Source organism: Luteitalea sp. (assembly GCA_009377605.1).
Lineage (GTDB): Bacteria > Acidobacteriota > Vicinamibacteria > Vicinamibacterales > Vicinamibacteraceae > WHTT01.
This window is the reverse complement of the sequence record WHTT01000052.1, coordinates 1-48,156: the sequence shown is the minus strand read 5'-3', so window position 1 is coordinate 48,156 and position 48,156 is coordinate 1. Positions and strand designations below refer to the sequence as shown.

Below are 48,156 nucleotides of genomic sequence, written 5' to 3'. Positions count from 1 at the left end.
GACGGGATGCATCGGCAGCCAGAATGGTGCACTTATTCCCTGACAGGCCCTTAGGGTACGTCCTCGATCTGTGCACGCAGCGCGTTCATGCTCCCGAGTAAGACGTCCAGCGTCTGCTGCGCGTCCGCAAGCTTGGTCCGCTCTGCACGCACGAACCGTGAGTACGGGGCGATGCTCTCCTCGACTCGCACCACACTGGTCTGGATCTCCGTCTCGAACTGCTGATGGAGCGCGCGCGACAGCTGCTCGCGGAGCAGCGTGATTTTCTGTCGCATCTCCTGCTTTGCGCGGTGGCGGCGCCCGGGGATCACGAAGAGGCCGACCGCCGCCAAGACCCCGGCCAGCACAATGCCCGTGATGTCAGCGGCGGCCGTGGTCGCAGCAATCGTGACGACCGCTCCCAAGCCGGCCGCCGCCACCTGCAACGCGGCGGCGGCGGCGACCGAATCACGCGCCTTGTCCGCGATCGTGGCCGCCTCGCGGGTACGATCGTAGGTGTCGACGACCCGCTGCACCTGCCGGCCGACGCCGTCGATGAGCCGCGCCCGGTCGTGGTGGAACTGCTCGCTGCCGCCGACGATCCGCTCCGCATGCTGGCGGCGGCGCTCGTGCAGGTGCTGGTTCACGGCCGTCCACTGCCGGAAATCGGCGTCGACGAGCCAGTCGATCAACGTCGACACGCGGCGCTCGATCTGCTCTGGCGTGTCGGCCACGACCTCACGCTTGAACGCTTCTTGCGTTCGGCTCCGGTTGAGGAGGTCGAACACGCGGCCCACCCGCAGTGTCTCGTCGAAGAACGCATGGCCGCGTTGTTCCATCCCGAGCAACAGATTGTCGATGTCCGCAATACGGAAGCGGAAATCGCGCGTCATGTCCTCGCGGTACACGGCGAGCTGCCGATCGACGTCCTCCAAGAGGGTGAGGTCGTCGCCGAGAAGCCCCAATCGCTCCCGCACCTGCCCGAGCAGCGTGTCGGCCAGCCGCCCACCGACGCCGAGCGGGCTCGAGAGCTTGAGGCGCACCCGCTCGCGGTCCTCGAGCGTCTCGCGCAGGAACCCTTCGAGCGGCGCGAACCGGCTCGCCTCCCAGACCGCCGCGTCTTCACGACGGCCGCGTCGGGCGAGTCGGAGGCTCACCGGGAATACCGGCGGCTTGATGCCAACCAGACGCTCGGCGCTCTCTTCCACGAAGTCGATGACCCTGCCGATCTCCTCCTCGCGCTCCAGGATGTCGATCTTGTTGAGCACGACAATGATCTTCTTGCCCCAATCGCGAATGAGCGTGAGAAACGCGCGCTCGCTCTCCGTAAAGGGGCGGTCGACACTCGTGAGAAACAACACGAGATCCGCGCGCGGCACGAAGCGCTCCGTAATCGTCTGGTGCTCCGGCACCACGGCGTTGGTGCCGGGCGTGTCGACCAGGTGCACCTCTCGCAACAGCTCGGCGGGTGCGCGCACGGTGACGACCCCATTTCCCGGGCCGTCCTGCGCCATGGTCTCTCCGTAGCGCAGCACCGTGATCTGTGCGGTCGTGGGCGTGACGCCCTCTTCGAGGACATCCTGCCCGATGAGGACGTTGATGAACGCACTCTTGCCCGCGTTGAACTCGCCGACCACGACGAGGAGGAAGAAGTCGTCGAGCTGCTCGATGGCCCGGTTGAGAATCGCACGATCCTCGTCCGATGCACCGAACCGCTCGAGCGCTTCCCGGACCGCGGCCAGTGTTCGGCGCTCCTCAGCGAGTAACGCCGCTTGCCGATCCGAGAGCAGACGAAGGCTCATGGGCGAAGATTCAGACCGTTGCAGCATCTTGCGTCTATTGTCATCTGTCTTTGGCTGTGGAGTCGATCTCGCCGAGACAAAATCCAAAATGCACGATCATTAATGCAAAATCCCGTCCGATTGGCCGAAATGCCGCTCAAACTCAGCCATATGTGCCGCCGGGATCGCTGCAAGGCCATGCAGACAAACCGGCACGGGGCTTGCTAGCATCATAGATGTAAAAAGGGGGCAGGCCCCTTTCTTCCAAGACTCGCGCCACCAAAGAAAAGGGGCCTGTCCCCTTTTTCTCTCTAGGAGGAATCGAAAGAATGCGTTTGTGCTTCGATCTGCTTCGCCGTGTTCCGCTCCCGACGGTCGCTGTGCTGCTGGCGGCCTGCACACTCCTGCCCTCGACGGCCGCGGCGCAGGCCAGCGGCATTGGTGTCCGAGGCGGCGTCAGCGCCGACAGCCTCGCCGATCAGTTCTACTTTGGCCTTCACTACGAAACGCCGGAGCTGACCGAGCGACTCACATTCCGCCCGAACGTCGAGATCGGCTTGGGCGACGATTTGACGACTGCGGCCTTCAACTTCGAGTTCGCGTATTACTTGCCTATCCGTAATCTACCTAATTTCGACGTGTACGTCGGCGGCGGTCCATCGGTGCTCAACTTCAATCCGGATGCTGAGGACGTCGATTCCGAGACCGAGGCCGGCGTCAACCTCCTCGGAGGCGTCCTGTTCGACAACGGATTCTTCGCGGAGCTCAAGATCGGCGCGATCGACAGCCCCAGGTTGAAGTTCGGGGTTGGCTACACGTGGAGGTAAGCGTTTCCTAGGGTTTCCTAGGGTTTCCTAGGGATCAAGGGAGCTAGGGAGCTAGGGATCAAGGGATCAAGGGATCTAGGGAAGGTGGGCGGAGAGGCTACGACGTTGATCGCTTAGCGCCCCCCGTTGTTCGAGCTCCCCTTGATCCCTTGATCCCTAGCTCCCTAGATCCCTTGATCCCTTCCGTCACTGCGACTGTCCTACTTTTCCTGTCAGGATGGTAAGGACGCGAACGTACTCCGCCTCCGCCTTGCTGAACGCCTCCTTGTAGGCAGCCTCGGTCAGCTCCTGGGTTTTCCAGTCCTTATTGAAGGTCACCGTGGTATTTCCCACTTGGTATGTATCGCCTGCCAGTCCCTTGGGTGGGTCGGCACGGAGCCCGTCGGCGCTAATGTCATCGACGAACGTGCGGGACTCGAGCTCGGACCCGCTGCTCAGCTCGATGTAGGCCTCTTGATGCTCCTCCTTGAGCACGTGCTCCTTGAGGAGCGCTGGCGCAGTGTACTGCGCAGCCACGACACGCAGCTCCACCTCCGGTATATGAAACGCCCCGACGAACTGGTCGGGCGCCTCGACATCCGGTGCAACGAGATACGTCAGCTTGGCCGCGCTCATCTTCTTGCCCAACGCGAGCGCGAGGTCCGCAGATTTGGGCGCTTGCGCCGCCGCAGGAACCGCGAGCAGCACACCCAGCCCGGCCAGCCACACACTTCTCCACGACGGTTTCGACATCGTATCCCCCCTTGACGATGAGCGCTCCCCTTGAGAACCCGAGAGTCACAACGCCGTACGCTCCTGCTCAGCCGATGAACAGCGCGTCGTCCTCGTCGCCGCGCGCTCCCGCCGGCCGTCGGCGGAACGAGCGCATCGTGTCGAGCAGCGCACGCAAAGCTCCGAAGACAGCGGCGCCTTCGCGAACCGGCGCGACAATGGCGTTCTGCACGATACCGAGCGTCGTATCGACGCGCTGTGCCATGTCGCCCATGAGTCGATCCGCACGCTCCACTTGTCCCACCGCGAGCCCCGAGATCCGTGCGGCGTCGACGCCTAGCTGGTTGGCGCGCTCGACGAGCGGCCGCACGTCGTGCTCGACCTTGGTAATGAGCGCCTCGACGCGGCGCGCCGTGCGCGCCGCATACACGATCGCCCCAACCTGGATGAGCGCCATGACCAGCGTCGACGCAGCAATGACGCCAAGCAGTATCGTGCTCCACTCGCTCACGCCGGCTCCTTCGGGCTACGCGCCTCTTGATAGGCTTCCTTGCCACGGTCGATTGCGGCCGAGACCGTCTCGCGCTGTTTATGGACGAACTCCCGTCCTATGTGCGCCGCTTCCGCGGCACGCTCGCGCCCCTCGCGAGCACGGTCGGAGAGCCGTCGTCGCATCTCCTCACCCGGTCCTGGCGCCCATAACAACGCTGCAGCCGCACCAACCATCGTCCCTAGGAAGAACGCTACCACCACAGACCCGCCGTTTCCGTCGTTGTCGCGTGCCACCACGAACCTCCTCTAAGACAGGGGCCCTCAAAAGATGCTGACCCGGACGTTGAGGAACTTCCTCGGGTCGCTCCGGATGTCGGCAAGCAAGCCCCGCAACTCGCGCACGGCTCCATCCATGTTCTCATACAACTGCCGGTCATGGAGCAATCGCCCTGCCGTCCCTTCACCGGCCTCCAGCCGGGCGACGAGACGCTCCAGCCCCTGGCTCACCGCGGCCAGGCGCTTGTACAGGGCGTCATCCGTGACGAGCTTGCCGGCGGTTCCCTCACCGCGCGAAATGCGCGCCGTCACCTCATCGAGGTTCTTCGTCGTCGCCGTCAGCGACCGCGCGAACGCGTCGTCGTGGAGGAGGCGGCCCAGACTGCCCTGCCCGGCGTTGATCCGGCGTGTCGCCGCTTGGAGATCCTCGAGCGAGGCGCGCAACGCCTTGTATGCCGCCGGATCGTTCACCAGCTGGCCAAGGGTGCCGCGGCCACGATTGACGCTGGCCACGACGCGGTCCGCCGTCTCGAGCAGACCACTGAGCTCGCGGTAGACGGCTTCGTCGGTGAACAGCTTCCCCATCGTGCCCTCGCCCTGACGGACGCCCCGCAAGATCGTCGTGAGCTCCTCGAGGCCTTCCGACGCGCCGGCCGCGACGTCGCCCAGCGGCGGCGCCTGCCGCGCGGTGGGGATGTAGCTCCATTCTGACAACGGCTCACCGCTGGTCGACGCGGTGATGTCGACGACGCCCTCCCCCAACAAACTGAGCGATCCAATCGCCGCGCGCGAGCCCGTGGTCACCTTGTCCTGCATCGCCTGCTGCAGCGTCATCGTGACCTCGATTTCCGCGCCGGCAAACTCAATTCTCTCGATCTGGCCCACCTCCACGCCGCCCAGGCGGACGAGGCCTCCCTCCTTGAGTCCCATCACGTTTGTATACCGCGACTTGAGATGGTACTCGCGAGCAAAGAGCCCACCTTGGCCGCCGACCAGAAAGACCAGAAAGACCGCCAAGACGATGGCGGCCAGAGCGAGAAACCCTATCTTCAGCTCCGACCAGGCGAGTGAGCGGGTGCGAGGCATATGGATAGATCCTAGGAGAGAAAGCTTTGAATGTAGGGGTCGCTAGAAGCCCGTAGCTCGTGAGCGTTCCCCTCGAAGACCACATCACCCTCACGCAGCATCATGAACTCGGCCTCGGCCGACTTGTCGCGGCTTGCGGCAAGGATCCGTGGCTGACCATTCTCGCGAACCGCCGTATGCTCCGCGACGTGGAATGCGTCGCGCAATTGGTGTGTGACGAGCATGGAGCTGACGCCTTCCAGATCGCGCAGCTTGATGATCTCCGCGTCGATCGTCAGCGCTGTGATCGGATCCAGGCCTGTCGTAGGCTCGTCGTACAGCAGAATACGCGGCTTCGCGGTCATGGCGCGCGCAATGGCCACGCGCCGCCGCTGCCCGCCGGACAACGCGGACGGCATCTTCTCGACGTGCTCGCTGAGGCCGACGAATCCGAGCACCTCCTCCACACGGCGATCGACGTCCTCCAGCAGACGGTCCGATTCTTCGTAGAGCTTGTAGCCCACGTTCTCGCGCACCGTGAGCGAGTCGAAGAGGGCGCCCTCCTGAAAGACCATGCCGAGATTCGCGCGGACGGCCATCAGCTCGCGCTCGTCGAGCAAGTCGACACGCTCGCCATTCACCCAGATGACGCCGGCGTCCGGACGCAGCAGTCCCAGAATGAGCTTGAGGATCGTCGACTTCCCGGCGCCGCTTGCGCCCAGGATGATCTTCGTGTGCCCGTGCAGCAGCGTGAAGCTGACCTCACGCAGCACCACCAGGTCGTCGAAGGCCAGCGACACTTTGTCGAACATGACGACCGGCGCACCGGGGGCCGCGAGAGCCTCTTCCAGCGTCGGCGAGGCAGGTCCTTGGTCCTTGGTCCTTGGTGCTTGGTGCGGCGAGAGAAACCCGGGCCGATATTGCGGCGTCGAAGCGCTATCCCACGAATTCCCAACCGACCACTTCGCCATAGGCGCACCAAGCACCAAGAACTAAGAACCAGGAACTAATACAACACCGTCGTCAACAGCTTCGTCACGAAGAAATTGATGGCCAACACGGCCACTTGCGAAGCCACGACCGCATTGGTCGTGGCGCGGCCGACCCCCTGCGTGCCGCCGCTCGTCCGCAGCCCGACGTGGCAGCCGATGCTGACGATCGCGAAGCCCAGGAAGAACGGCTTGATCATCCCCATCCAGAGGTCTTCCATATAGAGCCCATCGACGACCGCCGTCCAGTAGACGCTGGAGGCCACGCGTAGTTGTGTGACCGCGATGATCCAACCCCCGACCATCCCGATGCCCGCAGAGACCACTGTCAGAACGGGCACCATGAACAGGCCGGCGAGAATCCGCGGCACCGCGAGCTTACGGATCGGATCCGTACCGAGCGCACGCAGCGCGCTAATTTGATCGGTCACTGCCATGGAGCCGAGCTCCGCGGCGATGCCGGAGCCGACGCGTCCGGCCACCATGAGGGCCGTGAGCACCGGGCCCAGCTCCTTCACCATCGCCGCGCTCACGAGCCGGCCGACGACCGAGCGCGCACCGAACTGATCGAGTGTCATGCCGGTCTGGAGGGCGAGCACTGCCCCGGTGAAGAGACCGGTCAGGAGAACGACGGTGAGCGAGGCCACGCCAATGGCGTCGAACTGCTCGACGACATCACGATAGTAGAACGGGCGCGTCACGGACCCGCGGAAGACGGCAACACACAGCTTGACGTATTCCTGGAGCTCCAGCAGCGCTTTCTTGGACCACTCGGTCAGTGGCGTCACGGCACCCCCACGGCGCCGGGCACCAAGCCGCGCAGCTTCTTCACGCGATCGCGCAGCGCGGCGGCACGCTCGAACTCCAGGTTGGCGGCGGCAGACCGCATGTCGGCTTCCACCCGGCCGATCGCGGCGCGCAGGTCGGCCTCGGAGTGGAACGTCTCCTCATCGCGATTCTCCGCCAGCGGGACCGAGGTGTAGTCGCGCTCGTAGACACTCGACAACACGTCGTCAATCTGCTTCACGATCGACATCGGCGTGATGCCGTGCTCGTGGTTGTAGGCATCCTGGACCGCGCGGCGCCGCTCGGTCTCGCCGATCGCGTGACGCATCGAGTCGGTGACGCTGTCGGCATACAGGATGGCGCGGCCGTTCACGTTGCGGGCAGCGCGGCCGACGGTCTGGATGAGCGACCCGGCCGAACGGAGAAATCCCTCTTTGTCGGCGTCGAGCACCGCGACGAGCGAGACCTCCGGAAGGTCGAGCCCCTCTCGGAGCAAGTTGATGCCCACGAGCACGTCGAAGGCGCCGCGCCGCAGATCGCGGAGGATCTCGACACGCTCCAGCGTGTCGATGTCCGAGTGCAGGTAGCGCACCCGCACGCCCAGCTCCTGGTAATACTGCGTCAAGTCCTCGGCCATTTGCTTGGTCAGCGTCGTGACGAGGACCCGCTCCCTCGCGGCCGCCCGCTGGCGAATCTCGTGCAGCAGATCGTCGACCTGACCGCGCACCGGCCGGACCTCGAGCGGCGGATCGACGAGACCGGTTGGACGCACGATCTGCTCGACCACGACGCCTCCCGATTGTTGCAGCTCGTACGGCCCAGGCGTCGCCGAGACGAAGACGATCTGATCCACCCGCGCGCGCCACTCGTCGAAATTGAGCGGCCGGTTGTCCAGCGCGGAGGGCAAACGAAAGCCGTACTCGACCAGCATCTCCTTCCGCGAACGGTCGCCGAAGTACATGCCTCGGATCTGCGGAATCGTTTGGTGGCTTTCGTCGGCGATGGTGAGGGCGTCCGACGGCAGGTAGTCGAGCAGCGTGGGCGGTGGCTCGCCAGGCGTGCGCCCCGTCAGATGGCGGGCGTAGTTCTCGATGCCGTGGCAGTACCCGATCTCCTTCAGCATCGCCAGATCGAACATCGTTCGTTGGTGGAGCCGCTGCGCTTCGAGCACTTTGCCCGCGGCCTCGAGCCGACCGCGGTGCTCGGTGAGCTCCTCCTTGATCGACGCGATCGCCGGCGTGAGCCGCTCGCGCGGTGTCACGAAGTGCGACTTCGGATAGATGGCCAGGCGACTGTGCCGCTCGAGCGTACGGCCCGTCAACGGATCAATCGTCAGGAGCTCGTCCACCTCGTCACCGAAGAGCTCGATTCGGACCGCCTGCTCTTCGTACGACGGAAACACTTCGATGACGTCGCCGCGGACACGGAACGTCCCGCGCCCGAACTCCAGATCATTGCGCTCGTACTGAATATCCACCAGCTTCCGCAGGATGCGGTCGCGCTCGATCCGCTGGCCGCGCTCGAGCGGAAGCACCATCCCGTAGTAGGCCTCGGGCGAGCCGAGACCGTAGATGCACGAGACGCTCGCGACGATGATGACGTCGCGGCGCTCGAACAGCGACCGTGTCGCCGACAGCCGCATCCGGTCGATCTCGTCGTTGATCGTGGCTTCCTTCTCGATATAGGTGTCGGTGGACGGGACGTAGGCCTCCGGCTGGTAGTAGTCGTAGTACGAGACGAAGTACTCGACCGCGTTGTGGGGGAAGAAGCGCCGAAACTCCTGATACAACTGCGCAGCGAGCGTCTTGTTGTGGACCATCACCAGCGTCGGGCGGTTGACGCGGGCGACCACCTGCGCCATGGTGAAGGTCTTGCCCGAGCCTGTGACACCGAGCAGCGTTTGACACGGCACCGCACGCTCGAGGCCGGTCACGAGCTCGTCGATGGCGCGCGGCTGATCGCCGCGCAGCTCGAAGTCGGTGACCAGATCGAAGCGGTCGTACCGGGACGACATAAAATCAGGATTCGGGATTCAGCCACAGACAACGAATCGTGACGACCTCGACAAGGGCCCGCACTCCAGCTCGAATCGTATCAAAGAATCACTGGTCCTCGCGGTAGAGCGCAAAATAGCCCTTGCGCGTCCGCAGCTTCGCGTCGCACGCGGCGCCTTGCTTGAGGCGCACTTGCAGCTTTCGCCACGTGCCGTCCTGTCGTTGGTTTGTCGAGATGTAGCCGAGGATGTAGCGGCCCTCGACCTCCGCGAGGAGCCGCGCATACGCATCGTCGAGCTCTCGTGCCGAGAGCGGGAAGAACGCTTGGCCGCCGCTCTCCTCGGTGATTTGCTGCAGGCGAAGCCGCTGCTCCAGTCGCACGCTCGACACCTGGTGCTCCAGCAGGCCTATCGCGTAGATGGTCACATCAGAGGTGCGCACGAGATCCAGCACGTCCGCAAAGGTCGCCGTGCTGGACGTGTCGCCGCCATCGGTGTACAGGGCCAGGATCTTGTCGCCGTCCTGATCGAACGCGCCGTGGAGATAGACGCTCAACGCATCGTACAGCGCCGTCCATCCCTCGGTGTGTCGCCCGCGAACGCGCTCGACCAGCCGTGGAAAGTCACGAGGCTCAAACCGCGCCAGGCGTACCTCGGTGGCGAAATCGACCAGGGTCATGTCGTCCGCCTCGGGCAGGAGCCTGAGGAACTTGATGGCGGCCGTGCGCGCGAAGCGAATGTCATCTTCCATGCTGCCGCTCGTGTCGAGGAGGAGACCAACGTGGAAGGGCAGGTTGTCCGGCAGGTCGTCACCGTGCGCGAACAAGCGGACGGTCTGCGGGCGCCCGTCCTCGAGCACGACGAAGTCCTCGGACGTGAGGCCCTTCACCAGCGCCCCGTCGTCGTCGACCACCGTCACGCTCACGCGGACGATGGGGTCCGCCACGGTCCGATAGACGACCTGTGCGGAAGCTGGCGCCGCCAGCACCGCTACGAAGACGCTTGCCAAGAGCTCACGCATGGGTCTCGACCGAAGGCGACGGTTGTCCCTCCCCGCCTTAAATCGGCACTGCAATCGGCCCCGCAATCGGCCCTTCTAAATGGGCGCTCAAGTCAGCCCCGACACCGGCCCCGATACCGGCTCCTCGAGTCCACGAGCACAGACGCACAGCATACCGCAGTCCGCCGCCGGCCTGGCATAGGAGGACCTGCGGTATAATACGAGTTTGGCCCCTCCGGCGATGATGCGCCCGAGGGGCTTCGCTGGCTATGAAGTGTCTCGCCATTTGTCAGACCGAGCTGATGGTCCGGACGCTCGACCGGATTCTCAGCTCAACCTTCGACGTCGACTTCCTCGTTGAAAATCGCGCGCTGGCTCGTCGCTTACACGACGCCGGGATCCGCGTGACCGCCGCAGACTGTTGTCGAGTCGACACCTATCTAAAGGCGGACCTCTCTCCGCAGACCTGTGTGATCGTCGAGGACCACCGGCGGCGGAGCTTGAGGCGATTGATCGAGGCGGTCCGCGACGCCGGGGGCTCCCTCACCTATGTCCTCTCCACCGGCGCGTCGACACGCGCCGCCGACGACGTTCGACAGCGGTACCCGGAGGTCACGCAGTTCACGCTCGCCGAGCTCACCGAGCCGACCCTCATTGCAGAGCTGAGCCGGTCCATGACACGCGCGCGCGTTCAGCAGTACCAGCGTTACTTCGAGGATGCGGACCGCGTGCTCGTTCTCCTCCACAACGATCCCGACCCGGATGCCCTCGCCAGCGGCCTGACACTTCGCTACATCCTGCGTCGCCGCCGCGCCACCTGCACCATCGGCGCGGTGCAGCCCATGACCCGCCCCGAGAACCTACGGATGGCACGCCTGCTCGACATCCCGGTGGACGGGGTCACGCCCGCCGACTTCGAGCACTACGATCGTATCGCGACGGTGGACGTGCAGCCGCACTATTTCGATGGCCTCAACCGCGTGGACCTCGTCATCGATCACCACCCAGAGCAGACCGGCTACAACGCGGTCTTCAAGGACATCCGTCCAGACTACGGCTCGACGAGCACGATCCTGTGGGAGCACATGCGCGCCGTCGATCTCGATGTCTCGGAGCGTACGGCGACGGCGATGTTGTACGCCATCAAGTCTGACACCCTCTTCTTCGCGCGCCATACGAACCGGCAGGATCTCGAAGCTTTCACCAATCTCTACCCGTTGGCGGACCCAGCCCTCATCCGCAAGATGGAAGGCGCGGAGATCACGCACGAGCGGTTGGAGTACGTCATGCGGGCGCTCGCGGCCAGCGTCCACGAGGACCAAGTCTTTTGCGGCTGCCTCGGCGAGGCGCCGCGCGAGGATCTCATCACCTACGCGGCCGACTTCTTCCTCGAGCTCGAAGACACGCGCTGGGCCGCCATCGCCGGGATCGTGGGCGACAAATTAGTTGTTTCGCTGCGCAATCTCGGGTACGCGCGCAATGCCGGTGAGTTCGTCAAGCGCTTCTTTGCAGACCTAGGCAGCGCAGGCGGGCATCGATCACTGGCCAAGGCAGTGGTGCCGTTCGAGGCCTTCGTCGAGAAGCATGGCGCCCGAACGCCGGAAGAGATCGCACGCCGCCTGAGCGACCTCACTCACAGCTTCCTGCACGAACAGAACGGCAAGCCAAAGGAAGTCGCCGCCCTGCAGGCCCGAGGTTAGTCACTGGGGCCCCACCGACGCCGGCCCACCAACGCCGGGCTTGGCTGCCAGGCCGGGTCGGCCCCGGCGCCCAGGTTACGGACGGTGCTGCCGTTGCGGTTCATGGCGAACAGGTCGTACCCGCCGTCCCGTGTGCTGCCCTTTCGGCGTCGGGCCTATCCTGCATGTCTCACGAGCCTTCTCGAAACGGCCTCCCCCAGACTGCACGAACGGAAATGGTACCATGCGCCACCCAGCGCGCCCGCCGCTACAGCTCAGCCATTGTGACGCCCGACAGACGCGGGCACGATTCCGCACCCCAGAAGAATCCAAGCGTTTTCCCATGGAACTCCCAAGACTTCCAGAGACGCGTCGAGCCACCCTATTCGGGATCGACACGTTGAGCGGGCCACGGCAGTGGGCCAAGGACTCGCTCACGACCGCAAATGCTCGACGGATGTTTGGAGAAACGCTATGCCTGAAGCAATGGAAATGCGCAGCGGGATGGATATCACCAGACCACCCGGTGGCGATGTGCCGCTGCTCGATAGCACGCACGCGCGCGACGAGAAAAGGCGACGGCTCGAGTATCAGCTCGACTTGCTGAGCACGCGTGACATCGACTTCGACGAGATTCTCGGCCAGCGCGTCACCGTGAGCGTGGCGTTGCCCGACGACAGCACGCGCTCCTTCAACGGCTATGTGACAGGCTATTTGCGAAAAGACACGCCGCCACCACGGCCCGTCGACACGCTCCAGGAGAGTGATCACAGCGGTGCGCCAGCGTCGGCTGAGGTCGGGCTGCTCCCTCGCACGGCGCCGATGCCGGCAAGTGACAGCGCGCTCACGCCGCGCGAGAGGCAAGTGCTCCAGCTACTCACTGAAGGGCATAGCTACAAAACCGCGGCGGCGGAGCTCGACCTGAGCATCGAGACCATCCGCTTTCACATCATGCACGTCTATCGAAAGCTCCTCGTCCACTCGAAGTCAGAGGCCGTTGCGCTTGCGATCAGGCGGGGTCTGGTGCGCTGACGCAAGACATCTCTGGTCCCTGCGGCTGTGGCCGGTGAGTCGGACGGGCGGCGGGCTCTGCTGTGGCTCACAGAAGCGGCGTGCCTCGGACCGTCCTGGTCTCCTGTGTGACGGGTAAGGCGCGGTAGGTGAGCCAGACGGAACCCAGCTTGAGGCGCTCGCCGTCGGCCAAGGGCACCGGATCCGTGACCCTGTCAGTGCCCTGAAACGTGCCGTTCTTGCTCCCAGGTCCTCCAGGGTCGCCTGTTCACCCGAGACGATTCTGACGATTTGGGCGCTGGGTGCTCAGCATGTCGATCAATAGAGCAATCAGCGTGCCACCGGACGCCTCTACCCCGTCCCCAACCTGCCGCTCCCTCACAGCCCCAACCTCTAAGCTGCGACCTGCCCGCACCTCTCGAACTCCTACCCGAAGCCCCGGCCGCTACCCCAATCCTCTGACCTGCCCCCAACCTCGAACCTCCTACCTCGAACCTCGAACCTCGAACCTCCTACCTCCTACCTCGAACCTCCCTCTTGCCGCAGCTTCCACAACTCCGCTCGGAGCTCCTGGGTATTGCCCACGACCGGCACGATGAACTGCCGGTACGCATCTTCGTACCCGCGCTGCATCAGCTCGTGCAGCGTGTGACGGCGATCCGAGCGCTCATCGTAAACCCCGCCGAAGTCGAAGGGCCCCAGCGGGTTGTGTGCAGGTTGAACGTGGAACAGCGCCGAAAAGCGATCGAACAGCGCAGTCGTGGCATCACGAACTGCCGCCGCCTCGACCGACGCGAGGTACTCGCCGGCCCATGCCCGCGGATGGACTCGACGCGACGCCAGTTGGTGCGGCTGCTCGAGCGGCGGCGCCGCCGACACGAGAATCACCTGTTCTGCCCCGGCGGCCGACACCTCCTCGAGCAGGCGCACCAGCCCACCGGGACGGTCCGTGAGTCGGTGGGGCTCTCCGCGCCAGACGCTCTCCGGCGCGAAGGTCAACAGATGCGGCTCGGCGATCATCGGCACGACCAGCGCCCCGGCAACCGCGTCGAACACGTGGTCGCGTCCGATGCCGGCAAGATCGACAACCTCGCCGGCCCTGCCCGCCAAGCCAGCCTCGTCCTCTCGAAAGAAGCGACGACGATGTGGCTCTTGCAGCAGAGCAAAAATGAGATCGCGATGGGTATCGAGATCGTGGCAGGTGACGATCAGCTCTCGCGAGCCTGGCTGACCAAGGCCTTCGAGCAGCAGCTCCGAATAGCGCCGACTGATCTCGCGGCGGCCGGGCTGCGCAACCGCCGCGGCCCCACGCACGAACTGCCAGAAGCTCGCGACGACGCGCGCGCGCGCCCGGGAGACGTCGAGTGGCGCGCCAAGCGCCAGCCACCAAGGCTGCCCCCGACTGCGCCGCCGAGCCCGCCGACCGAGGTGGATGTACAGCCACTCCCAGGCGAGCGCCAACAGCGCCGCGAGCAGGGACAGAACCGCAAGGCGCGGAATGTAGGTGACGAAGAGATCCCGCCGAAAGCTGGTGGCGAGCAGCTCGACGAACCACCGCGCGACGACCCCGTTTCCGTCGACCTGGAGTATCTGAAGGATGAGTGCAATCGGGTAGAGCAGCGCTCCGAGAACGAGGAGGGCGACCGGCAACGCCAGCGCGCCAAACGCCACGAGCAGCGCCCAGCCAGCAAGGCCCCACATTCGTCTCCAGCGATATAGTGTGGTGATGCCTGGGAGTCCCCAGAGACCGTCGAGATCCCACAGGCGGCTGCCGGCATCCACCGCCGCCAGCATCGCACCGGCTGCCCCGATGCCCCGCCCTGCGGCGATGTCGATCTTGACGCCTGCTTCGGTGAGTGCCTTCAACACGCCGGCGTGGTACGCGCCTGCCGTGCCCGTACCGGTCAACACGACCGCGGTGCGCAGGCGTGGCGAGTATGACACCGGTGGCCGCAGCCGCGACTCACCTGCGCTACTCGCTACCGTCGTAGATCGTGACGAGCTTGACGAGCTCGAAGAGCCGCTGGCCATTGGGCGTGGGTACACGGACCTCGTCGCCCTCCTCTTTCCCAACCAGCGCTCGACCGATGGGCGAAGCAGTCGAGACGAGGCCACGCTCGGCGTCCGCGTCCTCGGGCATGACGAGCGTATACACTTGTGCGGTGCCGTCCGCCTCGCGCACGTGCACCGTCGAGCCGAAGGCCACGCGGTCCCGCGGAATCTTGTCGAGGTTCAGCATCGCGAGCTCGGAGAGGCGCTTCTGGAGCATTGAAATACGCGCTTGAACCAGGCTCTGCCGCTCTTTGGCGGCCTGGTACTCCGCATTCTCGCGAAGATCTCCCAGCTCGCGTGCCCGCTTGATTTCTTGCGGCAGGTCTCGCTTGAGTTCCCGCTCGAGTGCTTGGACCTCCTCTTCGAACCGCTTGACCAACTGGGACTTCATCTGCCTTCAACACGAAGCATCATCGCCGAAGCCGTCGACTTCACAAACGGCCTAAACACTTGCAGGGCGGGAGAAGCCGGCTATGTCCGCTTCCCTCGCCCTGCTCAGGGGCATCTTAGCATCAAGGGGGAAAGGGACCAAGGGGCAAGGGAGGAAGGGATCTAGGGATCTAGGGATCTAGGGATCTAGGGATCTAGGGATCTAGGGGGCAAGCGACAAAGTGATAGTCTCCTTGGAAAGATGTCGCGTGCATCCGCGCTACGGCTCGAGACGATCATCAGCCGGCGCAACACGCTCGTCGCGACGTTTCGGCGCGCGGCAGCGGCACGTCCGGCCACCGTGGCGCTCCTCGACGGCAGTCGACTCGTGGAAGAGGCGCTCAGCGCCGGCGTCACCGTGGACGTTGCCGCCTGCTCCGAGCGATCCCTCGAGCGCGACGAAGAACGGGCCTTGGTGGGTGAGCTCCAGTCTCGCGGTGTTCGCGTGATACTAGCGACCGAGGAGGTGCTACGGGCGATGAGCCCGTCGACGACTCCTTCAGGCGTGGTTGCCCTGGCGCGCGTGGAAAGCGCCGGCTGGCAGGCGCTCACCTCGCGCTCTCCTGCCTTGGTGGTCGTCGCAGTGAGCGTCCAAGACCCCGGCAACCTGGGTGCGCTGGTGCGGGTGGCGGAGGGCGGCGGCGCGGACGGGGTCGTCGCCAGCGGCGACACGGCAGACCCGCTCGGCTGGAAAGCGCTGCGTGGAGCAATGGGCAGCGCCTTTCGCCTCCCGGTGGTGCGCGAGCGCTCGATCGAGCGCACCGTCGACATGCTCCGCCGGCTCGGTCTCCGCCTCGTCGCCGCGATCCCGCGTGGCCAGACGATGCTGAGCGCCTGCGATCTCACGCGCCCAACCGCCGTGCTGCTGGGCGGCGAAGGGCGCGGACTCGACGCGGCCATGCTCGGCAAAGCAGACGAGACGCTGACCATCCCCATGCGGCCGCCCGTCGAATCGCTGAACGTGGCTGTGGCCGGCGCGCTGATTGTCTTTGAAGCGGCGCGGCAACGAGGATACTTCCCGCATGACCCGAGGCTCACCGCTGTTCCCTGACGAAGGACCGCCAGTGGAGGCATCCGCGCGTGCTCCCGCGCCACTGGCGGAGCGCATGCGGCCGCGCACGCTGGACGAGGTCGTCGGGCAGGAACATTTGCTCGCGCCGGGCACACCGCTCCGCGAAGCCATCCTCAACGACGTGCTCCAGTCGGTCATTCTCTGGGGACCGCCCGGCTCCGGCAAGACGACCCTCGCCCGGCTCGTCGCAACCGTCACGCGAGCGCGATTCATCGGGTTCAGCGCCGTCCTGTCCGGTATTCGCGATGTGAAGGAGGTCATGGCGGAGGCCGAACGCCACCGCACTCGCCAGCATCAGCGGACTATCGTGTTCGTCGATGAGATCCACCGGTTCAACAAGGCACAACAGGACGCCTTCCTCCCGCGCGTGGAGGCGGGCGACATCGTCCTCATCGGCGCCACGACCGAGAATCCCTCGTTCGAGGTCAATGCCGCCCTCTTGTCCCGCTCGAAGGTATTTGTGTTGCGGCCCCTCGAGTCTTCGCACCTAGTGACAGTGCTGCAGCATGCGGTCGAGGATGAGGGCCGCGGGCTGGGCGGGCAGCATCTCGACATCGAAGAGGGCGTGGTCGAGGCCATTGCTCGGTACGCCAACGGTGACGCACGCGTGGCGCTCAACGTGCTCGAGTTGGCCGCGGGCATCGTCGGAGCGCGAGGGCAGGAGGCTCCTGGCACCGCCGCGTCCCACAGGCTCGATCGCGAGATGCTGGCTGGTCTCATTGCACGGCGCGCTCTGCTCTACGACAAGACTGGCGAAGAGCATTACAACCTGATCTCCGCGCTGCACAAGTCACTCCGGAACAGCGATGCAGACGCTGCCGTGTACTGGCTCGCTCGCATGCTCGAGTCTGGCGAGGACCCACTCTATCTTGCGCGGCGCCTCGTGCGGTTTGCATCGGAGGACATCGGGAACGCCGACCCGCACGCGCTCCAGGTCACGGTGGCTGCCAAGGATGCCGCCCACTTCCTGGGAATGCCGGAAGCGAACACGGCGCTCGCACAAGCGGCGATCTATCTGGCGACCGCTCCCAAGAGCAACGCGACATACGCGGCGTACACCCGTGCCGCAGAGGATGCGCAGCGCGACGTCGCGGAGCCCGTGCCGCTGCACCTCCGGAATGCTCCTACACGCCTCATGCGCGAGCTCGGGTACGGCAAGGGCTATCAGTACGCGCACGATGCAGACGAGGCGGTGACGGGGATGGACTGTCTCCCACCGACCCTCCGAGCACGGAAGTATTACCAGCCAACCGATCGCGGCTTCGAGCGCGAGATCCGTGAGCGGATCGAGCGGTGGCAGGCGGCCCGACAGAAGAAGAGCTCCAGATAACTGGGGCAACTACCTGCGCCTTGAAAAGAGCGAGCTCCTTCCCGACCTCGACCTCACAGAACTCTTGCGGTTCATCGACATCTTTCCCATGACTCGCGCTGTCCGCGAGTACCAGGCTTTCCTGCGCGGCTAGATCGGAAAAGGAACGCGGGACCTTTCCTCCGGTTCCTTTCCTTCTTCTGATACTCTTTGCCCAACCTGCGTGGCTTCAGCTCTTCTCGTACTCTCTCAAGAACCCGAGAAACTCACGCAGGTGCTCTTGCTCGTCGCCAAGGATCTGAATCACCATGTCCTGCGTGACGTAGTCGACGCCGTCGCAGAAGGCAATCACCTGATTGTAGTGCGCGATCGCCTGCTTCTCTCCTTCGATGACGCCCTCGATGACCACCTCGACGTTCGTCGTGTCGGATGTTGGCTGCAGGTACTTCTGATCCGGCTTGAAGGCAAAGCTGCCCGGTGTCACGCCGGCGAGCGTCTTGATGCGGCGCGCGAATTGCTGGGCGTGGCCAAGCTCCGTCGTGACGTCCTGCGCCAAGCTCTTCTTGATTTCCTCGGCGCGCACGCCGTCGAGGTTGACGGAGTGACTCAAGTAGTTCATCACGGTCTCGAGCTCCATCCAGTAGGCGCGCGTCAGCAGCTCGACGATCTTCCTTCGCTTGGCCTGGTCCTCGATGAGAAACGTCGCTCTCTTGGTCCGACTCCGCGGCATAGCTCCCTCTCTCTTTCGCGTCTCGTGACACCCGCCAGTATAGCCGCTGCCGCACGACGGCGCCCGGCACCGACCACGTCGGCGCGGCTCTAGGTAGGTGCCCTTAGATCCGCTGAAAGTTCCGCTCCATCTCGCGGCGGCTGAGACGCAGCGCTACCGGCCGGCCGTGCGGGCACACCGTGGAGTACGACGTCCGCCGCAGCTCGTCCAGGATGTACTGCATCTGCTCAATGGTCAGACGGTCGCTGGCCTTCACGGCGGCATGGCACGCCATCGTTGCCGCGATGCGGCCCAGCGCGTCGTGGACGCGTGCACCCCGGTCGAGCCCCTCGAGGTCAGTGGCCAGTACCCGCATCGCCGAGGCGGCTTCGTGGACCTTCAACAACGCGGGCATGGCGCTCACCTTCAGTGTGTCGCCCCCGAACTCTTCGATCTCGAAGCCCAGCGGAGCGAGATCCGACTGGTGGCTGAGCAGCACCTCGCGCTCGCCGGCCGCCAACTCGAGCACAATCGGCGTGAGCAGTCGCTGACTCTCGAGGCCACCGGCCGAAAGCCGTCCGAGGATCTGCTCGTACAGCACGCGCTCGTGAGCCACATGCTGGTCGATGATCGAAAGCCCTTCGCTGTCGACCGCCACGATGAAGGTGTCGCGAAACTGGCCGAGCGGAATCATCGGCTGCACGGCATCGATCCCAGCCGTGCGCCGTTCGGGCACCAGTCTCCCAACTGCCATTCCAAGCTCGCTCCCCCAGTCGCCCTCCGCCGACGACACCTCGCGCTCAGGGCTCGAGACGCCCGCCGCCCGAACCGGCGGCACCGCGACTGAATCGTCGAGCGACCGCGGGCCGAGGCCCGGAGACACACTCGCCCCGAGCGTGAGGACGCCGGGCAGGAGTGGCGCGGACGCCTCCTGGGCGCCCGCTGTTGGGCGCAACCGCAGCTCCGGCATTGGGCCAGCGCCGAGCGCATCGGTGAGCGCGCGGCGCAGCACCTCGTGCACGAGCCCTTGATCGAGAAAGCGCACTTCCGCCTTGGTCGGATGCACGTTCACATCGACGCGGCGTGGGTCCATCGTGAGGAATAGATGGACCTCGGGGCTCCGTTCCTTGATGGTCGCAGCGCTATATGCCTGAACAATGGCATGATGGAGCGTCTTGTCTCGAACGATACGCCGATTGACGTAGATGTTCTGGGGCCCGCGCACCGGCCCTTGCTCGGCGAGCGGCGCGGCGTACCCCTCGATGCGGATGCCGCCCCCTTCGCGCTTCACCTCCACGAGATTGCGGCGATCGCGGTAGATCTGGTAGAGGCGCTCGCGCAGCGCGGTGACCGGCGAGCACTCGATCACGCGGCGCCCGCCGCTCGTCAGCGCGAACCCAACCTCCGGATACGCCAGCGCGAGCTGCGTGACGAGGCGCGAGACTTGCGCCGACTCGGCGGCGTCTGCCTTCAGGAACTTTCGGCGGGCCGGGAGATTGAAGAAGAGATCTGCCACTTCGACGAAGGTGCCCTCCGGCGCGCCGATCTGCCCCACCGTCGTTCTTTGCCCCGCCTCGATGCGGACCTCGTAGCCGAAGGGCGCCCCTCGCGCGCGTGTGCGCAAACAAAAGCGAGAGACGGAGGCGACCGACGGTAGCGCCTCCCCACGAAACCCCAACGTGGCAATGGCTTCCAAATCGCTGGCGCTGGCGATCTTGCTGGTCGCATGGCGCTCCACCGCGACCCGTGCATCCTCTGGCGTCATCCCCTCCCCATCGTCTTCGACACGAATGCGCGCCTTGCCTCCGAGCTCGATGTCCACGCTGACGCGACGCGCGCCAGCGTCGAGGGCGTTCTCGACCAGCTCCTTGACCACCGAGGCCGGACGTTCCACCACTTCACCAGCGGCGATTTGATTGGCGAGATCGGGCGGGAGGATGTGAATGTGTCGCACCTGCGACATTCTAGCGGACAAACCCCATTACAATCGGGGCGACGCATGGGCATTGCGGCTGATCTCACGATCGTGCTCGTGGCTGCGCTTCTTGGCGGCCTCGTGGCGCAACAGCTCCGCCAACCGCTCATCCTCGGCTACATCATCGCCGGCGTGGCGGTGGGCCCGCATACGGGCGGCCTGACAGTGAGCAGCCCACACGACGTCGAGCTGCTGGCCGAGGTCGGCGTGGCGCTGCTCCTCTTCGCGCTGGGCTTGGAGTTTTCGTTCAAGGAGCTGACGCCCGTGCGGGGCGTGGCGCTGGCAGGCACGCCGCTGCAGATCGGGGCAACCATCGCGCTAGGCGCCCTCACGGCACGCTGGCTCGGCTGGTCCTGGGTGGACGGGATCTGGCTGGGCGCACTCGTCTCGGTATCGAGCACGATGGTGCTGCTCAAAACGCTCCAAGCGCAAGGCCGGATGGGCACGCTGTCCAGCCGCGTCATGCTGGGCATGCTCATCGTCCAGGACCTCGCGGTCGCGCCGATGATGATCGTCCTCCCCAAGCTCGCACAGCCCCAGGCGGGCCTCGCGGCCGTGGGCTGGGCAACCTTCAGGGCCGCCGTGTTTCTCGCCCTGATGGTCCTTGTGGGCACGCGCCTCATCCCATGGCTGATGGCGCGGATCGTCCGGTGGAACTCCCGCGAGCTGTTTCTGCTGGCAACGACGGCGATCGGCCTCGGCATTGGATACGTGACGTATCTCTTCGGTCTCTCGTATGCGCTGGGCGCGTTCGTGGCCGGCATGGTCCTGAGCGAGTCCGAGTATAGCCATCAGGCGCTGAGCGACATCATCCCGCTGCGTGACCTCTTCAGCATGCTCTTCTTTGCGTCGGTCGGCATGTTGCTCGAGCCGGCGCTGCTCCTCGCACAGCTCCCCATGGTGCTCGTGCTCGTCTGCCTCGTCGGCACCGGCAAGGGTGTGATCTTCAGCCTCGTCGTCCGGCTGTTCGGCTACCGGAATGTGGTCCCCCTTGCGGTCGGCCTGGGTCTGTTTCAGGTTGGCGAGTTCGCGTTCGTGCTGGCGCGAGTGGGCATTACCTCGCAGTCCATTTCGAGCGAGCTGTACGCGCTCGTCCTCAATACCGCGCTGGTAACGATGGTGCTGACGCCGTTCGTCTCAGGGCTCACGGCGCCGATCTACGAGTGGATGAAGCACCGGCGGGGCGCCGAGCCGGTGCAAACCATCAACCTCCCTCGCGCAGGGCTCCAGGAGCACGTCGTCATTGCCGGCGCCGGACGCGTCGGTCTGAGTATTGCGGAGGTGCTCGCACGACTCGGTCTGCCGTTCGTGCTCATCGAGCTCGATTCTCGACGTGTCGCGCTCGCGCGTCAGGCTGGTCATCCAGTCGTGTACGGTGACGCCGCACAACCGACAGTTCTCGAGGCCGCCTGGGCGCGTACTGCTCGCCTCTTGATTGTGACCACACCATCGTTCACCGTTGCACGCTCGGTCGTCGGCCACGCCCAGGACCTGAATCGATCGGTTCGTCTCGTGGCACGCGCCGAGGGATTCGAGGCCGTTCATGCGCTTCGTGAGCTGGGGGTGTCAGAAGTCGTGCAGCCGGAGTTCGAGGCAGGGCTGGAGATGACACGGACGGCTCTCGCGCATCTCGGCGTCTCACCGGAAGACACGCTGAGCGTAGCAGATGCGGTTCGAGAAGAACGGTATGCGCCGCTTGGCGGCCGGGGTGAGGGGGTGAGGGGGTGAGGGGGTGACAAGGTGAGGGGGTAACTCGGTTACCGGGGTGGACATCAGGTGGACGGCGGCAACGTCACTCGATGCTCACCCCGGTAACCGAGTCACCCCATCACCTTGTCACCCCATCACCTTGTCACCCTGGTCAGTCCCCCACTTTGACCTGCAACGCCGCCTGCGCCGCAGCAAGACGCGCAACCGGCACGCGGTAGGGCGACATCGACACGTAGTCCAGGCCCACCTTCTGGAAGAAGTGGATCGATGACGGATCGCCGCCGTGCTCGCCACACACACCGAGCTTGAGGTCCTGCCGTGCCGCCCGCCCCTTGCGACAACCCATCTCGACCAACTGGCCTACCCCCGTGGCATCGAGCGACTGGAACGGATCCCGATCCAGGATCTTCTTGGCCTGGTAGATCGACAAGAACTTGCCGATGTCATCACGCGAGAACCCATAGGTCATCTGGGTGAGGTCGTTCGTGCCAAACGAGAAGAACTGTGCCTCGGCGGCAATTTCATCTGCCGTGAGCGCCCCGCGCGGGACCTCGATCATCGTCCCGACGAGATACTTCACCTTGACGCCGTACTCCCCCATCACCTCGGCAGCGACACGGTCGATGATGGCCTTCTGGTCGCGCAGCTCGCGTACGTCGCCCACCAACGGAACCATGACTTCCGGCACGGTCTTGTAGCCTTCTTTCTTCAACTGACACGCGGCCTGGAAAATCGCGCGCGCCTGCATCTCGGCGATCTCCGGATAGGTGATTGCCAGCCGCACACCGCGATGGCCGAGCATCGGATTGAACTCGTGCAGCTGCTCCACCCGCGCCAGGAGCTCGCGCTTCTTCTCCAGCTCCTCGCTGTCGCCGCCCGCGCTCTCGAGCTTGGCGATTTCCACCATGAGCTCCTCGCGCTTTGGCAGGAACTCGTGCAGCGGCGGATCGATGAGGCGGATGGTCACCGGACACTCGTGCATCGCCTTGAAGACGCCGTAGAAATCGTCACGCTGCATCGGGAGCAGCCCATCGAGTGCTTTTCGGCGGTCCACCTCGTTCTCGGCGAGAATCATGCGCTGCACGAGCGGCAGCCGCTTCTCACCGAAGAACATGTGCTCGGTACGACACAGCCCGATGCCCCGGGCGCCGAACGCATAGGCGAGCTCCGCCTGGTCTGGCTGATCGGCATTCGCGCGAATACCGAGGGATCGAAACTTGTCGGCCCACGCCAGAATCTGGCGAAAGCGCTGGTAGATATCGGACCGCTCCGGTTTCAAGTCGCCTGACACGACGCGCAGGATATCGCTCGGTGTCGTGGCCACTTGCCCCAGCTTCACCTCGCCGGTGAGGCCGTCGAACGAGACCCAGTCGCCCTCCTTGACGAGGTGGCCGTTCACCGTGAACGTCTTCTTGATGTCGTTGATACGGATATCACCTGCACCCACCACCGATGGCTTGCCCATCTGGCGACCGACGACGGCCGCGTGTGACGTCATGCCGCCAGTGGCCGTGAGCACACCCTGCGCGAGATACATGCCGCGAATGTCGTCGGGCGCGGTCTCCTTGCGCACGAGCAGCACGTGCTTGCCTTCCGCTGCTCCCGCCTCCGCTTCCTCCGCCGTGAAGACCACCTGTCCGGAGGCGGCGCCAGGCGACGCCGGCAGCCCCTTGGTTGCGACCGACAGCTTCTTCCACTCAGCCGGATCGAAGACTGGTGCGAGCAACTGCGAGAGCGCCTCCGGCTCCACACGCAGCACGGCGTCCCGCGGCGAGATCAGCTTCTCCCGCACCATGTCGGTGGCAATGACGATGGCCGCATAGCCGGTCCGCTTGCCGCTGCGGGTCTGCAGCATGTAGAGCTTCTCGTCTTGAATCGTGAACTCGAAATCCTGAACGTCCTGGTAGTGCTTCTCGAGCCGCGCCGTGATCTGCCGGAGCTCTTTGTACGCCTTCGGCATCACCTTTTCGAGCGCCGCTATCGGCTCCGGCGTGCGGATGCCGGCGACGACATCCTCGCCCTGTGCATTCACGAGGAACTCGCCGAAGAACTCCTTCGCACCATTCGCGGGATTCCGCGTGAATCCCACACCCGTCGCAGACCGCTCTCCTGTGTTGCCGAACACCATGGCCTGCACGTTCACCGCCGTGCCGATGTCGTCCGGAATCTCGTAGATGCGTCGGTACTCGATCGCGCGCGGGTTGTTCCACGATCGAAACACGGCATCGCGCGCCATACGAAGCTGCACGGCAGGATCTTGCGGAAACGCCTGCCGCGTCTTCTTTCGGATGACGCTCTTGTAGCGCTCGACGACCTGCTTCAAGTCATCCTCGCTCAGTGCGGTGTCGAGCTGGGCCCCGCTCGCCTCCTTGACCTCGTCGAGCTCGTGCTCGAAGGTCTCCTTTGGAATCTCGAGGACGACGTTCCCGAACATCTGGATGAAGCGCCGATAGCTGTCAAAGGCGAATCGGCCGTTGCTGGTCCGCGCCTTCACACCTTCGACACTCTCGTCGTTGAGCCCGAGGTTGAGAATCGTGTCCATCATCCCCGGCATCGAGAACTTCGAGCCGGAACGCACGGAGACGAGCAGCGGATTCTCGGTCGATCCGAGCTCGGCGCCTGCCGCTCGCTCCAGCTTCTTGACGTTCGTCAGCATCTCCGCGTCGACGGCGGCCGGTGTCTTGCGACCAGTGGCGTAATACTGGCGGCACGCCTCGGTGGTGATTGTGAAGCCCGCTGGCACTGGGAGGCTCGCGTTGGTCATCTCGGCGAGATTGGCACCCTTGCCGCCGAGCAGATCACGCATGCCCTTGTGACCTTCGGCCTTGCCGCTTCCAAAGAAGTAGACGAACTTCGTGCGTTTCCGATTGGCGAGTGCCGGACGCCTCGGCGAGGCGTCCCTACCAGCCGCTTTCCTACGCACCACGGCGGCCTTCGCCGTCCGCGTTGCTTTCGCAGCAGGCCGGGCAACCAGCTTGGTGACCTTTGCCGGCAGTCGCTTCTGCAGCCCGGCTCGCGCCCGCCCGACCTTCGGTCCTGATCGTCCTTTCACGCTCCCTCGCTTCTTTGCCATTACGTCTCCTATCCGATGGCGCACTCAACCGCGCCTGACTTGCACGTCTTCATTGCGGAGCTCGCGCGACCTGAAGGCCGCGCGCTACCTCTGGATGATTAGTACGTTGGTGTGGAGCGAGGGGTCTTCAGCCCCTTGTCCGACCTTTGGATCACTGACCACTACTCACGATCTCAGAAATGTCCGCGATGCCCAAGACGAGATCGCGCAGGTCCGCTACCAGCCGCAACCGTGCGGCTCTGAGCGGCGGGTCGTCGACCATCACGAACACATCGTTGAAGAACTTGTCGACTGCCGGACGAAACAGGGCGGCCTCGGAGAGCGCAGACGTGAAATCCTCGCGCGCGATTGCCGCTTCGATGCCGGGGCGGCGCGCCTCGGTCGCGTCGAGCAGCGCCACCTCCGCCGGCTCGCGTAACAGCGCTCGAAGCGACGTGTCACGTGGCGAGTCCGCGGGCAGCTCGCGCGCGATATTCTTCACCCGCTTGAACAGCACCGCAAGCGCCTCGAAGTCTTGCGAGCCGCGCAAGGCCCGGAGCGCCTCGAGGCGGCGGCGCGCGGCGAGCGGGCTGAGCCCCCCGAGCTCGCCGTCCGCGGGCACCACGGCGTTGATCTCGTCGTACCGGTATCCGCGCCGCTCGAAGAGGTACCGAAGCCGCTCGACCAGAAAGGTTGCCAGCGCGCTCTCGGCGGTGCCGGCCGCCGATGCCCAAGACGACCCGAGGTCGTCGGCCAGGACGCGGCGCGCCTGGACGACGAGCGCATCGAGCGCTATCGCGGTGTCGACGTGCACCACCTCCGGCAGGTCGACGAGGAGCTTCAAGAGTCCCTGAGCTTGGCGACGCAGCCCGAACGGATCGCGCGTGCCCGTCGGCGTCTCACCCGCGCCGAACATACCCACGAGCGAGTCGAGCTTGTCGGCCAGTGCCACCGCCGCCCAGCTCACGGCCGCCCGACCGAGCTGCGCATGGGTCGGCGGCAGGTCGGCCTCGACGCCCACCGGAAGGTAGTGATACGAAATGGCCCGCCACACGGCCTCCGGCTGGCCCTCCTCCCTCGCGTAAATCCCACCCATGGTACCCTGGAGCTCCGTGAGCTCTCGCACCATGTCGGTGGTGAGATCGGCCTTGGCGAGGCGCCCGGCGGTCGCCGCGTGCCGACGCATCTCCTCGCCGCCCAGCATCTCGCCGGCGAGCCACCCCGCGAGCTGCTCCAGACGCGCAGCCTTGGCGCGGTAGCTTCCCAGCCGCTTGTGAAACAACAACGTATCGAGTCGAGCGAGCTTGGCCTCGAGCGACGTGCGTCGGTCGGCATCCCAGAAGAACCGTGCGTCGCGCAGGCGCGCCGACAGCACGCGCTCGGCATTGACGACAATCCGCTGTGCCTGATCGGACTCGGTGTTGGTCACGGCGAGAAAGGCCGGCATCAGCTTGCTCTGCTCGTCGGCAACCGGAAAGTAGTGCTGATGATGGATCATCGTCGTGGTCAACACTTCTGCCGGGAGATCGAGGAACTCGGGCGCGAAAACGCCGGCGACGACGCAAGGGTACTCGACGAGGTCGGCCACCTCGTCAACCAGCGCGGCTTGCGCCGACCCACTCACGCGCCCGCCGAGCCGCCGGGCGTGCGTGTCCAGCTCCCGCATGAGCCGTTGGTAGCGTTCTTGGTGGCTCAACAGCACGAAATGCTCGCCCAGACGGGTCCGGTAGTCAGCGAAGCTGCGCACCTTGATGGTGCGCCCGGGCCGGCCACTGAGCGCCAGAAACCGGTGACCGTAGGTCACGGCACCGGAGCGCACGTCCTGCACGCTCGTGGTCTGCGCGAGCGGTGTCCGCCGAATGACAAACGGCACCACCCGCCCACCGTACAGGAAAAGCAGCCATCGGATCGGCCGGCCGAAGGGCAGATCGGCGCCCTCCTTGCCCGACGTCCCCTTGACCGCGGTGGTCCCTTCCAGCGACGCGTCCCACCGCATCTGCCTCGGGAACGAGAGCCCCAAGAGCACGGCGCTCAGCACCTTCGGCAGCACATCGACGGCGGCACGGCCGCGCTCCCGCTTTCGCACGGCGAGGTAGGTGCCGCGCGCGGTCTCGAGGTGCTCGAGCGCGCCCACCTCCACGCCGTGCTTCCGCGCGAAACCGAGCGCCGCCGGCGTGGGCCGTCGATCCGCGCCATACGCCGCGTCCACGGGCGGTCCCGTCACCGTCTCCTCATGCTCCGACTGCCGCTCGGCGAGCTTGGCCACGGTCGCGGTCAGTCGGCGGGGCGTCGCGAAGGTCTCGACCGGTGCACCCGGCGCCAATCGAAACCTGGACAGCTCGGCCGACAACCGCTCCGCCAGTTGGTCGGTCAGAGGCGTCAGCCAGGACGCCGGCAGCTCTTCGACACCGATTTCCAACAACAGCTCACGGTCCATCACGTCTCGCTCGTTTCCTGCACAGGCGCTGCGGCGTGCTCCTCGGTGTAGGCGCGTGCGATAGCGACGGCCAGCTGTCGCACGCGCAGAATGTACGCCGTGCGCTCGGTGACACCCACACCGCCGCTCGCATCGAGCACATTGAAGAGGTGAGAGCACTTGAGGCAGTGCTCGAGCGCGGGCAAGACGAGATTCGCCTCCACGAGCGCACGCCCGAACTCGAAGTGGCGCTCGAAGAGCTCGCGGTGAAATGCGGCAAACCGATCGCGTGGCAGGCCTTCAACCTCTCCAAACGAGTATCGCGACTGCTCGACCTCGTCGCGGTGGCGCACGTCGCCGTACTTGACGCCCGGTGCCCACGCCAGGTCGTACACGTTGTCGACTCGCTGCAACACCATGGCGATGCGCTCGAGCCCATAGGTCAGCTCCGCCGCGATGGGCGCCAGCTCCAGGCCGCCCGCTTGCTGGAAGTAGGTGAATTGGGTGATCTCGAGCCCGTCGAAGAGCACCTCCCAGCCGATACCCCACGCGCCGAGCGTCGGCGATTCCCAGTTGTCCTCCTCGAATCGAATGTCGTGCACACGCGGATCGATGCCGACCGCCTCGAGACTCTGCAAGTACAGCTGCTGCACATCGTCGGGCGCGGGCTTGAGAACGACCTGGAACTGATGGTGCTTGTAGAGACGGTTTGGATTCTCACCATAGCGGCCGTCGGCTGGCCGGCGAGACGGTTGCACGTAAGCCACCTTCCAGTGCTGCGGACCCAGCACGCGGAGAAACGTCTCCGGATGCATCGTGCCGGCGCCCACCTCGATGTCGAGCGGCTGGTGGATCAAGCAGCCTTGCGCGGCCCAGTACTGTGAGAGCTTGAAGATGAGGTCCTGCAGTGTCATCGACGAAGGTTCTTGGTTCTTGGTGCTTCGTTCTTAGTTCCTCGTGCTTGGTTCTTGGTTCTCTTGCGGCGCCCCAGAGCCCGCGCGCCGCACCAAGCACCAAGGACCAAGAACTATCCTTGTATCTCCCTGAGCACCCGACCCGGTCTCGGATCCTTCTCGAGATGCCACGCGAGCAGGGCCCGGTGAGCCGCGTCCAGCTCTGCCAAGGCGCCCCGCCCCACTGGGCCCCCTCCGAGCGCCGATGGTGCCACGCGGGCAAACCGCCGCAGGAAGTCGAATGCCTCGGGCGAGAGTCTCACGCCGCCGTCCTCCGGCGTGCAAGCCAGGCAGACGAACAGATGGCCCCGAGCCGCGAGACGGGCGCCCTCCGTGAACGGACGCCCGCAGCGCGCGCACCCCTCGATCGAGGGGTACACACCCTGGAGTCGCAGCAACCAGTACTCGAAGTACCGCCCGAGCACGTCGAGCGGCGCCGTCGAGGTGAGCGCCTCGAGCGTCGCCACGCCCAGGCGATACACGCGCTCGTGCACGTCTCCTTCCGGGAGCCACTCATCGAGAAGTGCCGCAAAGTACCCAGCATAACCAAAGGCATCAGGTTGTTGCGCGACAAGCGGCGACCTGAGTGACTCCGCCTCACCGAGTCGCACCAGCTCGCGGTGCTCGCGCTCGTAATAGGCAATGCTGGCGCGCGTGAGCGGCTCGAGCGTGCCGAGAAACCGCGACCGGGCCCGTCGGGCTCCTTTCGCCACGCCCCGCTTCTTACCGCGGTCGCGCGTGAGGAAGACGACGATGCGGTCGGCCTCGCCCAGCTTATAGGTGCGCAGGATCAGCGCCTCGCCCGAGTAGAGCGGCATGGCGTCCCCACCGGCATTGGAAATGACACCCGCGCCTCGCCCGCGCTTCGTCTCCAGGGGGCCGGCTGTCGAACCACATCACTCCTTGGGAACGACCGGCGGCCGATTACGTCTCGCTATTCTAACAGCCAAACCCATGTACACTGCCGCCGTGTTCGGTCGCTCGGCTCCACCACGGCGCGTTTGGTCGGCGCCACGGCACCATGATGGCTTCTGGGAGGCGGTCCCCACACGTTCGCTGGTGACCTTCTCGACCGGCGTCTTCCTGACGTTCAGCGCCCTCGGCTTTGCCACGGACCAGCACACGGTCGCCAGCGGTACGTAGCGCGCGGCCTTCAGGCCGCGCGCCCCTCGCTACACCTCCTGGGTCCACGCGCGCTACTGGTTCAGCTGATACAGGCCACTCGGTAGGGCCGCCTCGCCCAGGCGGCCCTGACGGCCAGCGCGCCCTACCTCATGACGTAAAGTCGTGGTATCTTTACACGCATGAGCTCTCGCCTTGTCAACGTCCGGCTCGATGAGGACCGTCTGCGCAAAGTTCGAAAGCTGCGCGAGCGGGGAGTCGTGCTCGCAGATCTCGTGCGTGAAGCCATCGACGAGCAGTTCGAGGCAGTGACCGTCGCGGAAAGGCCCCGCGATGTCGAGGCGATCATGACGCGGATCTTCGAGCAGTACCCCGATCCTCCGGGCGTTCAACCGCGGACGTACGATGTGCATGACCGCAGAGAAGCTCGCCATGCAATCGTCGGCACGCTCCGGCGCAAGCGATGACTCTCATCGACACTGGACCCCTGGTGGCGCTCTGCGATCCACATGATTCGCGACACCGAACGGCGAGCAAGCACTTGAAAGCTCTCGCAAAGGCCGACTTTCGCCTGTGCGAGGCCGTGCTGGTGGAGACCTGTTTCCACCTACCTCGTCGAGCCCAGCGCCAAAGGCTTTGGGCAGTGATCGACGAGCTCGATATCGAACCGCTGCCCGACGGCGGCGATCTCGACTTCTGGATGGAAGTGCTCGGCTGGCTCGTGAAATATGCCGATCACGAGCCCGACTGGGCCGACGCGTCCATTGCGGTTCTGTCGGGACGCGACGCAAAGCTCAAGGTCTGGACCTACGACCGCGAGTTTCGCACAATCTGGCGCAGGCCGAACGGGACGCCAATCCCGATGGCCGTGCAGTAAGGGGCCAAGCTTCCTTGGTGGGGCGCGCTCGCCGACCGAGGGTCCTAAAAGGCCCCTCGCCACATCTAGAGCAACCGGTTCAGAAAGAACGTGCCCAGCCCGAGGAACGTCAGGAAGCCGAACACATCGGTGAACGTGGTGATGAAAATGCTCGACGCCAGGGCTGGATCGATCTTGAGCGCCTTGAGACCGAGCGGAATGAGCGTTCCCGCCGCACCTGCAACCAGCATGTTGACGACCATGGCCATCAGGAGGATGAGCCCGAGCCAAGGATTGCCGTACAACAGCCAGGCGCAGATGCCCGCCACTCCGCCTATCACGAGGCCATTGCCGGCCCCCATTACCACTTCCTTGACGAGCGTCTTCCAGGTGTTGGCCCAGGTGAGCTCGCCGAGGGCCAGGCCCCGCACGACGACCGCAAGCGTCTGCGTGCCGGCATTGCCGCCCATCCCGGCGACAATTGGCATGAGTGCTGCCAGCACAGCCACCTTGCTGATCTGGTCCCGGAAGAAGTACACCACCGTCGAGGCGATGAACGCCATCACGAGGTTCACCGCCAGCCAGAGCATGCGCTTTTGGAGCGCGCTACGGACCGGCGTTGACACGCGCTCGTCGCCCGATACACCCGCCAGCCGATAGATGTCTTCGGTCGCCTCGTCTTTGATGACGTCGATGACATCGTCAACCGTGATGACGCCGACGAGCTTGCTGTCGTGGTCGACAACGGGCATCGCCAGCAGGTTGTACGATGCGACCTGCTGCGCCACTTCTTCCTGATCCGTATCGACGCGAGCACTGATGACGTCGGCCGCCATGATGCGCTTGAGCGGGGTCTCCGGTGACACGAGCAACAAGCGGCGCAGCGACACGACACCCACGAGATGTCGCCGCCCGTCCACGACGTAGAGATAGAAGACCATCTCGACGTCACGGGCACGCTGCAGCTCACTGATAGCCTCCCCCACCGTGAGGTCCTCGGTCAGCGCGAACACGTGCGGGTTCATGATGCGGCCCGCCGTGTTCTCCTCGTACTCGAGCAAGCTCTCGACCTCGGCGCCCTCCTTCCGGCGCATCAGGTCGATCACCGTGTTCGCCAGCTCCTCGGGCAGGTAGTCCAGCAGCGCGGCGGCATCGTCCGAGGGAAGCTCCTGGATGAGCCGGGCGATCTCCTCGGCCGGTCGGTTCGCCAGCAGCGCCGCGCCCGATTCCGGTCCGAGCTCGCTCAACGCTTCCATCGCCAGGCGCGAGCTGCGCTCGACGAGCACGCTGAACGCCGCGAGCCGATCGCGTTCCGCCAGCTCGCCGAACACCTGAGCCAGATCGGCAGGATGCTGCTTCTGTAGCAGGTTGAGCAAGTTGGCCGTCGCGCCAATACGAAGGAGGCGCCGGACCGAGTCGATGACGACGTCCAGTCTCCGCGGCGGCATCAGGAATCTCCCGCGAAAGGGGGGTCACTAGGCGGTTTGCACGGGGATGCGGAGTGCGATGGGCGCGCCTGGGAAAACGACCCCAAACGCCTGAATGTAACACGGCTCGGTAACGTCGGTGAGGAGAAAGCGGCGGTAGGGCGCCCCTTTTGGGAGTGCGCCCTATCGCCCAGGCAGACCGGCGTCGTTGAGGATGCGCTCGTTGTCGCGCCAGTCTTCCCGCACTTTGACGTGTAGGTCGAGATAGACATGCCTGCCCAGTATGGCTTCGAGCTCATGGCGCGCGGCAGTCCCGATCTGCTTGATCATCTGCCCGGCGCGGCCAATCACGATCGCCTTTTGCGAGGGCCGCTCGACGACAATCGAGCAGTAGATGTGCAAGAGTGCGCGCTCCTCCTCTTCGCCCTCGAAGCGATCGACGAGCACCGTGGTCGTGAACGGTAACTCGCCGTGTGTGTGGCGCAGCACCTGCTCTCGGACGAGCTCGGCCGCCAGCAGACGTGAGGATTGATCGGTCAGGTAGTCTTCCGGATAGAGTGCCTCGCTCTCGGGGAGGAGGCGGAGCACCGCCTGCACGAGGATGTCGACACCGTCGCCCGTCAGCGCCGAGAGCGGCATGATCTCGGTGAACTCGTGCTGCTGACGGTACCACTCGATGAGTGGGAGCAAGCGCGGCTTGGCCACCCGATCGATCTTGTTCAGCGCCAGCACCACGGGCATGTTCACCTGGCGCAGCGTCTCGATCATGTAACGGTCACCCGAGCCAGTCCTCTCGCTCGCGTCGACGAGCATGACGACAACGTCCGCGTCGCGGGCCGATCCCAGCGCGGCGTCGACCATGCGCACGTTCATCCGGTGCAACGGGCGATGCACGCCCGGCGTGTCGACGAACACGATCTGCCCGTCCGGGTAGTTCTTCACGCCAAGGATTCGATGGCGGGTCGTCTGCGGCTTGTCGGAGACAATGGCGAGCTTCGTCCCGACGACGCGGTTCAGCAACGTCGACTTGCCCGCGTTGGGACGACCGAGAAGGGCGACAAAGCCGGATCTCATCAGGATTCACTACTGGGCACAAGCGCTCTTCTGACCCGTACCTTCAGGATGCGCCGGTGCTCCGCCTCGAGCACCTCGACGTGCAGGTCGTCGATGTCGAAGATCTCCCCGACCTGCGGGACGCGACCGAGGCGGCTGAGAAGATATCCCCCCACCGTCTCGAATCCTTCCCGTTCCACGTCGACTCCGAGTCGCTCGGCCAGTTTGTCGACGTCCACCTTCCCGCTGAAGACGAACGTGCCCTGCCGCTCCTCGACGATCGGCTCCGCCTCCACGTCGTACTCGTCGCGGATCTCCCCGACGAGCTCCTCGACGAGATCTTCCATGGTGACCAGGCCAGCGGTTCCGCCGTACTCGTCCACGACGAGCGCCGACTGCACGTGTGCCTGCTGCATTTCCTTGAGCAGCTCCGGCACACGCTTGGTTTCCGGCACGACATGTGCCGGGCGAATCAACGGTGTGATGGGATCTTCCGGCCGTCGCGGATCATCGAGCAGCAGATCTTTCACGTTGACGAACCCGAGGATAGTGTCGAGGCTCTCCTGATACACGGGAAGCCTCGAGTACTGCTGATCGCGAAACAGCGCGTCCAGCTCTCCGATGGTCGCATCCGCACGGACAGCCACGATGTCGGGACGAGGCGTCATGACCTCGCGTACCAGACGGTCCTGGAACTCGACCATGGAGATGAATAGCCGCCGTTCCTCTCGCGCCTCCTCGGCCACCTCTCGCTCTGCGCCCGCGTCGGCCGCGACCGCCGGCGAGGGCTCCGCCGTATCCTCCGTCTCGCCGCGAGCGGCCGGACGCTCGCGCCCGTTCAGTCCACTCCGCATGAGCACGACCAGTGGGCGCAAGGGCGCCGCAATGAAGTGAAACGACGGCAACAGCACCTCCAGCACCCTCGGCGGATCTCGGCGCACCACGAGCTGTGGCACGAGATGCTCCGTCACCAGGATGAAGGCGGTCATCGAGAGCAGCAGCCACAGCCAGCCGTGCGGCCGCTGCCCGACACCGATCAGGCTGACCAGCAGCACGGCCGCCAGGACGTCCACCAGCCCCAGCAGCAGGCGCGACGGAATGAAGAGACGGCTTGGATCTTCGAGGGAGCGCCGGACGCTCCGCTTCCCGCTGCCTTCGGCGACCATGCGGAGCGAAAATCGCATCACCGCCACGAACGCCGTCTGCACGATGCCGACGTAGATTCCGAAACACCCGAGCAAGAAGAGGAGGAGCGGGATCATGTGCTGCCGCCTCGCTCGATCAAGCCGAGCGGCAGACCGCCTCGGCGGCGCAACCGGCGCTCGAGGCGTGCCATCGCGCCGCTGTCTCGCTTGTGATCGTAGCCGAACACGTGCAAGAGGCCATGCAGCGCGAGAACACGGAGCTCCGTCGTCGTGCTGTGGCCTGCTTCGCGCGCCTGCCGCTCCGCCACGCCGGTGGCAATGACAATGTCTCCGACGTGCGCCAGTAGCGGCGTCCGCGGCGGGCGCTCGCGCGTCCGCTGCGACTTTGCCATGGGAAACGAGAGAACGTCCGTCGTCCGATCCACACCGCGCCACACGCGGTTGAGCGTACGCATCCGGCGGTCGCTCACCAGAACAACCGTCACGCTGCCTCGCCAGGCGCGCGGTGCCACAGACACCAGCCATCTCGCGAGTCCAGGCGCACGAGCAGGCCGGCCATCGGGCCCACACACGGTCACGGTTAACGGGGGTTCTGCGCTCACGGTCGAGAATGAGGTGAGAGACAACCCTTCATCGTCCCACCACTCATTGCGCGCCGTTCTGGTACGCGGCGTACGCCTGGACGATTTGTTGAACGAGCTGGTGCCGGACGACGTCTCGATCGGTGAAGTAGACGAAGGCAATGCCGTCGATGCGCCGGACGACCTCGAGCGCCTCGACCATACCCGAGCGCCGCCCTGGAGGAAGATCGATTTGCGTGATGTCGCCCGTAATGACCGCCTTGGAGCCGAAGCCGAGCCGCGTGAGGAACATCTTCATCTGCTCGGACGTGGTGTTCTGCGCCTCGTCGAGAATGACGAATGCATCATTCAGCGTCCGGCCGCGCATGAAGGCAATCGGCGCAATCTCGATGGTCCCGCGCTCGAGAAGCCGGTCCACCTTCTCGCCGTCCAGCATGTCGTACAGCGCGTCGTAGAGGGGACGCAAATACGGATTCACCTTTTCTTGCAGGTCGCCAGGGAGGAAGCCGAGCTTCTCGCCAGCTTCAACCGCGGGCCGCGCGAGAATGATCCGCGTCACACGCTTGGCCAGGAGAAATGCCACCGCCTGCGCCATGGCCAGGTAGGTCTTGCCGGTGCCCGCGGGACCGACGCCAAAGACGATGTCGTGCCGATCGATCGCCTCGAGATAGGTCCGTTGGTTCTTGCTCTTGGGAACCACGGAGCGTTTGCTGGACGCACGCAGTGTCCCCTTCAGAAAGTGATCACGAAGATCGATCTGGGGATCGTGCGCCACCAGGTCGGCGGCTGTTCTCACCTCGCCCGTCGCAAACCGATATCCTTCGCGGACCAGAGCCCCGAACTGATCGACGAACCGCTCAACGCGATCGAGGGCGCCGGGCACCCCGTCGACGAGCAGCTCGTGACCATCCGTGCGGATTTGCACGTCGAAGAGCCGCTCGAGCGCCCGGAGATTTTCGTCGTAGGCCCCGAAGAGCGTCTCGATGCCCTCATCCGGGACTGTCAGCTTACGAACAGAAGAAGCTTCGATCTGATTATCTCCTTTATTTACAGTATATTAAGACTTCGTTACTCTACCATGGGGACCCGAGAGCGTCAAGGCAGAGCCGTCCTACTCGCTCTTCAAGTGTAACTCTCGCAATTGGCGGTGGCCGACCATTGATGGCGCCCCAGCCATGAGGTCGACCGCGGCGGCGGTCTTCGGAAAGGCAATCACCTCCCGGATCGACGACTCGCCACACAAGATCGCGAGGATGCGATCCAAGCCGAGCGCGATGCCGCCGTGCGGCGGCGTGCCGTACTCGAGCGCATCCAGGAAAAAGCCGAATCGGAGCCGCGCCTCCTCGTCGGTCATGTTCAAGAGCCGGAAGATCTCGCGCTGCACCGCCGGATCGTGAATACGAATGCTCCCGCCGCCAATCTCGCTGCCGTTCAAGACGAGGTCGTAGGCTCGGGCCCGCGCCGCGGCGGGCGCCTCGGTCAAACGCGGCAGGTCCGCTTCGGCCGGCGACGTGAAAGGGTGATGCATCGAGACGTATCGCTCCGCTGAGCCGTCCCACTCGAACAAGGGAAAGCCGACCACCCAGAGAAACTCATACCCCCCTGGCGCGAGCAGGTCCAATCGACGCGCGAGCGAAAGCCGGAGCTGCCCCAGGAGCGCGGAGGTGGCGGCCGGCTGGCCTGCCGCGAGCACGAGCACGCCGTCGTCGGCCGCGCCGGCGGCCGTCAGTGCGGCACGCAGCATGGGCTCGCCCACGGCGCGTGCGTTGCTCTTGATCTCGCCTTCGCCGAGGCGCGCCCAAACGAGGCCCTGTGCCCCGAGCGCCTGCCCCTCGGCCACCAGGTCATCGAGCTGCTTCCGTGACCAGGACGCGGCACGCGGGACGACGAAGCCGCGGACAACACCCCCGTCGGCCAGCGCCTCTCGAAACGGACCAAATGCAGTATCCGCAAAGAGCTGCGAGAGATCCTCGATGGGCATGCCGCATCGCAAGTCCGGCTTGTCGGTGCCGTAGCGCGCGACCGCTTCGTCGTAGGTCATGCGCCGGAAAGGCGCCGTCACCTCGTGTCCGATCTCGCGGCACATCACGTCCATGAGCCCTTCGATGAGCGTGAAGACGAGATCCTCGGAGGCAAACGAGATCTCCACGTCCACCTGCGTGAACTCCGGCTGGCGATCGGCGCGCAGATCCTCGTCTCGGAAACACTTGACGATCTGAAAGTAGCGGTCGAAGCCCGCGATCATGAGGATCTGTTTGAACAGTTGTGGCGATTGCGGTAACGCGAAGAACTCGCCCGGGCGCACCCGGCTCGGCACCAAGTAGTCGCGCGCGCCCTCCGGCGTCGACTTGGTGAGAATGGGCGTCTCGATCTCGAGGAAGCCGTGCTCGTCGAGATAGCGACGCGTCACCATACTGACCCGATGTCGCAGTGCGAGATTGCGTTGCATGCGTGATCGGCGCAAGTCGAGATAGCGATAGCGCAGCCGCGTCTCCTCAGCAACCGGGGTCTCGTCCGCGATCTGAAAGGGCGGGCGCTTCGCGTCGCTCAGCAAGCGCAGCTCGCGAAGCAATACCTCCACGTCGCCCGTCTCGATCTTGGGGTTGAGCGTGTCGGCAGCGCGCGGTGCGACGCTGCCAGATACGGCCACGACCATCTCGGGCCGCAACCGCCGCACGCGCGCCACGAGCTCTTCGTCGTCTCGCGCCACCACCTGTGTGACACCGTAGCGGTCGCGGACATCGATGAAGATGAGTGAGCCGAGGTCGCGGACGCGATGCACCCAGCCCAGCAAGACGGCATCGCGCCCGGTGTCGGACGAGCGTAAGGCGCCACAGGTGTGCGTGCGATTGAGGTGTCCTAGGGGTTCCATGTAGTCTCGTTGAAAGTTCTAGCGGACCGCGGCCTCGGGCCGCGCTCCCCGACGCTCACTTGCGAGCCCCGAAACTTGACTCAACGAGTCAAGTTTTCGGCGCCTCAAGGGTTCTCGCGCCCAATCGTCAGCGTCCAGGACCGAGCGGCGGCATCGAGTGTCTCATTCTGCATCGGGCATCGACAGGAGTCTTCGAATCTGACCGGCCGCCTCGGATCTTCTCACGCCGAGCTGCCCGCCGCTGCGCATGTCCTTGATCGACACCTCGCCGCGTGCGCGCTCTTCGTCACCCAGGATGGCGACGCACGGCACGCCGCGCGACGAGGCGTACCGCATTTGCTTCCCAAGCTTCTGCGCCTCCGGGTACACGTCCACACGAAGGCCCGCGCGACGGAGGTCGTGGGCGAGCGCGAGCGTCTCGGCCATGGCCTCGTCGCTCCAGATCGTGACCATGACGTCCGCGGGGGCCGACGTCAGCCGCTCTGGAAACATCCCGCGCTCGGTCATGACCACGATGATGCGCTCGAGCCCGAGCGAGAAACCGCAGGCGGGGACCTCCTGGCCGAGGAACATGCCAACCAGGTTGTCATAACGGCCGCCGCCGCCGAGGCTGCCCGCCAGGTCAGGGACATTGATCTCCATGATCGCGCCCGTATAGTAGGAGAGCCCGCGGGCAAGGCTGGCATCGATGTGCACGCGGCCCGCCGCCGCCGTCGACTCGACGAGCCGCACGATCGCCTCGAGGTCCGCGATGGCGCGGGCGCCGTCTGCGTGCGCGCCGACGAAGGCTCGCATGCGCGCCACGGTCGCCGCGTTCTGCACTGCCGCGGGCTGCGCTGCCTTGGTCGACAGCTCCGCAAACAGCTCCAATAGGCGCTCTCCCGCGGACGCATCGATGCCACGTGACGCCAGCTCGCCGGCCACACCCGTGCGCCCAATCTTGTCCAGCTTGTCCAGCGCGACCAGCGCTGCGTCATGCGCGCCGCTCTCTACGCCGGCCGCGTCGAGAATGCCTGCGAGCACCTGCCGATGGTTCAAGCGCACGACGAAATCGCGAAAGCCCAGCGTCGCCAGCGCGTCGCTCGCCGCGGCGCACAGTTCTGCTTCAACGACCATGGAGCGCGAGCCGAGCACGTCGACGTCGCACTGGTAGAACTCGCGAAACCTGCCGCGCGCGGGGCGGTCCGCGCGCCACACTGGCTGGATCTGATACCGCTTGAAGAAGGTCGGCAGCTTGCCGCGATATTCGGCCACCACCCGCGCGAGCGGTACGGTGAGGTCGTAGCGCAGGGCCAAGTCGGGAAGCGCGCGCGCGGCAGTGCGTCGCATCTCCGCGAGCTTCGCCTCCCCCTCTTCGCCAAACGGCCCCCCCCTGAGCGGCTCGATGACTGCTTTGAGCAATACGTCGTTCAAGTCGCTCCCACGCCGCAATACCCTGAAGATGAGCTGGTTCCCCTCCTCTCCATATTTCCCCAGCAGCGTCTCGAGGTTCTCCACCGCGGGCGTCTCGAGCGGCTCGAAGCCGTATCGCTCATAGACTTCGCGTACGACGCCAATGACGTGCGTGCGCCGGCGTACCTCGTCTGGCAAGAAGTCGCGCGTTCCGCGCGCGGGCTGCGTGGCAGGCATAAAGAGCAGTGGCCAGTCGGTTGGATTATAACGGGATACGCGGCGTCACATATAACCAGTGATTATTGTTCGCTAAGAACTATAAATTTGACGACTACCGAGCGGTCTGAGAAGATTGTTCGGTAAGGGAAGCGCGAAAACGAGACTGTCCTCGTCTTCGCCAGCGTCAGATCCCGAAAAACGAGGGTTGTCCCCGTTTCTTACGGACGAGGCTCCATTGATCATCGCGTTCCAGGGCGAAGCCGGCGCATTCAGTGAAGCGGCGGCGCTGCAATTCCAGCCAGGCTGCGCGCTCATGCCCTGTCCTGGCTTCGATGACGTGTTTCGCGCGGTCGAGGCCGGTCGAGCGACCTTTGGCGTCCTGCCGATCGAGAACTCGATTGGCGGGACGATCCACCGCAACTATGACCTGTTGCTCGAGCACGAGCTCAAGATCATCGGTGATCTCGAGCTGAAGGTCGTCCACAGCTTGCTGGCACTCCCGGGGGCGTCGCTCTCCGACGTGAAGCAGATCTACTCGCACCCTCAGGCGCTCGCCCAGTGCGATCGCTTCCTGCGTCGGTTGCCCGGCATCGAGGTGGTGGCCACCTACGATACCGCCGGCAGCGCGAAGTTGATCAAGGACAGCGGCAACCGCAGCGCCGCGGCGATCGCCTCGGAACGAGCCGCGGAGGTCTTCGGTCTCGAGGTCGTCGAGACCGCGATTCAGGACTTCCAAGACAACGTCACGCGCTTTCTCGTGGTGGGCCGCGCTGGCGCCGAGCCGCCGGACGGCGCGCCGGCCAACAAGACGACCATCGTGTTCACGGTCCCGAACGAGCCGGGTGCGCTCTTCAAGGCGCTGAGCGTCTTCGCGCTGCGTAGCATCGACCTGACGAAGCTCGAGTCACGGCCGATTCCGGGCCGTCCGTGGGAATACTTGTTCTACGCCGAAATTGCGGTAGGCACGCACGAGCTCCGGTGTGGTCGCGCCGTGACCCACCTCGCCGAGTTTGCCCCTTCTTTGCGCGTGCTCGGCTCCTACCCATCGAAGTTGGTGCGCGTGGCCAGTTCCATCGCAATGGCCGAGTCAGCGTCAACGGCCGCCACCTCCGCACCAACACCAACTTCGTCTGCGAGCCGCTGATGACAACGATCGATCCTCGACATCGTAGCGCGATCATGCTCGATGGTCCGACGCGGGCCGGTGCGCGTGCGATGTTCAAGGCGTGCGGTCTCACCAACGCCGACCTGCAGCGTCCGCTCGTCGGCATTGCCAACACGTGGACCGAGATCGGCCCGTGCAACTTCCATCTCCGCCGCTTGTCGGCCGCCGTGAAAGAGGGCATCCGCGAGGCGGGCGGCACACCGCTCGAGTTCAACACGGTGGTGGTCTCGGACGGCATCTCGATGGGCGTCGAAGGCATGCGCGCCTCGCTCGTGAGTCGCGAAGTCGTAGCGGACTCAATCGAGCTCGTCGCCCGCGGCCACCATCTCGACGCGCTGGTGCTCTTGTGCGGCTGTGACAAGACCATTCCTGGCACGGTCATGGCGCTGGCGCGCCTCAACCTGCCGGGCGTCGTGTTCTACGGCGGCTCGATCGCCCCGGGAAGCTTTCACGGGCACGACGTGACGATCCAGGACGTGTACGAGGCCATCGGTGCCTTCGGTGCGGGGCAGCTGAGCGAGCGCGACCTGACAGATCTCGAGGACCACGCCTGCCCGGGCGCCGGGGCCTGCGGCGGACAGTTCACCGCCAACACGATGGCGACGGCCTGTGAGTTCCTCGGCGTGACCCCCATGGGCAGCGCCGGGATTCCGGCCACGTCCACGGAGAAGGATGTCGCCGCGCGCGAAGTGGGCCGGCTCGTCATGGCGCGGCTCGGCGACGGCGCGCGTCCAAGCGACATCCTGACGCGCCAATCGCTCGAGAACGCCATTGCCGGCGTGCTCGCGAGCGGCGGATCGACCAACGCCGTGCTGCATCTGCTCGCCATTGCACGCGAGGCCGATGTGACGCTCGACATCGAGGATTTCAACACCATCGGCACACGCACGCCGCTGCTCTGTGATCTCAAGCCAGGCGGCCGCTTCGTGGCACACGACCTCTACCGCGCGGGTGGACAGCGTCTCGTGGCCAAGCGCTTGGCCGAGGCGGGCCTGCTCCACGGCGATGCCGTGACGGTGACCGGCAAGACGATTGCCGAGGAGGCGACGCTCGCCACCGAGAGCCCAGGCCAGGAGGTCGTGCGCGCGGTGCAGAATCCACTCAAGCCGCGGGGCGGGCTCGTGATTCTCAAGGGCAACCTGGCGCCGGACGGCTGCGTGGTGAAGATCGCTGGTCACAACCGGTTGCAGCACCGAGGCCCGGCTCGCGTGTTCGAGAGCGAAGAGAGCGCCTTTCAGGCGATTCAACAGGGAGCCGTCCACGCGGGCGACGTCGTCGTCGTCCGGAACGAAGGACCACGGGGTGGACCAGGGATGCGAGAGATGTTGGCCGTGACCGGTGCGCTGATGGGCGCCGGGTTGGGCGACGCCGTCGCGCTCGTCACCGATGGCCGATTCTCTGGCGCGACGCGCGGCCTGATGGTTGGACACGTGGCACCCGAAGCCGCGGTCGGCGGCCCCATCGCCGCGCTCCGAGACGGCGATGTCGTCAGCCTCGATGCCGACCAGCGAACGATTGGCGTCGAGTTGAGCGACCAGGAGATCAAGGCGCGGCTGGCCCAGTGGACGCCGCCACCGCCACGCTATACGTCCGGCGTGCTCGCGAAGTACGCGCGACTCGTGTCGTCGGCGTCCCACGGCGCGGTGACGTCGGCAAATGGCACGTGAGATACCGGAGACGGCATTGCGCGCCCGACCTTCAGGTCGGGCGATGCGAGGAGACGATAAGTTCCTCGCGGAGACGAGAACCATGAAGAAAACCGGAGCCCAGATCCTGTGGGAATCGCTGGTGCGTGAGGGCGTGACCTGCGTCTTCGGCTACCCCGGTGGCGCGATCCTGCCCGCGTACGACGCCATGCTCGATTACCCCATCCGGCACATCCTGGTCCGGCACGAGCAGGGTGCAACGCACATGGCAGACGGCTTTGCTCGCGCGACGGGCAGCGTCGGCGTCGCCGTCGCCACGTCCGGTCCGGGTGCCACCAACATGGTGACGGGCATCGCCACCGCCATGATGGACTCCTCTCCCATTGTCTGCATCACCGGCCAGGTGGGCAGCAAGTTGATTGGCTCGGACGCATTCCAGGAGACCGACATCACTGGGATTACGCTGCCGATCACCAAGCACAACTACCTCGTCTCGCGGCCCGACGAGGTCGCACGCATGGTTCGCGAGGCATTTTACGTGGCGCGCTCCGGCCGGCCCGGCCCGGTCCTCCTCGACATCACGAAGGACGCGCAGCAGAGCTCGTGCGAGTTCGAGTGGCCCCCGGAGCCGAAGCTCACCGGCTACCGGCCCAACCACTGGCCGTCCACGTCGGATCTCGAGCGAGCCGCGGAGCTGGTCCGCGCGGCAAAGCGCCCGGTGATTCTGGCGGGCCACGGCATCCTGCTGTCCGGCGCGATGGATGTGGTGCATCGCTTCGCCGAGCATGCGCACATCCCCGTCGCCATGACGCTGCTCGGTCTTGGCGGCTTCCCGGCGAGCCACCCGCTGAACCTGGGCATGATGGGCATGCACGGCGAGGCCTGGGTGAACACGGCGATCCAGGAAGCGGACCTGCTGCTCGCCTTCGGCATGCGTTTCGACGACCGCGTGACCGGGAACTTGAAGACGTATGCGCCGCATGCCCGCAAGGTCCACATCGAGATCGATCCGGCCGAGATCAACAAGAACGTCAAGGTGGACGTCGGCCTGGTCGGGGATCTCAGGGATGTCCTGGAGGAGCTGCTCCCCTACATCGACGCCTGCGATCGCACCGAGTGGACCGAGCACATCTCGCACCTCAAAGGCGACAGCGCGGTACGCGACATCCAGAACCTTCCCGACAACGGACATCTCTACGCCGCGCACGTCATCCATGACATTTGGAAGACGACCAACGGCGAGGCGATCGTCGTGACCGACGTGGGACAGCACCAGATGTGGGAGGCCCAGTACTATCATCACGAGCGACCGCGCACCCTCATCACGTCCGGCGGCCTCGGCACCATGGGCTTCGCGCTCCCGGCGGCCATTGGCGCGAAGGTCGGCCGGCCGGACGCAGAGGTCTGGGTGGTCGTGGGCGACGGGGGCTTCCAGATGACGATGGCCGAGCTGGCAACCATTGCCCAGGAGAACATCGACATCAACGTCGCGATCATCAACAACGGCTATCTCGGCATGGTGCGCCAGTGGCAGGAGTTCTTCTACGAGCGCCGCTACGCCGCCACGCCGCTGGTCAATCCCGACTTCGCGAAGCTGGCCGAAGCGTTTGGGCTGAAGGGCGCGCGCGTGCGGTCGCGCGCCGAGGTCGTGCCGGCGGTGCAGGCGGCGCGTGAGTCGGAGGGCACGTCGGTCATCGACTTCCAGGTCGAGCAGGAGGATTCGGTGTTTCCGATGGTGCCTGCCGGTGCGGACCTGGACGCGATGATTCGGCGGCCCAGCGCGATTGTCGAAACGGGAGCGGACGTATGAATACCTTCGTCGTCCTCGTCGAAAACGTGCCGGGTGTGCTGACCAGAGTGGCGTCGTTGTTTCGTCGCCGTGGCTTCAACATCGAATCGCTGACGGTCGGCCACACCGCGGTGCCTGGCGTGTCCCGAATGACGATTGTCGTCGACACCGACGAGCTCGGCGCTCGCCGTGTCGAGGCCAATCTTTACAAGCTGATCAACGTGCTGCGGGTGGACAACGTCACGAGCACCCCGACCGTGCTGCGCGATCTGGCGCTCATCAAGGTCAGCGCCACACCGGAGACACGGGCGCACCTCATGCAGCTGGTGGAGGTGTATCGCGCGCGTGTGGTGGATGTATCTCCCAGCTCGCTGGTCGTCGAGAGCACCGGCACCGAGGAGAAGATCGACAGCTTCGTCGAGGTGCTGCGGCCATATGGCGTCCTCGAGATGGCGCGGACCGGGACCATTGCGATGGTGCGAGGCGGCGCCACATCCACCGAAGGCGTCTCGGTCAGCAACGGCGCGAGCCACACCGAGCACCCGACCGACGATGTGTCGGTTTCATATTCCGTGTAGCGGCCGTCGCGGACGCCCGTCGCCAGGCCTTTAGGCCTGCCAACTGCAGGCCAGGCAGGCCTAAAGGCCTGCGCTACGACTGTCCATTCAAAAGAGTTTAGGTCCGAATTGGAGACTGTAACGTGGCCAATATCTACTACGACAAAGACGCTGACCTCTCACTCATCCAGGGCAAGAACGTCGCCATCATCGGCTACGGGTCCCAGGGACACGCCCATGCGCTCAATCTCAAGGACAGCGGGGTTGCGGTGCGCGTCGGCCTGCGGCCCGGCAGCCGGTCGGCCGCCGTGGCGCAGAGCGCGGGACTCGAGGTCGCCAGCATCTCGGATGCGGTGTCGTGGGCGGATGTGGTGATGATTCTTGCGCCAGACACGGCGCAGTCCAAGCTCTACACGCGTGACGTCGCGCCCCATCTCACGGCGGGCAAGATGTTGATGTTCGCGCATGGCTTCAACATTCGCTTCGGCACCATCGTGCCGCCTGGCGATGTCGACGTCACGATGATCGCGCCCAAGTCGCCGGGCCATCGTGTTCGCGAAGTCTTTATCGAAGGCGGCGGCGTGCCGGCAATTCTCGCCGTGCATCAGGACGCGACCGGACGAGCCAAGGCGCTTGCGCTCTCGTATGCGGCGGCGCTCGGCGTGGCGCGCGCGGGCGTCATCGAGACCACGTTTGCCGAAGAGACCGAGACCGACCTGTTCGGCGAGCAAGCCGTGCTCTGCGGCGGTGTGAGCGCCCTGGTCAAGGCAAGCTTCGAAACGCTGGTCCAGGCCGGCTATCAGCCGGAGATCGCGTACTTCGAATGCCTGCACGAGCTGAAGCTCATCGTCGATCTGATGTACCGCGGCGGTCTCAACTACATGCGCTACTCGGTGAGCGACACCGCCGAGCACGGCGACTACACGGCCGGGCCGCGGATCATCACCGATGAGACACGCCGCGCCATGCAGCAGCTGCTCAAAGAGGTGCAGGACGGCACGTACGCGCGCAAGTGGATCGAGGAGAACGAAAAGGGTCGCCCGTGGTTCAACGAGGTTCGCCGAACCGAGCAGCAACAAACGCTCGAGCAGGTCGGCGCACGTCTCCGCGACATGATGCCGTTCCTCGACCCGGTCAAACACACGCCAGACGAGATGAACCAGCCGACGTCGGTTGCGTAGTCCTCGCGGCGGTTCGTTCCGCCGTGCTACCGCTCACCCTCTGCAGGTCGTTCCCGCGCCAGGGCAGCGAGCGGATACTGCCGGCGCTTCTCGGCGTTCGGGGCCTGCTCCAACACTCCGGGACGAAGAAGTGATGGTAGAGGGATGTTCACGCCGTCCGTGGATGGTGACGAGGTCCGCGAAGGCGCTTCTGGACCTTTCCCCACAACTCTGCCCAGTTGCCAGACCGGACCAACCGCAGGGCGGTTTGGGCCGGGCTCATCTCAGTGCTTCGAGCCAGCACGTACGGTTGCTGCCGCCATTCCCGCGTGGTCGATCCTTCCGCCAGCTTCCGAAAGAGCGCGGTCCGTCCATCGAGCTCGCGCAGAAATTCCCACGCTGCATCTTGTTTCAGAAAGTCCCGGAGCACGCCTCCCGTCCAGACATGCGTGTCGTCCACCACGAGCAAGCCGCCCATCTTGAGCAACGGCTCGGTATAGTGCCAATCGATGAATGGCGCGGCGAAGCCGTGTCGCCCATCGATGAGGGCGGCATCCAGCTTCTCGCACTGCAAGCTCGGTAAGCAGCGCTCGCTCGGCTCGGCGATCAGCCGCAGGTGGTCGACGCTCGTCGCGTGGGCCGCGCACCAGGCCCGGATGCGCTCGAACAGCCCCTCGTCTGGCGCGATCGCAATATGCCGCCATCCCTTCACCGCGAAAAAGAGCGTGCTCACCCCAGCCCCGGTCTCGAGCGTGCGAGCCTCGGCCGGCAGTCTTCGATCCAACTCCCGCAAGACAGCCTGGCTGATGCTGTAGGAGAATGGTTGCCCTGCTCTGACGTGCAGGGAAGGCGGATTCGCGAGTAGTTCGTCCACATTCATCGGGCCGATTCCTTCGTGCCGTGCGGCTGCCCCAGCTCGCCACCAGAAACGACGCGTGGCCAACGCGTAGTCATTATCGTCGAATCGGACCTGCCAGCGGAGCCCTGTCCGTGCTGAGCACCCAGAGCGCCTCCCACAACGTGAGTCCCCGGCCCGTGTCATGGCTGTCGAGCACGGTTCCTCGGCGCCCCATATCACCCGCGCCCAACTTCGAGCGCAACGTCGTCCCAATATACGAACTGTGACCCCGCACCACCGGTGCTCTCGAGGCTGATTACAACCCAGCTTCGCCTTGGCGTGAACGTGACGTTCAGGTGTTGATACGCTCCGCTCACGGTTGTGATCTCTGCCGCTTCCCGCTCACCATCCAGGTGATCGAAGCCGAGCGCCCGCAGCGTCGCCGTCGCGCCAGGCGCGGAGATCTTGGCCCAGGCGCTCAGCGTGTAGCGTTGCCCCGGCTTCAGCAGGTCGACTACCTGCCGAACTCGATTCGTCGCACCAGCCGTGAGTCGCAGGTACCCGGGTCCGGTCCGCGCATCCGCGCCGTCGGTCAGAAAGTCGACACGCGCATATTCTGCGGGAAGCGGGGTTGTCTGTGGCATCCGCCAGTACACGATCCAATCGCTGTCCGGATCATTCCGGCTCTCGAAGCCGGCGTTCCGGAGGCCGCGCTCGATTTCGACCTTGCTGACGGTCGCAAAGTACGGCTGCCATCGCGTAATCGCATACGGAGGGGACCGCTTGACGTGCGCGACATCCCATTTGCTTCCGCCCGTACTGCCGATGCTGTAGTACTTGGTCGTCGCGAGGCCGTACCGTTTCTGTTGAATGCGGTTGAGGGCCACCCATTTGGCCTGATATTCACGATCACTCCAGCGAGTCGGGTGCGGCGCCGTCATGTCCACCCCGGTCTCGCTCGACGAGATCGGGAGGATAGGGTATCCGAACCGCGCATGCGCCTGTTTCATCCATCGCCACGGTGTGCTCAAGACGTCTTCATCGGTCTGGCCTGCGCCATAGTGGTGGATCCCGAGTAAGTCGACGTTCCGCGTGATCCCCGCGTTGATCATGTTTCGCAGGTAGCGCACGTTCGGGGCACTCACCGGCGCGCTCTCGAGGATGGCCTTCGGATGCCATTCATCGCGTTCCTCGCGCCAAATCCGTTCCATGTCGATCAAGTCGCCAATCGAGATTCTTGGCCCGCCACGATCCGGCTCATTGGTTCCCGAGAAGTAGAAGATGCGGGCTCGATAGTGCCGGAACACGCCACGGCAGAACCAACGCCAATTGGCGCGCCATGCAGCTCCTGAGTTGCCCTTCTCGACATGCTGTGTCGGGTTCATCGGGCAATGAATGACGAGACCAGCGTCCAGATGAGCATCGACGACACGCTCCCGGCGGCTCCAGCGAAAGGAGGCACTCTGGGCTCGGCCGCCGACGTTGTTCATCGCCATACGAACGGTGCCGAGATTGAGCTCGCGGATCAGTCGATTCGCCGCGTCGACGTACTCGTCATCGGTGAAGAAGTGCGTGTTGGCGTTGATGCCGGCCCACGGACCGATATCGAGCATATCCGAGGCGGGTCCGGTGTCGGCGAGCGATGTGGTGCTTCGGGTGCTGTTGGACTGCTGGCGACTATTGCCGAGCGCCGCACGCGCAGCCGTCATGAGGAGCAGCGCGCCACCAGTGCGCAGCAGCTCCCGTCGGCTGGGGACGAGCCTAGATGGCATCCGTACTCTCACTCTTCTCCCAGGCTATAGCGCGGACACCCTCCGCCGGAGGCGTCGCACGGCGCGGGAGGCCAGCCTTAGGACCCGTGCAGAATCAAGTTGTTCGAACGTTCATGGTCGCGTTCTGTGGGTTGTGCGAAGACAAAGGAATCGACATGACGATCAACCTGTGATCTGCTATCGGGTGCATGGTTGATGAAGAAGCGATTATTCGCACCAAGTTCGTCGCCCTGAGCCCGGTTATGGATGAGCGGCTGACGCGATTGTGGGCGGGGGCAGAGGCCGACGCGTTGGGC

40 protein-coding genes are annotated in these 48,156 nt (G+C 65.1%); 14 read left to right on the top strand and 26 right to left on the bottom strand.

What is annotated here, in order from left to right:
- Positions 1-50 precede the first annotated feature (50 nt).
- Positions 51-1,808, bottom strand: coding sequence for a GTP-binding protein (locus tag GEV06_17445; GenBank protein ID MPZ19683.1), 1,758 nt, complete (start codon positions 1,806-1,808; stop codon positions 51-53).
- Positions 1,809-2,089: 281 nt separating this feature from the next.
- Between GEV06_17445 and GEV06_17440 the strand changes: the two genes are divergently transcribed.
- Positions 2,090-2,587 carry a hypothetical protein gene (locus GEV06_17440; GenBank protein ID MPZ19682.1) on the top strand — a complete coding sequence of 166 codons (498 nt, stop codon included), beginning with the start codon at positions 2,090-2,092 and terminating at the stop codon, positions 2,585-2,587.
- A 186-nt stretch (positions 2,588-2,773) separates the two neighbouring features.
- Here the strand turns inward: GEV06_17440 and GEV06_17435 are convergent, their stop codons facing one another.
- The 8 genes from GEV06_17435 to GEV06_17400 all read right to left on the bottom strand — a co-directional run bounded on the left by GEV06_17435 (position 2,774) and on the right by GEV06_17400 (position 9,920).
- Positions 2,774-3,319, bottom strand: a complete 546-nt coding sequence (locus tag GEV06_17435) for a hypothetical protein (protein ID MPZ19681.1) — start codon at positions 3,317-3,319, stop codon at positions 2,774-2,776.
- 67 nt (positions 3,320-3,386) lie between these two features.
- On the bottom strand, positions 3,387-3,809 hold the full coding sequence (locus GEV06_17430; GenBank protein MPZ19680.1) for a hypothetical protein: 423 nt from the start codon (positions 3,807-3,809) through the stop codon (positions 3,387-3,389).
- Complete coding sequence (locus GEV06_17425; protein MPZ19679.1) at positions 3,806-4,084, bottom strand: hypothetical protein; 279 nt, start codon at positions 4,082-4,084, stop codon at positions 3,806-3,808. The genes GEV06_17430 and GEV06_17425 overlap by 4 nt, the downstream gene beginning before the upstream one ends.
- A gap of 27 nt (positions 4,085-4,111) precedes the next feature.
- Complete coding sequence (locus GEV06_17420; GenBank protein ID MPZ19678.1) at positions 4,112-5,152, bottom strand: MCE family protein; 1,041 nt, start codon at positions 5,150-5,152, stop codon at positions 4,112-4,114.
- A gap of 11 nt (positions 5,153-5,163) precedes the next feature.
- Positions 5,164-6,102 carry an ATP-binding cassette domain-containing protein gene (locus GEV06_17415; GenBank protein ID MPZ19677.1) on the bottom strand — a complete coding sequence of 313 codons (939 nt, stop codon included), beginning with the start codon at positions 6,100-6,102 and terminating at the stop codon, positions 5,164-5,166.
- Between the two features lie 35 nt (positions 6,103-6,137).
- Positions 6,138-6,908 carry an MlaE family lipid ABC transporter permease subunit gene (locus GEV06_17410; GenBank protein ID MPZ19676.1) on the bottom strand — a complete coding sequence of 257 codons (771 nt, stop codon included), beginning with the start codon at positions 6,906-6,908 and terminating at the stop codon, positions 6,138-6,140.
- The gene (uvrB, locus tag GEV06_17405; GenBank protein ID MPZ19675.1) at positions 6,905-8,920 is read right to left on the bottom strand and encodes an excinuclease ABC subunit UvrB; all 2,016 of its coding nucleotides are present in this window, start codon (positions 8,918-8,920) and stop codon (positions 6,905-6,907) included. The genes GEV06_17410 and uvrB overlap by 4 nt, the downstream gene beginning before the upstream one ends.
- Before the next feature lie 88 nt (positions 8,921-9,008).
- On the bottom strand, positions 9,009-9,920 hold the full coding sequence (locus tag GEV06_17400; protein MPZ19674.1) for a VWA domain-containing protein: 912 nt from the start codon (positions 9,918-9,920) through the stop codon (positions 9,009-9,011).
- 248 nt (positions 9,921-10,168) lie between these two features.
- Here GEV06_17400 and GEV06_17395 point away from each other — a divergent pair, with 248 nt between their 5' ends.
- Positions 10,169-11,599 carry a hypothetical protein gene (locus GEV06_17395; protein MPZ19673.1) on the top strand — a complete coding sequence of 477 codons (1,431 nt, stop codon included), beginning with the start codon at positions 10,169-10,171 and terminating at the stop codon, positions 11,597-11,599.
- Positions 11,600-12,052: 453 nt separating this feature from the next.
- Entirely contained in the window at positions 12,053-12,610 is a 558-nt protein-coding gene (locus GEV06_17390) for a hypothetical protein (GenBank protein MPZ19672.1), read from the top strand.
- A gap of 498 nt (positions 12,611-13,108) precedes the next feature.
- On the opposite strand, the gene GEV06_17385 is transcribed toward GEV06_17390, so the two are convergent.
- Both GEV06_17385 and GEV06_17380 read right to left on the bottom strand, forming a co-directional pair.
- Positions 13,109-14,533 (bottom strand): hypothetical protein, encoded by a 1,425-nt coding sequence (locus GEV06_17385; GenBank protein ID MPZ19671.1) that lies wholly within the window; start codon positions 14,531-14,533, stop codon positions 13,109-13,111.
- Between the two features lie 28 nt (positions 14,534-14,561).
- On the bottom strand, positions 14,562-15,032 hold the full coding sequence (locus GEV06_17380; protein ID MPZ19670.1) for a transcription elongation factor GreA: 471 nt from the start codon (positions 15,030-15,032) through the stop codon (positions 14,562-14,564).
- A 240-nt stretch (positions 15,033-15,272) separates the two neighbouring features.
- Here GEV06_17380 and GEV06_17375 point away from each other — a divergent pair, with 240 nt between their 5' ends.
- Both GEV06_17375 and GEV06_17370 read left to right on the top strand, forming a co-directional pair.
- Complete coding sequence (locus GEV06_17375) at positions 15,273-16,121, top strand: hypothetical protein (protein ID MPZ19669.1); 849 nt, start codon at positions 15,273-15,275, stop codon at positions 16,119-16,121.
- Positions 16,093-17,472 (top strand): AAA family ATPase, encoded by a 1,380-nt coding sequence (locus GEV06_17370; GenBank protein MPZ19668.1) that lies wholly within the window; start codon positions 16,093-16,095, stop codon positions 17,470-17,472. Before GEV06_17375 ends, GEV06_17370 begins: the two co-directional genes overlap by 29 nt.
- Before the next feature lie 208 nt (positions 17,473-17,680).
- Here the strand turns inward: GEV06_17370 and GEV06_17365 are convergent, their stop codons facing one another.
- Both GEV06_17365 and mutL read right to left on the bottom strand, forming a co-directional pair.
- Positions 17,681-18,181, bottom strand: coding sequence for a rubrerythrin (locus GEV06_17365; protein ID MPZ19667.1), 501 nt, complete (start codon positions 18,179-18,181; stop codon positions 17,681-17,683).
- Positions 18,182-18,284: 103 nt separating this feature from the next.
- Complete coding sequence (mutL, locus tag GEV06_17360; protein ID MPZ19666.1) at positions 18,285-20,123, bottom strand: DNA mismatch repair endonuclease MutL; 1,839 nt, start codon at positions 20,121-20,123, stop codon at positions 18,285-18,287.
- Positions 20,124-20,159: 36 nt separating this feature from the next.
- On the opposite strand from mutL, the gene GEV06_17355 reads away from it, so the two are divergent.
- On the top strand, positions 20,160-21,863 hold the full coding sequence (locus GEV06_17355; protein ID MPZ19665.1) for a portal protein: 1,704 nt from the start codon (positions 20,160-20,162) through the stop codon (positions 21,861-21,863).
- Positions 21,864-21,996: 133 nt separating this feature from the next.
- On the opposite strand, the gene GEV06_17350 is transcribed toward GEV06_17355, so the two are convergent.
- From GEV06_17350 to recO, 4 genes are all read right to left on the bottom strand, one after another.
- Complete coding sequence (locus tag GEV06_17350) at positions 21,997-24,918, bottom strand: pyruvate, phosphate dikinase (GenBank protein MPZ19664.1); 2,922 nt, start codon at positions 24,916-24,918, stop codon at positions 21,997-21,999.
- A 151-nt stretch (positions 24,919-25,069) separates the two neighbouring features.
- The gene (locus tag GEV06_17345; protein MPZ19663.1) at positions 25,070-27,337 is read right to left on the bottom strand and encodes a glycine--tRNA ligase subunit beta; all 2,268 of its coding nucleotides are present in this window, start codon (positions 27,335-27,337) and stop codon (positions 25,070-25,072) included.
- Positions 27,334-28,227 (bottom strand): glycine--tRNA ligase subunit alpha, encoded by an 894-nt coding sequence (locus tag GEV06_17340; protein ID MPZ19662.1) that lies wholly within the window; start codon positions 28,225-28,227, stop codon positions 27,334-27,336. Before GEV06_17340 ends, GEV06_17345 begins: the two co-directional genes overlap by 4 nt.
- 113 nt (positions 28,228-28,340) lie before the next feature.
- Complete coding sequence (gene recO, locus GEV06_17335) at positions 28,341-29,084, bottom strand: DNA repair protein RecO (GenBank protein MPZ19661.1); 744 nt, start codon at positions 29,082-29,084, stop codon at positions 28,341-28,343.
- Positions 29,085-29,220: 136 nt separating this feature from the next.
- Here recO and GEV06_17330 point away from each other — a divergent pair, with 136 nt between their 5' ends.
- From GEV06_17330 to GEV06_17320, 3 genes are all read left to right on the top strand, one after another.
- The gene (locus GEV06_17330; GenBank protein ID MPZ19660.1) at positions 29,221-29,409 is read left to right on the top strand and encodes a hypothetical protein; all 189 of its coding nucleotides are present in this window, start codon (positions 29,221-29,223) and stop codon (positions 29,407-29,409) included.
- Positions 29,410-29,570: 161 nt separating this feature from the next.
- Entirely contained in the window at positions 29,571-29,855 is a 285-nt protein-coding gene (locus GEV06_17325) for a hypothetical protein (GenBank protein ID MPZ19659.1), read from the top strand.
- The gene (locus tag GEV06_17320) at positions 29,852-30,265 is read left to right on the top strand and encodes a PIN domain-containing protein (protein MPZ19658.1); all 414 of its coding nucleotides are present in this window, start codon (positions 29,852-29,854) and stop codon (positions 30,263-30,265) included. The genes GEV06_17325 and GEV06_17320 overlap by 4 nt, the downstream gene beginning before the upstream one ends.
- Before the next feature lie 65 nt (positions 30,266-30,330).
- Here GEV06_17320 and mgtE read toward each other — a convergent pair whose 3' ends face one another.
- The 7 genes from mgtE to hisS form a co-directional block, all read right to left on the bottom strand.
- Entirely contained in the window at positions 30,331-31,692 is a 1,362-nt protein-coding gene (gene mgtE / locus GEV06_17315) for a magnesium transporter (protein ID MPZ19657.1), read from the bottom strand.
- Positions 31,693-31,854: 162 nt separating this feature from the next.
- Positions 31,855-32,745, bottom strand: coding sequence for a GTPase Era (locus GEV06_17310; protein MPZ19656.1), 891 nt, complete (start codon positions 32,743-32,745; stop codon positions 31,855-31,857).
- Positions 32,745-33,986 carry a CBS domain-containing protein gene (locus GEV06_17305; protein MPZ19655.1) on the bottom strand — a complete coding sequence of 414 codons (1,242 nt, stop codon included), beginning with the start codon at positions 33,984-33,986 and terminating at the stop codon, positions 32,745-32,747. The genes GEV06_17310 and GEV06_17305 overlap by 1 nt, the downstream gene beginning before the upstream one ends.
- Entirely contained in the window at positions 33,983-34,354 is a 372-nt protein-coding gene (gene ybeY / locus GEV06_17300) for an rRNA maturation RNase YbeY (GenBank protein MPZ19654.1), read from the bottom strand. Before ybeY ends, GEV06_17305 begins: the two co-directional genes overlap by 4 nt.
- A gap of 160 nt (positions 34,355-34,514) precedes the next feature.
- Positions 34,515-35,480, bottom strand: coding sequence for an AAA family ATPase (locus tag GEV06_17295; protein ID MPZ19653.1), 966 nt, complete (start codon positions 35,478-35,480; stop codon positions 34,515-34,517).
- An 81-nt stretch (positions 35,481-35,561) separates the two neighbouring features.
- Positions 35,562-37,322 carry an aspartate--tRNA ligase gene (gene aspS / locus GEV06_17290; GenBank protein MPZ19652.1) on the bottom strand — a complete coding sequence of 587 codons (1,761 nt, stop codon included), beginning with the start codon at positions 37,320-37,322 and terminating at the stop codon, positions 35,562-35,564.
- Between the two features lie 162 nt (positions 37,323-37,484).
- Positions 37,485-38,951 (bottom strand): histidine--tRNA ligase, encoded by a 1,467-nt coding sequence (hisS, locus tag GEV06_17285; protein ID MPZ19651.1) that lies wholly within the window; start codon positions 38,949-38,951, stop codon positions 37,485-37,487.
- 217 nt (positions 38,952-39,168) lie between these two features.
- Between hisS and pheA the strand changes: the two genes are divergently transcribed.
- The 5 genes from pheA to ilvC all read left to right on the top strand — a co-directional run bounded on the left by pheA (position 39,169) and on the right by ilvC (position 45,271).
- Entirely contained in the window at positions 39,169-40,077 is a 909-nt protein-coding gene (gene pheA, locus GEV06_17280) for a prephenate dehydratase (GenBank protein ID MPZ19650.1), read from the top strand.
- Positions 40,077-41,765 (top strand): dihydroxy-acid dehydratase, encoded by a 1,689-nt coding sequence (gene ilvD / locus GEV06_17275; protein MPZ19649.1) that lies wholly within the window; start codon positions 40,077-40,079, stop codon positions 41,763-41,765. The genes pheA and ilvD overlap by 1 nt, the downstream gene beginning before the upstream one ends.
- Before the next feature lie 82 nt (positions 41,766-41,847).
- A complete protein-coding gene (gene ilvB / locus GEV06_17270) occupies positions 41,848-43,554 on the top strand; it encodes a biosynthetic-type acetolactate synthase large subunit (GenBank protein MPZ19648.1) in 1,707 nt (568 codons plus the stop codon).
- Positions 43,551-44,111, top strand: a complete 561-nt coding sequence (ilvN, locus tag GEV06_17265; protein MPZ19647.1) for an acetolactate synthase small subunit — start codon at positions 43,551-43,553, stop codon at positions 44,109-44,111. The genes ilvB and ilvN overlap by 4 nt, the downstream gene beginning before the upstream one ends.
- A 122-nt stretch (positions 44,112-44,233) precedes the next feature.
- A complete protein-coding gene (ilvC, locus tag GEV06_17260) occupies positions 44,234-45,271 on the top strand; it encodes a ketol-acid reductoisomerase (GenBank protein ID MPZ19646.1) in 1,038 nt (345 codons plus the stop codon).
- Between the two features lie 148 nt (positions 45,272-45,419).
- Here the strand turns inward: ilvC and GEV06_17255 are convergent, their stop codons facing one another.
- Both GEV06_17255 and GEV06_17250 read right to left on the bottom strand, forming a co-directional pair.
- Entirely contained in the window at positions 45,420-46,292 is an 873-nt protein-coding gene (locus GEV06_17255; GenBank protein ID MPZ19645.1) for a class I SAM-dependent methyltransferase, read from the bottom strand.
- Positions 46,293-46,324: 32 nt separating this feature from the next.
- Positions 46,325-47,860, bottom strand: coding sequence for a hypothetical protein (locus GEV06_17250; GenBank protein MPZ19644.1), 1,536 nt, complete (start codon positions 47,858-47,860; stop codon positions 46,325-46,327).
- Between the last annotated feature and the right edge of the window lie 296 nt (positions 47,861-48,156).

What these genes read in the sequence shown, in the direction of transcription:
- GEV06_17415 (MPZ19677.1), bottom strand. Translation starts at nt 6,102, where the DNA reads ATGGCGAAGTGGTCGGTTGGGAATTCGTGGGATAGCGCTTCGACGCCG.
- GEV06_17320 (MPZ19658.1), top strand. Translation starts at nt 29,852, where the DNA reads ATGACTCTCATCGACACTGGACCCCTGGTGGCGCTCTGCGATCCACAT.
- uvrB (MPZ19675.1), bottom strand. Translation starts at nt 8,920, where the DNA reads ATGTCGTCCCGGTACGACCGCTTCGATCTGGTCACCGACTTCGAGCTG.
- GEV06_17365 (MPZ19667.1), bottom strand. Translation starts at nt 18,181, where the DNA reads ATGCCGCGGAGTCGGACCAAGAGAGCGACGTTTCTCATCGAGGACCAG.
- GEV06_17340 (MPZ19662.1), bottom strand. Translation starts at nt 28,227, where the DNA reads ATGACACTGCAGGACCTCATCTTCAAGCTCTCACAGTACTGGGCCGCG.
- GEV06_17435 (MPZ19681.1), bottom strand. Translation starts at nt 3,319, where the DNA reads ATGTCGAAACCGTCGTGGAGAAGTGTGTGGCTGGCCGGGCTGGGTGTG.
- GEV06_17305 (MPZ19655.1), bottom strand. Translation starts at nt 33,986, where the DNA reads ATGATCCCGCTCCTCCTCTTCTTGCTCGGGTGTTTCGGAATCTACGTC.
- GEV06_17380 (MPZ19670.1), bottom strand. Translation starts at nt 15,032, where the DNA reads ATGAAGTCCCAGTTGGTCAAGCGGTTCGAAGAGGAGGTCCAAGCACTC.
- GEV06_17350 (MPZ19664.1), bottom strand. Translation starts at nt 24,918, where the DNA reads ATGGCAAAGAAGCGAGGGAGCGTGAAAGGACGATCAGGACCGAAGGTC.
- ilvN (MPZ19647.1), top strand. Translation starts at nt 43,551, where the DNA reads ATGAATACCTTCGTCGTCCTCGTCGAAAACGTGCCGGGTGTGCTGACC.
- GEV06_17445 (MPZ19683.1), bottom strand. Translation starts at nt 1,808, where the DNA reads ATGCTGCAACGGTCTGAATCTTCGCCCATGAGCCTTCGTCTGCTCTCG.
- GEV06_17375 (MPZ19669.1), top strand. Translation starts at nt 15,273, where the DNA reads ATGTCGCGTGCATCCGCGCTACGGCTCGAGACGATCATCAGCCGGCGC.
- GEV06_17400 (MPZ19674.1), bottom strand. Translation starts at nt 9,920, where the DNA reads ATGCGTGAGCTCTTGGCAAGCGTCTTCGTAGCGGTGCTGGCGGCGCCA.
- GEV06_17370 (MPZ19668.1), top strand. Translation starts at nt 16,093, where the DNA reads ATGACCCGAGGCTCACCGCTGTTCCCTGACGAAGGACCGCCAGTGGAG.
- GEV06_17440 (MPZ19682.1), top strand. Translation starts at nt 2,090, where the DNA reads ATGCGTTTGTGCTTCGATCTGCTTCGCCGTGTTCCGCTCCCGACGGTC.
- aspS (MPZ19652.1), bottom strand. Translation starts at nt 37,322, where the DNA reads ATGGAACCCCTAGGACACCTCAATCGCACGCACACCTGTGGCGCCTTA.
- GEV06_17395 (MPZ19673.1), top strand. Translation starts at nt 10,169, where the DNA reads ATGAAGTGTCTCGCCATTTGTCAGACCGAGCTGATGGTCCGGACGCTC.
- ilvB (MPZ19648.1), top strand. Translation starts at nt 41,848, where the DNA reads ATGAAGAAAACCGGAGCCCAGATCCTGTGGGAATCGCTGGTGCGTGAG.
- GEV06_17390 (MPZ19672.1), top strand. Translation starts at nt 12,053, where the DNA reads ATGCCTGAAGCAATGGAAATGCGCAGCGGGATGGATATCACCAGACCA.
- ilvD (MPZ19649.1), top strand. Translation starts at nt 40,077, where the DNA reads ATGACAACGATCGATCCTCGACATCGTAGCGCGATCATGCTCGATGGT.
- GEV06_17310 (MPZ19656.1), bottom strand. Translation starts at nt 32,745, where the DNA reads ATGAGATCCGGCTTTGTCGCCCTTCTCGGTCGTCCCAACGCGGGCAAG.
- GEV06_17330 (MPZ19660.1), top strand. Translation starts at nt 29,221, where the DNA reads ATGTACACTGCCGCCGTGTTCGGTCGCTCGGCTCCACCACGGCGCGTT.
- hisS (MPZ19651.1), bottom strand. Translation starts at nt 38,951, where the DNA reads ATGCCTGCCACGCAGCCCGCGCGCGGAACGCGCGACTTCTTGCCAGAC.
- GEV06_17250 (MPZ19644.1), bottom strand. Translation starts at nt 47,860, where the DNA reads ATGCCATCTAGGCTCGTCCCCAGCCGACGGGAGCTGCTGCGCACTGGT.
- mgtE (MPZ19657.1), bottom strand. Translation starts at nt 31,692, where the DNA reads ATGCCGCCGCGGAGACTGGACGTCGTCATCGACTCGGTCCGGCGCCTC.
- GEV06_17325 (MPZ19659.1), top strand. Translation starts at nt 29,571, where the DNA reads ATGAGCTCTCGCCTTGTCAACGTCCGGCTCGATGAGGACCGTCTGCGC.
- GEV06_17420 (MPZ19678.1), bottom strand. Translation starts at nt 5,152, where the DNA reads ATGCCTCGCACCCGCTCACTCGCCTGGTCGGAGCTGAAGATAGGGTTT.
- mutL (MPZ19666.1), bottom strand. Translation starts at nt 20,123, where the DNA reads ATGTCGCAGGTGCGACACATTCACATCCTCCCGCCCGATCTCGCCAAT.
- recO (MPZ19661.1), bottom strand. Translation starts at nt 29,084, where the DNA reads ATGCCGCTCTACTCGGGCGAGGCGCTGATCCTGCGCACCTATAAGCTG.
- GEV06_17255 (MPZ19645.1), bottom strand. Translation starts at nt 46,292, where the DNA reads ATGACACGGGCCGGGGACTCACGTTGTGGGAGGCGCTCTGGGTGCTCA.
- GEV06_17355 (MPZ19665.1), top strand. Translation starts at nt 20,160, where the DNA reads ATGGGCATTGCGGCTGATCTCACGATCGTGCTCGTGGCTGCGCTTCTT.